The sequence below is a fragment of the Pseudomonas sp. FW305-20 genome (genome assembly GCF_058788075.1).
On record NZ_JBYTAJ010000037.1, the window covers coordinates 1 to 55,004 of the forward strand.

Below are 55,004 nucleotides of genomic sequence, written 5' to 3' on the forward strand. Positions count from 1 at the left end.
GTTAGCCGCCCCCGGCCATGGATGGCCGATGGCGGCGGGCCCACGGAGCAGGACCGGAGCGAGGGCATGGCGAGCCTAGGCGAGGCACCGTACGTCAGGGGCAAGAGCGCTTGGTTACTTGGCGCTTCTCCAAGTGACTCGCTGTAAGAGCGAAACCGCCAGCCGCCATCACCGCAGAAACGGATATGTCCCCCAACCCTAAGTGAACAGCATCAAACCAGATTGATCGTGACGTCGATGTTGCCACGGGTCGCCTTCGAGTACGGGCACCGCTGATGGGCACCATCCACCACCGCCCGTGCGACAACAGGGTCCAGACCCGGAAGGCTGACATTGAGGCGCGCCTGGAGGAAAAAGGCGTCTTCGGTCTTGCCCAGGTCCACTTCGGCATCGACGGCAACGTCGCTCGGCAGGGTCACCTTCAAGGCGACTGCCGCCTTACCCATTGCACCGATGAAACAGGCCGACCAACCCGCAGCCAGCAGCTGTTCGGGGTTGGTGCCACTCCCTGACGAGCCAGGCGCGGAAAGCTTGATGTCCAAACGTCCATCGTCGCTTCGCGCCTCGCCGTTACGGCCTCCGGTGGTGTGGGTCTTGCCGGTGTAAAGCACAGTATCGATTTCATTGATCATGAGGTGACTCCTGCTGGGGGTGGGCTCTTTGGCCTGGGTTCATCGGAGAACACCAGGTGTGGACGCCGCCCACTTTTTCACCTTCATGTACTGCGTATGTGTCCTGATCCGGCAATTGTGTATGGCTGTGTAAGATCGCCCGCGAACATACAGAGCGATACAAATCATCTTGCCTCCGACTCTTCGCAAGTGCACAGCACCATTACCCTCGTTTGGGCAGTTTCCAGTCTGGCCGAATGAAATGGCAGGTGTAACCGTTGGGGTAGTGTTCTAGGTAGTCCTGATGTTCCGGTTCTGCTTCCCAGAACGGGCCTGCGGGCATGATTTCAGTGACGACCTTGTCGGGCCAGAGGCCGGATGCATCAGCATCGGCCACCGTGTCCTCGGCCACCTGCTTCTGTTCATCGTTGAGATAGAAGAGCGCCGAGCGGTAGCTCATACCCACATCGTTACCCTGACGATTCTTCGTCGTCGGGTCGTGGATCTGAAAGAAAAACTCGAGGATCTGGCGATAGCTGATCTGGTCCGGATCGAACACAATCTCGATCGCTTCCGCGTGCGTGCCATGATTGCGGTAAGTCGCATTGGGCACATCGCCGCCGGAGTAGCCCACCCGCGTGGACACTACGCCGGGGTAGCGTCTCAGCAAATCCTGCATGCCCCAGAAGCAGCCACCGGCCAGGATGGCAGTTTCAGTTCGCGTCGTCATAGTACGGTCCCTCCCATCAGTGAATTTGGCATCAGGTCTCAATCTACCTCATGTGCGTTCGCTTTTTTGGCCCAAAGCGTTCACTCCGTCCGCGGCCACCGATCCTCGATTGAGTACCACGGCGCTTTCGATGCAACACACACGTGTTTCTGTTTTTCACTCAGAAACAGCGTATCCAGCGTGCCTATCGCCACGGACATCCAATCCGAAAACTCGCCTTTGGAATCAGACCAGAACAGCGAAGAGCCGCAGTCGCCACAGAACTGTCGTGCGACGCCTTCAGACGAGTTAAAGGTTTTGAGCGTCTCGACACCCGCCATGATTGTAATCGCCGACCTGGGTGCGCTTGCATACGTCGCGAATGCTGCCCCGTGGCCCTTGCGACATTGGCTGCAATGGCAATGGGTAACCGCTTTCAGCTCGGCGGCCACGTAATATTTCACTGCGCCGCACAGGCAACTTCCTTGGTGAAGTACATCCATGTTCATCGTTTCTCAGGTGTCGGTTGCGCCACTGTAGCGGTCTGCCGGGTTGAGTGAAACCCAAGAGCCCGGTCTTTCGTCAGGCGGTTTTAATGCATCGGCAGCCCCCAGGATTTGATGCATCCTCATCGTTGCCGCCCGAAGCTCTTTCACGACCCATCGAAAGCAAGCGGGCGTGTAATCACCGAATGAGCTCATTCTTACAGTGATGCCCTGACCACCAATGGACAATCAACTGGCTGAGCTCCCGATACCTCAATGGTCTCGATCAGGTGCCGGGCAGCCTTGCGACCGATCTCGTAGTACGGCAGTTGTACCGTCGTCAACGGCGGGATGAACAGCTCAGCGATACCGATCATGTTGTCATAGCCGAGTACGGCGACATCGTCGGGGATTTTCAGGCCTCGGCCCAACAACAGCTGATAGGCACAAAATGCAATGCGGTCATTGCCACAGATCAGAATGTCGAATTGGGGACGACCATCAATGATGTGTCGATCGAGGATGGCTGCGGTTTCACCATAGGCATCATGATCGGAAAGGTCGTATTGCAGGAGTGCGTCAGGCGCAAGGCCGAATGCCTGACAGGCACGCAGCAAGCCTTTTTGTCGCAGGTCCCAGGCCAGACTCTGTTTTGGCAAATTGATACACAGAGGGCGCCGATAACCTTGGCTCAACGCATGATGTACGGCTCGATACTGCCCCGTTTCGTCGTCGGGCACATAACTCACCAAGTGACTGTCATCCGCCAGGCAATTGGCGAGTACCAGGGGTTTGCTCTTCAAGCGCTCGGGAATGTTCACGTGGCGAAATCCCATGGCGCTGAAGATCAACCCGTCGGGACGGTGCGACAACATCAGGTCGATGTTCTGGTCGGTGGGCGGGTTGCTCAACAGGTTAAGGATGAACACATTCCAGCCCGCCTGCTGTGCGGTCTGTTCGATGGACAGCAGCAACTCGACTGCGAACGGTGTAGTCGCGGTGTCCAGCGCGAACACTCCGATGGTGCGCGACTGGAGGTTGTCGCCGCGCATCTTGCGCGCCGACAGGCTCGGTACGAATTGCAGTTCATCAATGGCGCGACGTACCCGCTGAAGGGTTTCGGGGCTCAGTTTTTCCGGGGTGTTGAGCGCTCGAGAAACCGTCATCAGGGACACGCCGGCCAGCTGTGCAACGTCTTTCACTGAAGTCATGCGAGGCGAGGCCGGTCAGGTTGACGCAGGATCATGACACAGGGCCCGCGCTTCTCGCGACTCGATTGACGCTGTTCATAACCATCCCGAGGCCAGAGGCCATGCCTTGGGAATGGAGACACGCCCGCCACTCCCGCTGGCCAGCAGCTTCACGCCCAGACTGTCGGGCCGCGGATAGAGGCGACTGCTGAGGCTGAAGCGCCCGTTTTCGTCGAACACCTCGATGGACGAGCGATCGAGGAACACCCGCAGTTCCAGTTGCCCTTGTGTCGGGTCTATCGCCACGCTGCGCTGACCGGTGACTTGCGCACCCGAGCGGCTGCGGTCAAGCACCAGGCGCTGCAGTGACGCATCGTAATAGAGCAGGGTTTTTTCCTTGCCATCATCGCTGCAACGCAAGGCGATTCCGAGGTGGCCATCGGTGCAGCCGACCAGATCCAGATGCACATGGATTTCGAGCATATCGCCATTCACTTCCGGCACCGACCGCGTACCCGACTCACCCCACCAGAGCGTGCCCTGCAATGGCGCTTTGCGCAGAGCGGTGAGCTCACGTGCCGGATAGACGCAAAGGCGATCTGCGTGCAGTTCAAGTTCGCGCGGCAAACCGAGCATGCCGCACCAGTGATGAGCCTGGCTCGGCATCGGGCTTTCCCACATGTCGAGCCACGCCCACACAAGGCGCCGACCGTCGGCGGCCAGTAGCGTTTGCGCCGCATAGAAATCGTGGCCGTTATCCAGCTCAATAAAAGGCCCGCCAGTAAAGTGCCATTCGCTGTCGAGTCGGCCCACTCGATAACCGGTCTGGTACTTGTTGAGCCGATCGTAACCCTGGGGCTGCATGCCTTGAGGGGAGTAGAGCAGCACATCGCGCCCGTTCAGCCGGAACAGGTCCGGGCACTCCCACATATAGCCATCACCCTCGCTGCCGCTGGCCACATAGTCGAGGAATTCCCAGGCGTGCAGATCCGTGGAACGGTACAGCGGCAGCAGCGGCACATCGCCCAGACGTGCGCCGGCAATCAGGTACCAACAGTCATCTTCCTGCCATACCTTTGGGTCGCGAAAGTGCATGATCGTGTCTTGCGGCGCGGTCTCGATGACGGCGCCATGCTTGACGAACCGGATGCCGTCGCTGCTGGTCGCCAGGCACTGGACTTGACGGATCGAGCGCTCGTCGCCCACGTCCCCCAGCCAGGTGTGCCCGGTGTAGATCAGTGCCAAGGTATCCCCGCACACCACCGCGCTGCCGGAAAAACAACCGTCACGGTCGAACTCATCGCCGGGTGCCAGCGCAATGGGCAAATGCTGCCAATGGACCAGATCGGCGCTCTTGGCATGCCCCCAATACATCGGGCCCCATTTCGCGTCGAAGGGGTGGTGTTGGTAGAACACATGGTATTCGCCACGAAAGTACACCACCCCGTTAGGGTCGTTCATCCAGCCCGCTGGGGGGGCAAGATGATAACCGGGACGATAATCATCGCTGACGCGAGACAGGCCATCACTCAGCGCATGCTGCGCAAGGTCAAGGGCGCAAGACATTGGGTCGTTCATGGGATTCAAATACACAGTCATAGGGCGCTTGCTCGTGCCGAGCGCAGAGGGACGCCATCCGGCAGGGTTTCAATGGTTTGCGGGTGACGCTTCAAGGCCGCGCCGTCGGCGTCGAACAGGTGCAGGTTGTCGATGTCCAGCTGCAGCTCAACCCGATCGCCCGCTTGCCATCCGGCGCTGACTTCGCAACGACAGATCAATGGCTCGTCTTGACCTGTATCGAGGTGCACATAGGTTTCGCTGCCCAGGTATTCGACCGCGGTAACGACGACGCCAGCGGCTCCATCCGCCGCCTTGAGCGACACATGCTCCGGGCGAATCCCCAGGCTCAGCTGCGTGCTCGTCGCCAGGTTCGAGCTGTCGAAGGGCAGGGGCGTGATACCCCATACGAGGGTATCCACCAGGCTGGTTTCGCCTGGCGTCTGCAGGCGCGCCGGCAGAAAATTCATTCTGGGCGAACCGAGAAAACCGGCGACAAAGCGGCTGGCCGGGCGTTCATAGAGTTCGCGCGGTGAGCCGACCTGTTCTACGCGCCCGCCATTGAGCACGACAATTTTGTCGGCCAGGGTCATCGCTTCAACCTGATCGTGGGTGACGTAGATCATGGTCGAGCCCAGCCGATCATGCAGTCGGGCAATTTCGTTGCGCATCTGCACCCGCAAGGACGCATCCAGGTTGGAAAGCGGCTCATCGAACAACAAGATGTCCGGTTCCCGCGCCATGGCTCTGCCCATGGCCACACGCTGACGCTGCCCACCGGACAGTTCCTTTGGCTTGCGTTGCAGCAGTTTGTCCAACTGCAGGATTTGTGCGGTTTTCAGCACGCGCTCGCGCAGGCTGGTCTTCTCAGTCTTGGCCAGTTTGAGACCAAAGCTGATGTTGTCGTAGACGCTCATGTGCGGGTACAGCGCATAAGACTGAAACACCATGCCGACACCACGCTCGCGCGGCTCCAGGTCGTTGACCCGTCGCCCGTCGATCAGCAGGTCGCCGCCGCAGATCGAATCCAGCCCGGCGATCAGTCGCAGCAGGGTCGACTTTCCGCAGCCCGAAGGGCCAACGAACACCACGAATTCACCCGCCGCGATTTCCAGGCTGACGTCGCGAAGAATGCGCATGCCGCCCAATTGTTTGTTCACGTTGTCCAGTTTCAATTTGATCACGATGCTGTTCCTTGTCTTTGTTGGGCATCAACCCTTTAACGCGCCGGCAGTGAGACCGGAAACGATTCGGCGCTGGAAGATCAGCACCAGAATCACCAGTGGGACGGTGACCACCACCGAGGCGGCCATCAATAACCCCCAAGGCAACTCATGGGGACTGCCGCCGGAAATCAAGGCGATGGCGACCGGCACCGTGCGTTGCGTGTCGGTGAGGGTGAAGGTCAGGGCAAACAGGAACTCGTTCCACGCGGCGATGAAAGCCAATAAGCCAGTGGTGACCAGTGCGGGCCAGAGCAGCGGCAACAGCACGCGGGTCAGCGTGACCCAGGGTGAGGCGCCATCCATGATTGCCGCTTCTTCCAGTTCATGGGGCAGTTGCCCCATGAACGTGGTCAGCACCCAGACGGTGAAGGGCAGGGTGAAAATCGTATAGCTGAGGATCAACGCCCAGGAGGTGTTGTACAGACCCAGTGCACGGATCACTTCGAACAGCCCCGACAACACCGCGACCTGAGGAAACATCGACACGCCAAGGACCATCATCAAGACCGTGCCACGCCCCCGAAACTTCACCCGGCCCAAGGCATAGGCGGCGGTCAGGCTGAGGAACAGCGCCAATGTCACCACGCACAGCGCAACCACCAGCGAGTTGCCGATCGCCCGCAGGAATGAGGCTTGATTGAGCACTGCCACGTAATTGGAGAAGTCGGGGTTTTCGATCCAGTAACTCACCTCGAACAAGGCGCTGGACGGCTTCAGCGACGTCACGATGGCGTAGTAGAAAGGGAAGACCGCATACAGCAGCAACACCCCGATCAGACACCAGAATCCGAGGCGCAACAGGGCTTTTTTCAGTAGGCGCAGGTTCATGACCGGACCTCCAGTTGACGGCGTCCGAGGTAGAGATAAAGCAGGGCGATGACTGCAACCACCAAAAACAACAGCGTCGAGGCTGCGCTGCCGTAACCGACGTCCTGGAATTCCACCAGGTGCTGGCGGGCATACACCGACATGCTCATGGTGCTCGATGAATTCGAGGTCAGCACATAGATCACGTCGAATACTCGCAGCGAGTCGAGGATGCGGAAGATCGCCGCCACCAGCAGTGCGGGCATGAGCAGGGGAAGCGTGACACGCCAGAACACTTTCAGTGGATGAATGCCATCGACCCTGGCGGCTTCGTAGCAATCGCTTGGCAACATCTGCAAGGCGGCCAACATCAGCAGCGTGACAAAAGGGACGGTCTTCCAGACATCGACGATGATCACCGCCCACATCGACAGATCCGCATCGGCCGTCCAGGCCAGGGGCGCGTCAATCAGGCCGAGGCTCAGCATCAGGTGATTGATGATGCCGAACTGGTCGTTAAGCATCCATGACCAGATCTTCGCCGAGACAATGGTCGGAATCGCCCAGGGAATCAGAATCAACGCCCGCACCAGCGAACGGCCCGTGAACTTGATGTTCAGCAGCAACGCCACCAGCAGTCCCAGTACGACTTCCAGTCCCACCGACACCACGGTGAAATGCAAGGTGTTGCGCACCGCGTTCCACCATTGTGGATCGACCAGAATGCCCGACCAGTTGGTACCGTTGTGGAATAGATAATTGCTCAAGCCAACGAAGGTTCCGCCACCGGTGTCCGCCAGATTGGCGTCGGTCAGGCTGAACCAGAATGTGCGCAGTAGCGGCCAGGCTGCCACCAGGGCCAGACACAGCAACATCGGCGTCAGAAACAGCCAGGCAGCGCGTACTCGGCGTCGTTGTACGGGCGTTTCCCTGGTGAGCAGCAGCTCATCACAGGGGGCATGGGTAGAAGAGACAGACATGGTGATTTCCTTCCTTGTGGCTTACCAGTTCCGGCGTTTGATGCGCGTGAGTTCGCTTTCCAGTTCGGCCAGCGCCTGATCGACAGGCAACTCGCCCGCCAGCACGCCATGCACTCGATCGAAGAACGCATTGGAGACCCGTGGATAGCGATCGGCAGTGATGGAGGCGGGGCGCATGACTCCATCGTTGAGAATGCTGTGCAACTGAGCGTAATAAGGCATGGCCGCGAGCAGTTCGGGGTCTTGATACAGCGACTCGATAACCGGGTTATAGGCGCCAATCAGGGCACGATGTTTTTGCTCTTGAGCGCTGGTCAGGTAGCTCACCAGTTCTGCGGCAAGTTTTGGATGGGCGCTGTAACGCGATATCGCCAGGCCCCAGCCACCGAGAGTGGATGCATGGCTGCCGGTCTCGCCGCCGCGGGGCAGGGGAGCGACCCCGACCTTGTCTTTTACGGCACTGTCCTGACTTTGGACCAGAGCCCAGACATACGGCCAGTTACGCATAAACAGCGCATTGCCCGACTGGAATACGCCACGGCCTTCTTCCTCGGTGTAATTGAGTACGCCACGCGGGGAGATGTCGCCTACCCAGCTTTTCGCCAGGGTCAAAGCCGTTCTTGAGGCCTGACTGTTGACCACGATGTCACCTTTTGGATTGACCAGCCCGCCTTCCGGTTGGCTGCTGATCCACTCCAGCGCGTTACACGTCAGACCCTCGTAGGCGCGTCCCTGAAAGATGTAACCCCACGCATTGGGGTTCCCGGCGTTGCGTTCAGCCTGTTGAACATCCTTTGCGGTAGAGGTCATTTCCTCCCAGGTCTGGGGAACCTGCTTGTCGTATTTCTCGAGCAAGTCCTTGCGGTAATACAGCAGGCCTGAATCGGTGAACCACGGCATCGTCACCAGCTGTCCGTTCACTGTGGCGTTATCCACCTGTGCCTGGAAATAACCCTGGGTCGCATTGGCTGGAAGCACCTCGCGCAGATCCATCAGGTGTTTGGCCAGCATTCCCGGCCACACCATATCGATTTGAATGATGTCGATGTCGGCGGACTGCGCACTGAGGATCTGTTGGTAGAACGACAACCGCTCGGTCGCCGAGTTAGGCGTGGAAACCACCTCGACGTTGTTGCCGGTCTGTTTCGACCACGCCTCGACAGCCTCCTTGCAGAGTTGTAACTCAGCACCCACCGCACCGCACGAGATCGTCAAATTGGCCGCGCTCGAGAGGGATGGAAGCCCGGCACAGAGGGTGAGCAGTGCTGCTGGAAGAAGAGATTTCAGCTGTTTCATAGAGCCCTCTTTATTTTTGTTTTTAGAAAAGTTAACGTTAACATCGCCAAATGTAGCAGCGTATTTGCGATGAGGCATCCTTTTTTTCGTTGATTGCGACAATTTACAACTCACGAAAAATGGCCGGTCGCGGGAACAAAACAATAAAAACAAAACAGGGAAATCCACATGCACAAAGCATCAGGCTGGCTACTCGCAGGCGTGCTCGGCACATCGGCGGCAACCTCGCAGGCCGCGACTCTGGAAGAACGCATGGCTGCGTTTGAAGCCCGTACCAGCGCAGCGGAAAAGCGTGCAGCCGCAGCCGAACAGCAAACCCAGGCACTTGCCAGGGAATTGCAGCAAATCAAACTCGCAGCTCCCGCTTTGCAGCCCGCTACGTCTACTGCAGCAGCCATTTCGGCGCCTGCTTTGGACACTCGACTGGCAAAACTCGAAGCCCGTCAGCAAAGCATGGAAAAGCAGGGCAGCAGCGGACACCTCACTGACGGCTTCAGCTTCAAGGGCTACGCCCGCTCCGGATTGCTGATCAACGATGGGCTGGGTGGTGGTCGCGGTGGCCCTTATACAACGCCTGCCGGTTCAGTCGGTGGTGCCGTCGGGCGACTCGGTAACGAAGACGACACCTACATGCGCATAGACCTGTCGAAAGAGATGCATGCGCAGAACGGCACCCGATCCAAATTCACCGTGTCCATCGCCGACGGTGTGGAAAGCTCCAATGACTGGACGGCCGACGAGAGCAACCTGAACGTGCGTCAGGTATTTACTGAACTCGATCATCTCGCCGCCTTCAAGGGCAATTCAGTGTTCGAGAACTCCACTCTGTGGGCGGGCAAGCGATTCGACAGGGACAATTTCGATATCCACTGGCTGGACTCGGACGTGGTCTTTCTGGCCGGCACCGGGGGTGGGATCTACGATGTGCAGATGAACAAGGACTGGCGCTCGAATTACTCCTTGATCGGGCGTAATTACGGGGATTTCAGTGAAGGCGGTATCAACGCCGATGTGGAAAGCTACATCCTGACCTCCAACCAGTTCTTCGACAGTGGTCAGTGGCAGTGGATGTTCAATGGCATTGGCTCAAAGAAAAACGACTTTGGCACTCGCAGCAATGAAGCGGGCCTTGCGCCTGCGGATTCCGGCTTGCACAGCATGCTGGCCAATCACCAGAAAAACTTTTTCGGCAGGGAAGGCTTCTTCAAAACAGCACTGCTCTATGGGCAAGGTCTGGGGGCAGAGGTCAAGAACATCGGTTCGGATGGCGAACTGATCGACGACGCCCGCGCTCTGCGCCTGGCGCTTTATGGTGAGACACCCATTGCACCCGGCTGGCGTATCGGCCCCAGTTTGTTGGCCGAACAGAGCAAGGACAGATACGTCAAGGGTGACGACTACCGCTGGATGACCCTGAACGTGCGGTTGGCCAATGAAATCAACAGCAATTTCGAGATGGCCTACGAAATGAGCTGGCAAACCATGGACCTCGACCCCAAGGGTTACATGCAACGCAATGCGGTCGACGGTAACTTCTGGAAATTCACGGTCGCTCCGACATTCAAGCCTGATTTTGGAGACCTTCTCACACGTCCCGAATTGCGAGTGTTCGCAAGTCTCATGAACTGGTCTTCGGACCTGGACAGATACAGTTCCACAGACAACTTCGGCAAGACGGACTTCAACGCCGGAGGTGTGTGGCAATACGGGATACAAATGGAAACCTGGTTTTAATACTTGAACGCGTCCGGACAACCCGCCTTCAGTGCGTCTGCTGGCGGTTGTTGCAAACAGAGATGGTTCCTGCAGCTGAAATACTGACGAAACATTCTGGCCATATGATTCGCGTCACTGAAATCCAGGGAGTTGGAGATGAATCGACCATCAAGAAGCATGCGCAAACTGCTCGACGCCGTCGCCACTAACAATGAGGTAGCGGCGCTAGATATGATGCGCGCAGCAGAGCATCTCCAAGACGAAGTGCTACGCCAGCGGTTGCTCAACATGATTCACCGACTCAACCAGGACGCCATGGACTTACGAGCGGCGCGTGACGATATCCAGGGCGGAGCCATAAAGCTCGCGTGATCATTCTCGGTGACGTCTCTTGGTCTGTATGCTGCGTTGGGCTTGGGCCAAGGGCGCGTTGACCCGTCCGAGCTATCCCGGTGGGTCAGCCGGGTAGGGACGCCTTATGTATGGCTGGTTGGTGTACGTAAGGATATGCTGCCCCCGACTTCATGCATGCCAATAAAAACCAACCACAGTGACGTTATGAGCCAACTAGAGACGCGTGCGACTGCCCTAACGCTGTATCCAGAGGACTCCCGAGAGGCGGCGGCCCTGCTGAAGCAGGCCGTACCACTGATGGTGCGTCACAACATTCCACCAAACCCCGTGCACTATGCTCTCTGGTACACCTACAGCAAAGGTCAGGAGCCAGAGCTTAATCGCCATCTGGACAGGGTGGTCAAAGACTTCGACTGTTTCCCTCCAGAATCCGCTACGAAGCTTTTTCGCGACTACATCATTCGTGACGAATTGGAGGAGGCGCGCGCAGGGCAACAACAAGCGATCGATCTGGTTGACGACATGGAGCGTAATGTCTCGCGTAGTGTGAATGGCAGTTCCAACTTTCAAGCCAGTCTTGGCCATTGCATGGAAATGCTCGCGGAGCCGGTTGACCAGAGGTTGCCTGCCATTCTGAGCGAGCTGCAACAGAGCACCCAGGTCATGCAGGATCAGCAAGAGCTTTTCCTATCCCAGTTGCACTCAGCGCAAAATGAAATCAAGAGTCTGAGAGACAAGCTCGAGCGAGCCCAACTGGCTGCATCTTTGGATGGTCTGACTAAGGTGTTGAACCGAGCTACCTTCACTCGCTTGCTGGAGCATGCATTGATCAACGCTCCTCATGGGGTGGCATTGGTCATGTTGGATATCGATCATTTCAAGCAGTTCAATGACCGCTATGGCCATCCTTTGGGCGACCGCGTACTTGAGCATGTTGGTCAGGTGTTACGGAACTCAATCCCGCCTCAGGCCTTGGCGGCACGCTATGGGGGTGAAGAGTTCTGTGTAGTCCTGCAAGAGTGTTTTGATCTCACCAGTGCTCATGCTTTTGCTGAGCAGCTGCGCCTGAAAATTCAGGCGCTGCGGATCAAGGTTCGTGGCACGGATGAGGTGCTGGACACTGTAACTGCGTCTTTGGGTGTCGCCGTCGCCAAATCTGGTGACGATGTGGAAAGCCTTCTGACTCGTGCCGATGATGCCCTCTATCAAGCCAAGCGCAGCGGGCGCAACCGAGTGAGCTGAGATCATTGATGTATTTTATTTTTTAAGACTGCTGGCTAGAAAAGCGGAGATGTCGAAGAAGGGATCAATCCGGTGAATCATCAGCCCGATCTGTTCGATCAGAAGGCCCGGAATTATCAGGCTCGCTGGCCTTTGCTGTAGCGTTTCACCGCGCCCCAGTGACCGGCAAGCTGAGCAGTTGATCGGCAGCGGGCTGGCCCTGGAACGGAGCAAGGAGAGAGTCGGGACACCGCAGTCGGGCTGACCGGTATCCCTTCGTTACGCAAAAATCAGAACTTGAACGCTTGTCGGCCTACCAGCAACCAGTGGCCTTTCTGTTTTTGCCAGATCTGGAAGTTCTCGATTTCGGTTGGAACCACTTCGGTGCCTTTGAGCGCTTGTGCCGAGAAGTGATGACGAACCAACGCTACGTCACCCGATACGGTGATGGTCTGGTTCTGCATCTCCAGGGTTTTGAACGCGCTTTTGCCGGTTTCAATATCGGCGATGAATGCTTTCTTGTCCTGGATCTTCCCGCTGGAATGCCCGTAGGTCAGGTTCTCGGCGGTCAGCGCGTTCAGCTCGGCAATGTTCTTGTGCAACATGGCCTGCGTCAGCTGATCGACGGCTTGCGTAACATCTTTCTCCACGGAAGCAGGAGCGGCGCCTACATAGCCACTGAAGAGGCACAAGAATCCAATCAGCAATTTCACTTTTTTCATGTGTGTTTCCTTGTTGTTGTGGGTGGTCGGAGCGAGAGTGAAAAATATCACTCGTCGGTCATCGTACAACATAGCGTCAGGCTTAGGAAAAACGAACGTGCGTTCAGTGCTGTCGCGAGGTTTAAGATCGGAACGACGTCTCGAAAAGTGGAGGTGAAAACTTTTGGCTGGGGCGAGCAGGGTTTGTTGGCAAAGTCTTCATATTGCTGGATGTGGTCAGCGCAACTCGCCATTACAATGCAATACGCAGTAACACATCACTTATAGGGATATTGGCCAGTGGATGACAACAGAAGGCCCATCAAGACGCGCTCTGCGGGCTGGGCAAGACACCTCACCAACATGCTGGTGAAAAGAGACATTTCCCCCAATCAGATATCCGTCGCCAGCATCGCCTTCGCGCTTGTCGGCGTCGTGGCGCTCAATATTGACAGCGGTGTCGTTGGATCGATTTGCTGCGCGATCGGCATTCAGTTGCGCCTGCTGTGCAACCTCTTCGATGGGATGGTGGCGATAGAGGGCGGCAAGAAGTCGGATATCGGCAGCCTCTACAACGAATTCCCGGACCGGATCGCCGACAGCTTGCTGATCGTCGGGCTCGGGTATGCCATTGGCCAATCCGACCTCGGATGGTTTGCTGCCCTGGCGGCAGCACTGACCGCATATGTCAGGGTGTTCGGCGGCTCGATCGGCCTCAAGCAGACCTTCATCGGCCCTATGGCCAAGCAGCATCGAATGGCCGTGATGACCGCAGGACTGCTGCTGAATGCCGTCGAAGCCAGCGTTTATGGCACTCACTACGTACTGTTGATCGCACTGGCTGGCATCGCCATCGGCTCCGTCGCCACCTGCGTCACGCGAACGCTGGCAATCGCCAGGCAGCTGAAAGGGGCCGACCATGTGGATCAGTAATGCGCTGATTTCTGTTCTTCGACTGTTGATTGGCGTCACGGCCAGATGGGAGAGCCCGCCGGATCTCACCCGTCAGCGAATCTATTTCGCCAACCACACCAGTCACATGGACACCTTGGCCATCATTGCGGCCCTGCCGCCCGAGGCCCGGTTGAATGTGAAGCCGATCGCCGCTGCCGATTACTGGGGAAAGAACCGGTTTCTGTCGTACATCTCGCAGAAAGGCCTGAATGCGGTGCTGATTGACCGTAAACCGGCGCCCGGTAAAAACGCACTGGAGCCCATTTTCGATGTGGTGCAGGCGGGGCATTCGATCATCTTCTTTCCCGAAGGCACGCGCTCATCCGAGGCACTGCCCGGGGAATTCAAATCAGGTCTGTACCGGCTGGCCGAGACCTTTCCCTATGTCGACCTGGTGCCGATCTACCTGGAAAACCTTCATCGCTCCATGCCCAAAGGCAAACACGTCCCTCTGCCGATTATCTGCACGATCCGTATCGGCAATCCGATGCAAAGGATTGCTGGTGAGGATAAACAGGTGTTTCTGGAACGCGCGCGTAACGCCATCGTGGAGCTATCGAAATGACTCTTGATGCAAAGTTTTTGTGGTTCTTTTTCGGATTGGCCTGCTTGCTGGCAATTGCTTCGCTGGCCGGTCGATTGTTGGCCCTGCGGGCCAAAACGGAAGGTGCGGTCTCGACCGTCGAAAACCTCAATCAGCGCGTGAATGCCTGGTGGGGGATGGTCATCATCTTCTTCGTGTCCTACCTGCTGGGCGGTAATGCAACAGTCGTTCTGTTCGGTTTCATCTCACTGTTCGCGCTCAGGGAATTCATCACCCTGACACCGACCAGGCGAGGTGATCATAACGCTCTGTTTTCGGCGTTTTTCATCCTGATCCCGCTGCAATACATCCTCATCGGCACGCACTGGTATTCGATGTTTACGCTGCTGATTCCGGTGTATTCATTCCTCCTGCTACCGGCGATTGCGGTGCTGAGCCAGGACACTGACGGCTTCCTGGAAAGGACGGCGAAGATCCAGTGGGGCGTGATGATCTGCATTTATTGCATCAGCCATGCGCCCGCACTTTTGCTGCTGGACCTGGAAGGGTTCGCCGGCCAAAACGCGCTGCTGCTGTTCTATCTGGTGTTCGTCGTTCAGTTGAGTGACGTGTTGCAGTACGTGTTCGGCAAGCTCTTGGGCAAGCACAAAGTTGCGCCGCTGGTGAGTCCGTCAAAAACAGTCGAAGGTCTGGTCGGTGGCGGGCTGTCTGCAACGCTGATTGGCGGCTGCATGTTCTGGATGACTCCCTTCAGCTTCTGGCAGTCACTGCTGATGTCGTTCGTCATCGTGGTGATGGGCTTCCTCGGTGGTCTGGTCATGTCGGCGATCAAACGCAGTCTGAGCGCCAAGGACTGGGGCACCATGATCAAAGGTCACGGCGGCATGCTCGATCGCATGGACTCGATTTGCTTCGCGGCGCCGATCTTCTTTCACCTGACGCGCTACTTCTTCTCCGCGGCCTGATTCAGGCGCCCTCAAAACCGAAAAAACATACCGCATGTCGTAAAGACATGCGCGTATGGACATTCGCTTCATTAACCACTCTTGCCGGTCGATAACCTCTTGAGCGACCCAATCCGCGAGAGGAACCCCAGAGTGTCCATAAAATTACGTTTGATTCTGCTGATTGGCACCGGGCTGATTACTGCGTTGCTCATGAGCCTGGTCAGTTACCTGGGAAATACCCGGATGGCTGAGGCGGTGAATGACAACGAGGTCAGTATGGCCTTGCTGCGCAATCACCTCGAAGCCGACATGATGCACGACGCGTTACGCGCCGACGTGCTGTCGGCGATGCTGGTCGGGCTGGGTAAAAGCACCAGCAGCAAAGCCGAGGTGCGCAGTTCCACCGAGGAGCATGCGGCGCATTTTCGTGAAATGCTCGGTGAAAACCTCAAGCTGCCGGTCAACGACGTTCTTAAAGCGGGCCTGAACAAGATCAAGCCCAGCCTCGATACCTACATCAGCGCAGCCGAACGCATCGTCGCGCAGGCGCTGGAAAATCCGGAGGCCGCGCAGCAACAACTGGGTAGTTTCAGTAGCGTATTCAGCCAGCTGGAAGTTCAGATGGCCGCGCTCAGTGAGCTGATCGAAACCAACACCCACCAGACCAGCGTCGGCACTCAGACAGTCATCAGTAACGCCAACTTCACCCTCGGCGGCGTCCTGATCGCCAGCCTGCTATTGCTGTTGGCCCAAGGGCGCTGGGTGATTTTGAGCATCATGGGGCCGTTGCAGACCGCCAGCCGCATCGCCGACAGCATCGCCCATGGCAACCTGAGCGAACCGATTGTCGAGCCCACTCACAACGACGAAGCGAGCGCCCTGATCCGCAGCCTCGCGACCATGCAGCGCGACCTGCGCGGCATGATCGAAGCCGTGCGCAGCAACGCCCACGGCGTGAGCGGCATGAGTGAACAATTGAGCAGCGGCTGTCACGAAGTGGCTGGTAGCAGCCAGCAGCAAAGCGTTGCCGCCAGCACCATGGCAGCGGCTGCCAGCGAAATGACTGCGAGCATCGAGGAAATCACCCGGCATGCCGAACGTGCGTTGAACATGGCCAATCAGGCCGAGGCATTGGCCAAGGATGGCGGTCGTGTGATCCATCAGGTGGTCAACGACATGGACGGTATAGCGCGTTCGGCGCAGCAGTCGGCCCAGGTGATCCGCACGCTGGACAAGGAGTCCGAAGGGATTTTCAGCATCATCCAGGTGATCAAGGGCATCGCCGATCAAACCAACCTGCTGGCGCTCAATGCCGCGATCGAAGCCGCTCGTGCCGGTGAGCAGGGTCGTGGATTTGCCGTGGTGGCCGACGAAGTGCGCAGCCTGGCGGGACGCACCAGCGCCTCCACCCAGGAAATTGCCACGATGGTCTCACGCATCCAGCAAAGCACCCGCGAGGCGGTGACCAGCATGGAGGCGGGCGTGGCGCAGGTCGACAAAGGCATGGCGGTGACCGCCGACGTCGAGCGCGCCATCCGCGAAATCCTCGACGCCACGCTGAACACTACGCAACTGGTCAACGACATCACCCGCACCATTGGTGAGCAGAGCCTGGCCAGCAATGAAATCGCCCATCAGGTCGAAATGATTGCCGGCATGTCCGAAGGCAATAGCAAGGTCATCGGCCGGACCGCCTCTACCACCGATGAGTTGTCTAGCCTGGCGGGCAAGCTCTCGCAGTCGGTGGATCGGTTTCGGCTTTGAGGACTTTTACTCAAGTTCTAGAAGTTGGTCGACACCGCGTACCCCGATGATCATTCGATCACCGGGGTGTACACGCCGAACTGCATCCATCAATGCCCACCCACCACCATATGACTGAAGGGCGCCACATACGCCTGCAACGTCACCAAACCACCGACCAGAATCGCCAGGATGATCGAGTGGAAAAACACATAACGCAGGATTTCCCCTTCATGCCCGTACCAGCGGGTGGCGGTGGAGGCGACCACGATAGACTGGGCGTCGACCATCTTGCCCATGACCCCGCCGGAGCTGTTGGCGGCAGCCATCAACACCGGGCTGATGCCCAATTGCTCGGCGGTCACCCGTTGCAAGCCGCCGAACAGCACGTTGGACGCCGTATCCGAGCCGGTCAGCGCCACGCCAAGCCAACCGAGCAGAGTGCCAAACATGGGGTAGAAGATGCCCGTCGCGGCGAAGGCCAGGCCCATGGTGGCGTCCAGTCCTGAATAGCGGGTGAGGAAACCCAGGGCGAGCATCGCGACAATGGTGATCAGCGAGTAGCGCACGACCCAGATCGTTCGCAGGTACTGGTGAATCAGTTGCGGGATGGAATAGCCCATCAGCAGCCCGCCGAGAATCGCCGACAGCAGGATGCCGCTACCGGTGCTGGTGAACCAGGTGAACTTGTAGACCGCTTCCTCGGTTTTAGGCGCGGGCACTACAGGCGGGACCTTCTCGATCTGCTGGTGAATCGTGGTGAACGTCACGACCGGAGCGAAGATCGGGTTGGCTTCACGCATCGGTTTGCCTTGAGGGTCGAGCTTGGCCGAGTGGGTGACCGGATCAATCGCCGGACGGGTATCGAACATGTTTTTGAAACCCTGGGTGCCCCAGGCGAACACGAACACGGTGAGGATGATCCACGGCATCCACGCGCGCATCACCGCAGGCTTGGCATCGTTGGCAAAGGTCGCGCTGGCGACGGGTTTTTCGTCATGCTCTTCGGCAATTTTTGAGTTGTCGACGCGCCCGGACAGTGCGGCGGAGGTGTGCACGGTGGCCGGCTTCCAGACCTTGAGGAAACCGGTCAGGCAGGCCATGGAAATCAGTGCGGCGATCACGTCCACCAGCATCGGCCCGTGGTAGTTGGACACCAGGAACTGCGGCACGGCGAAACTGACCCCGGCCACCAGAATCGCCGGCCAGATTTCCAGCATCTTGCGCCAGCCGGCGAAGGCCCAGATCAACCAGAACGGCACGATCACCGAGAAGAACGGCAATTGCCGGCCGACCATCATCGACAGTTCCATTTCATCCAGGCCGGTCACCTTGGCCAGAGTGATGATCGGCGTACCCAGCGCACCGAACGCCACGGGCGCGGTGTTAGCGATCAACGCCAGGCCAGAGGCGGCCAGTGGCGAGAAGCCTAACCCGATCAGAATCGCCCCGGTCACCGCCACCGGCGTACCAAAACCCGCAGCCCCTTCGAAGAATGCACCGAAGCAGAAGGCAATCAGCAGCAATTGCAAACGTCGATCGTCGGTGATGCGCGCCAGGGAATCCTGCAGCACATTGAACGAGCCGTTCTCGGTGGTCAGCCGATGCAGGAAGATGATGTTGAGCACAATCCAGCCAATCGGCAGCAAGCCGTTGGCGGCGCCGTACAGGGCGGCCGAGCCGGCCATGTCCGCTGGCATGTCGAAGGCGAAGATCGCGATCACCAGCGCAGACGCCAGGGCCATCAATGCGGCCAGATGCGCTTTCACATGGAAAAACGCCAGGGCTGCCAGCATCACCACGACCGGCACGGCTGCCATGAGGGTTGAAAGTATCGGGTTTGCGAACGGATCGTAGATTTGCTGCCAGACCATGTTCCACCTCTGCTTTTTATTGTTGGGAGTGCAGACCCCGAGGGGGCGGTGGCTTCTAGTATAGGTGGCATTACGCCGCTGTCCTGGCAGGCCTTTGAGTGGGCCGCGCTGAGCTAACATGGCCAATGGGTAAATGCGCAACTCGGATTTCAACAGGAGAAATGCAGCCATGACTGAACGCCATATGCACCACAAGGAAACGCTGTCGAACGGATGCAGGATCGAAGTCAAAGCCGAGATATTGAAGGACGGTTCACTGGGGATGTTCATCGGTGTTTACCGGCCGGACGGCACGGCCATTGTTGAGGATCACGATCCCAAACTGCATCTGCTTGACATGGAGGCTGCCTTTGACTGGGGGATCGAAAAGGCCAAGACCCTCGGCAACAGTCAAAAAACACTGTAAACGCGGTTTTGGACACCCTCGTGAAGAAGGCGACAACCACCATGAAGAAAGAGCAGGGCGGTGCAAATGAAGAAGAGAGGGGAGCTTCGGCCTCTCAGATGATCGACGCGAGAATCAAGGAACTGGACGATTGGCGGGGCGAGACGCTCGCCCGGGTCCGAACGCTCATCCGCCAGGCCGACCCTGACGCGGTCGAGGAATGGAAGTGGCGGGTCCCAGTGTGGTCGCACGACGGAATCATCTGCACCGGCGAGACCTACAAGCAGGTCGTGAAGTTGACGTTTGCCCAGGGCGCCGCGCTGCAAGACCCTTCCGGCCTGTTCAACGCCAGCCTGGAAGGCAACACCCGACGTGCCATCGATTTGCATGAGGGCGACACGTTCGATGAGAACGCCTTGAAGGCGCTGATTCTCGCCGCCGTGGCGTTCAACACGAGCAGGCGTGCGAAACCCTGACGCGGCCTCGCCGACAGGCTTCGGTTTCAAGCGCTACGGTTGGGGCAACTGCCAGGGCGCGCCTCGTGCAAACGCTGCCTCGATCCAGTGCTTGAACGCCGTCGTCGTTGCCGTGTTGTACTTGGCCGACGGGCGCACCAGATAGACACCCGCGTCTGCATCCAGCTGCCAGTCGGGAAGCACTCTGACGAGGTGAGCGCTATCGATGTCCCTCGTCATGAGCCACTCACCGCCGGCAAGAATGCCCAGCCCCATGCGGGCGGCGGACAGCAGGGCCTCATTGTCGTTACTGACCATGGCGCTGCGCACCCTGATGCTCTGCTGATCGCCATCGCGTGTCAGCTTCCATTCCGGGTACGAATGCAGCCCGGTGAAGCCCAGGCAATTGTGCTCGGCGAGGTCTGCCGGTGTCGTCGGTTCGCCTTGGCGTTGCAGGTAGGCGGGTGCCGCACAGAGGATTCGGCGGTGATCGCACAACTTCCTGGCCACCAGTCGATTGTCTGACAGCTCACCGATTCGGATCGCGGCATCGAAACCCTCCGCGACGATGTCGACGAATCTCTCCGAGTATTCAACCTCTAGCGTCACCTCGGGGTAAGCCAGGGCGAACTCGGACACCATCGCGCTGAGCCATAATCGCCCCATCGCGGCTGGCAGGGCGAGTCGCAATCGTCCCCTGACCTGTGCCGCGCCTTGGGCCGCCTCTTGCTCCGCTTGGGTAATTAAACTGACGGCATGACCAAGCTGTGAGACCAGACGCTGTCCCTCGTCGGTAAAACGCAGTTGCCTTGTCGTCCGCTCCACCAGACGTATTCCGAGACGAAGTTCCAAGGCACTGAGCCGTTTGGACAGCACCGACGGATGCCGTTGCAGCATCCTTCCGGCGGCCGCAAAAGAGCCGTGTTCGGACAGCGCCAAGAGGGTGGCGAGTTCATCTGCCTGTCGGCTATCGAACAGATCCATGCAACGGCAAACCTCGCAAATTCAAGGAAACAAGGGCACGGGCCGCAGGCATCGTCCCAGGTTCTACTCAGGGCGTAAGGACAATTGCACCTTGCGACAGTCCACTTTCCATATCAGCGTGCGCTTGTGCTACGTCAGCCAATGGGTAGCGACGCCAGATTCGAGGTTGAATGATACCGGCGGCGACCGCTTGCAACACCTCCTGTGCGCGCTCCTGATACTCCTGCGCGGTGGCCGTATGCGCGGCGAGAGACGGTCGGGTCAGGAACAGAGAACCTTTGGCGTTGAGGGTGCTGACCTCGACAGCCGGCGGGATGCCCGAGGCCATGCCGAAAGACACCATCAAGCCACGCGGTCGAAGGCTGTCGAGGGAGGCTTCGAAAGACACCCGCCCGATAGGGTCATATACGACGTCAACCTTTTGCCCGTGGGTGACCTCGGCAACCTGGGCGGCCAATGTCGCTGCGTCGAACACCAGTACTTCATCACAACCGGCGGCCTTGGCCCGCTCGATGCTGTCCTGTTTCGAGACCACACCTATCACGAAGGCGCCAAGGTGTTTGGCCCAGGGCACCATGATTTGCCCCAACGCACCCGCGGCGCCATACGCCAGCATTCTGGTGCCTGGGCCAACGGGGTAGGTCGTCTTGAGCAAATAGTGGGCAGTGATGCCCTTGAAGAGCAGGGCCGCTGCTTCGTCGAAACCGAGGTCATCGGGAATCTTCACGAGCCGATTCGCCGGATAGAGGCGACCGCTTGCATAGGCACCCATCGGGCCAGTGGCGTACGCGACCCGGTCCCCAACGGCAACTTCGGTGACGCCTGGACCTATCGCCGTCACCTGTCCGGCGCCTTCAAGGCCAAGTCCTGAGGGCAGGGGAACACGGGCAGCGCCGGAGCGTTGGCTCACGTCCAAAGGGTTCACCCCGATGGCCGCTTGCGCCAGCCAGACTTCTCCGGCTCCCGGTGCTTGCTCCGTGGTTTTTTCGAGCTGCAAAACCTGAGGCCCGCCAGTTTCCTGAAGTGTAACGGTGCTTACCATTTGGAACTCCCGATGCGTTGGTCGTGCTGGGAGTCTAATGAGTTGCCAGTGAAGCACTAGTAAGGGTAATTGCAGTTCATTGTTGTAGCAGGTGCAGCAATGGTCGGCGAGGCAATACGGTCTGGATTTGGCCTGTCATCATGCTGGATGGCGTTGTCGTACGACTTTTTTTGATATCAAGACGCTCAGACCTAGCGAGCAACACCCGAAAAATAAAAAACTGATGGCCCTACAGCCAGCGGCATCTGTACCAAGTTGCACTTTTAATGGGCAGACTTTGTCGAGACGAACGGCTGTTTTTTCAGATTGACAGCCCGGCATTGAACTCGATATAAAAGGCGCAGTTGTACGACGACAGACGATTATCGACTGTTAAACACTAAAAATAAAAACGAGTGTCGGCCCCATCATGAATTCAACCCGTCTGCGCATCCCCCTGAATGCCGCTTCCTATGGTTCGACCTCGACTGCTTGCCTATCCCCACGGTCAGGTCCGTCGCATACGACTGTCCCGCCCAACGCTCGATAGCTCTTGCCAAATGTCCGACTCTAGCCGCTGAGCTTGGAGTCCCATTTTCGATCCCGCAATACCGTGGCGTGGCTCCATCGCGTTTTGACGATGCTTCACGACACCCTAGATCTCGCTTGAAACCGAGAGATCATCACCCTAATCCAACAATAAAGTGATGCCATGAATCTGAACGAGCCCATCAATGTGCAACGCGTCGGCCAAGCCGTCGGCAAGTACCGCTGGACGATTTGCGCGCTGTTGTTTTTTGCCACCACCGTCAATTACCTGGACCGCCAGGTACTGAGTCTGTTGGCGCCGGATCTGTCGACGCAATTTGGCTGGAGTAACACCGATTACGCGAACATCGCCTCTGTCTTTCAGTTCGTGTACGCGATTTCCATGCTGTTCGCCGGCCGCTTCGTTGACAAGATCGGCACCAAAAAGGCCTATGTTATTGCGATCTGCATCTGGTCGACCGGTGCGATCATGCACGCCTTTGCAGAGCCGATGGGCGAGGGTATTGCCGGCATCAGCAGCGCCTTGGGCCTTGCCGTCATTCCGGTTTCGATTGCAGGTTTCATGCTGTCGCGCGCCGTACTGGCGATTGGCGAAGCAGGGAACTTCCCGATTGCGATCAAGGCCACCGCCGAATATTTCCCGAAGAAGGAACGTTCCTTCGCTACCGGCATCTTCAACTCCGGCGCCAATGTGGGCGCGATCCTGGCGCCGATCAGCGTGCCGCTGATCGCCGGCCTTTGGGGCTGGGAAGCGGCGTTCATCGTGATCGGTGCGTTGGGCTTCGTCTGGGTGGTGGTATGGATTGCGCTGTACGAAAAACCGGAGCAGCAAAAACGCCTGTCGGTGCAGGAACTGGCCTACATCCGCAGCGACCAGGGCGCGCAAGCGCTCACCGGCACCGACTCGGGTGCCGCTGCCAAAAAAGTATCGTGGTTCAAGTTGCTGACCTACCGTCAGACCTGGGCCTTTGCCTTCGGCAAATTCATGACCGACGGCGTGTGGTGGTTCTTCCTGTTCTGGCTTCCGACCTACCTGTCGGCGCAATACGGCATGAAGGGCCAGGCCATCGTATTGCCGCTGGCCGTGCTGTACAGCATGACCATGATCGGCAGCATCGGCGGCGGCTGGTTCCCGAGCTATTTCATGTCACGCGGCGATGCGCCGTATGACGGTCGCATGAAAGCCATGCTGGTGATCGCTTTCTTCCCGCTGCTGGTACTGCTGGCGCAGCCATTCGGTTACATCAGTTACTGGGTGCCGGTGCTGTTGATCGGCGTGGGCGCGTCGGCGCACCAGGCGTGGTCGTGCAACATCTTCACCACGGTGTCTGACATGTTCCCGCAAAAATCCATCGCATCGGTGGTCGGCATTGGCGGTTTGGCCGGCGGCTTGGGCGGCGTCGTGATGACCAAGACCGGCGGTTGGGTGATCGACCATTACAAACTGATCGGCGATATCCACACCGGCTACATGATCATGTTTGCCATCTGTGCGCTGGCCTATCTGGTGGCATGGAGCGTGATGAAGGCGCTGGTGCCACGCCATAAGGAAATCACCGACCTGTAAACGACGACGCGCCTGGCCTGCTGACTTCCCGTGCGCAGGCCATTCGCCCGGTCCGAACCCGTGAGGGAGTACGGGCATTAGTGTTTTTCCATCCTGCTGCGCTTGCCGCTGTGCAAAATCGTTCTAAAAAGCCCGCCTTGCGCTTTGGAGTTTGTACTAACCTTGAAGTTGTAGGTGAAGACGCAGACTGATGCGCAAGCGGATGGCGAGGAAACGTGGGGCGCGTTCCGAAGGGTACACGGTTAGAAAGATCTCCGCGCTGAGATCCAGCCCTTATGCCGTGTGAAGCAGGACAGCACAAAACTGTTCTGTGGGAAGCCTGATAAACCTTGTAAGCCGGAGACCAGCACCGGCCACCTACTCGATTTACGAAGCCCGCCTTGTGCGGGCTTTTTAATGTCCGCCGGAACGGTTTGTATCGGAACGTATCCCGCGCACCCGCAGCTACCTTCGCATACAAAACCAGGGCATTGGCGACACTTGCGCGATACACGGCAACCTCCCAATAGAGCCACCGCATCCGCGGCAGGCTCCGCGCGACATTCCCGCGCACAGATTGGAGAAATGCCATGTTCCGTTTCAACCACCGTATGGGCGCCAGCATGTTTGGCATCGCCGTTGCCACAGCACTCACCGCCTTCGCGGGCCTCGCTCAAGCCCAAGAGGCGCCGCCGGCAAAAAGCTGGCAGGCGGGTCTTCACCGCACCGATCTGCTGCGCCAGGACCTCGACGTCGCCGGTCGTGAAGTGATCCAGGTCCTCGTTGATTTTGATCCGGGCGTGGTGTCTCCCAAGCATTCGCATCCCGGGGTGGAAGTGGCCCACGTCATTGAAGGCACGTTTGAATATCAACTCGAAGGTCAGCCTCCAATAACGCTCAAGGCTGGCGACTCCTTGTACATCCCCGCAGGCACGGCGCATGTCGCGAAGAATGTCGGCGCGGGCAAAGCGTCTGAGCTGGCGACGTACATCGTGAAGAAAGACACGCCTCTGGTCGTGCTGGAAAAGTAAACGAGCCGTCGGCTTACCGGCGGTCACGGCGCACAGCCAACGCGCGGCTTCCCAGCGCGGTGGCCAGTGCGACAACGATCAACACCAGCGCCACGACAAAGGTGATCCGCAGACCGCTGGCCACTGCTTCGGGTCGCGCCGTTGCCATGTCGGCAGCAGCCGATGCGAGCGCAAACACCGCACCCAGGACGGACGCTCCCGTGATGAGCCCCAGATTGCGCGACAGGTTGAGCATGCCGGAGATGACGCCGCGCTGGTCCGGCTGAACATCCGCCATGACCACCGTGTTGTTGGCGGTCTGGAACAGGGCATAGCCAATCGTGATCACGACCATCGGCAAGAGGTAGCCGCCGATGCCGAACGACTCCGGCAGTACAGACAACATGAGGCACCCGATCGCCATGGCGAAGAGCCCGGCGAGGGTCATGCGGTAGGCGCCAAAGCGGTCGGCAATACGGCCTGCGGGCACACCCGTCAGTGCCGCGACAAACGGTCCGACCGACAAGACCAGGCCAACCAGAACGGCATCGAGCCCCAGCCCATGCGCGAGATAGAAGGGGCCGACCACAAGCGTTGCCATCATCACGGTCGCGACGAGCAGGCTCATGGCGAGGCTGCCACTGAGTACCGCATCACGGAACATCGCCAAGCGAATCAACGGTGAAGTGACGCGAGCCTCGGTGAACACAAAGAGGCAGGCGCCGCCGCCCGCCGCCAACAGCAAGGCGATGTTGAGCGGGCCGAAACTGCCTCGCCCAAGGGTCATGGCCAGTGCATAGGCGGCGAGGGTCAATGCCAGCAGCAATGTGCCCAGCGGATCGAAACCGGCGCGATCGGTCTTGGGCTGCTGGCGATCGGCGGGCAAGTAGCGATGGGCGAGCACCAGCGTCAGCAAGCCCAGCGGTACGGTGATGAGGAAGATCGCCTGCCAGCCGAACCCGTCGATCAGCAGGCCACCGAGCGACGGTCCCATCGCGGTGCCAATCGCCGACATCGTCCCGAGCAAGCCCATGGCGCTACCGGTCTTTGCCTTCGTCACCGTCTCGCCGACAAAGGCCATGGTGAGCGCCATCATGATTGCTGCACCAATCCCCTGCAGCGCCCGGGCGCCAATCAGCAACCACAGCGTGGGTGCCAAACCGCACAGGGCCGACGCGAGGGTGAACACGCCGATGCCCACTAAGAGCAGCCGCCGACGGCCTGTAATGTCACCGATCCGCCCGACGCTGACGATCAGGGTGGTAATCGCCAGAAGGTAGGCGAGGACAATCCACTGCACGTGCTGGAAGGAGGCGTTGAACACCTGGGCCAAGGTCGGCAAACCCACATTGGCGATGCTGGTGCCGAGCGAGGACAGCAGCATCGACAGTGAAAGACTGGCCAACGCCCACCGAACCGACAGTGTTTGTTGCGCACGCTCTGCAACTGCGCTGATTGATTTCATGCGGTTCCTCTTTTCTGGCCACTCCCGAAGCGGAGCTATCAGAAAGCTACGCTCCGGCCTAACATGGCGGAAGGCGCACCGTTTGCACTTCATACATGCGTCCAACGCCATGTCACTCTGCCACGGGGCGCCGCATGTCCACTCCCGATTTCAACTTGCTGATCACCCTTGATGTGCTGCTTGCCGAAGGCAGCGTGGCGCGCGCCGCCAAACGCTTGCGGCTGAGCCCGTCGGCCATGAGCCGGGCACTGGCGCGATTGCGTGAAACCACCGGCGATCCGCTGTTGGTCAGGGCCGGACGGGGTCTGGTGCCCACCCCGCGAGCGCTCGAACTGCGCGAGCGAGTCAGTCAGCTGGTGCAGGACGCAGAAGCGGTCCTTCGGCCTGCCGAGCAACCCGACCTAAAACAGCTGAGCCGCACCTTCACGCTGCGCACCAGTGAAGGCTTTGTCGAGAATTTTGGCGCGGACCTGATTGCCCGCATCGCCGAGCAAGCCCCAGGCGTGCGGCTGCGTTTCATGCACAAACCCGACAAGGACAGCGCGGCACTGCGGGACGGGACGGTCGATCTGGAAACAGGGGTGGTGGGCAAGGCCACTGGCCCGCAGTTGCGTACCCAAGGCTTGTTTCGGGATCGTTTTATCGGCGTCGTGCGAAGTGGGCATCCGCTGAGCGACGGCCAGATAACCCCCGCACGTTATGCGGCGGGCAGCCACATCAGTATTTCCCGGCGAGGGCTCGACAAAGGCCCCATTGATGAGGCTCTTGAGCTGCTGGAACTGGAGCGGCACATAGCAACCATCGTTGCAGGCTTCTCCACCGCGCTGGCGCTCGCCCGGACCACTGACCTGATCGCCAGCGTTCCCGAACGCCACACTGCCAGCCTGCGCGCCGGCCTGTACAGTTTTGCCCTGCCGTTGTCTCTGCCGGCGTTCACCGTCGCCATGCTCTGGCATCCGCGGCTGGATGCCGATCCTGTGCATCGCTGGTTGCGCAGTTGCCTTCGGGATGTTTGTGCGGACTAAAAAAAGTTGTCAATTTTTAGCGTGTGTTCATTGTTGAAACACTCAGTGTTTCATATATGTAACGACTGGCTGATAGCGCCGACATTAACGGTGTGCGATTTTGCTATAAAAAGAGTTTGAACTTATTAATGCATATGCGGTAACGACGATGATAGGCAAGTGTTGCGGGTGGTTTATCGTAAATGCGAATTGACTACTAATCCATGAAGTGGCGCAACGCTATCAATTAATGGCAATTAACTAGCAGTGAAAATGGTTGTAAAGCAGGAGTTAATTAGTTGGTGTAAGTATATGAATAACAAGAAAATATTAATTTGGTTTTATCGCAGTTAAAATCGTGTCGCGGCACAGTTGAATAGGCCGCTTGGCTGAACGCCGATGACAAAATGTTGGCAGTCGAGCAATTGAAAAATAACTTCATAATAATGCTGACGTTTTTCTGCTGCGGTGCTAGTGTTTCTAACTCCACTTAATCGTACTTGTCTGTCTGCAGAGGCCGTGCGTTATGCCGTCTCCAACTCCACGGATTGCAATACTGGGTATTAGAGCGCCAAGCTTGAATAGTCCAGAACTTGAACACTTTGCCGATATAGCCAGCTTGTTGGCTGCCCCCGCATTCGATGTCGTGCTGCTGGATCTGCCCGCCGCTTACGCAGGGCGGGTGCTGCGAAAGTTGCGTACGATTCCCCCTTATCGCTACAGCCTCATTTACTGTTGCCGTGATCAGAACGGCTGGTGTGAAGCCTTGGGTGATGGCGCGTGCCCTGTCGATTCCAGCGAAATAAGAGCCCTCTGGGGCGTATGGCGCGAACGCTACAAATTGTTCGTCCAGGGTTCTGCCACTGAGCGTTTTGAAAGTCGGGTGCTTTCATGGTTGTGGCTGCGCGACAACGCGCACATTTATGCCCTGCGAGACCCCGAGGTGCCTCAGCACTATCGCTACCCCTTGCTGGACGCCCTGGCTGACAGCGAGCAGATCAACCCGTTTGTCTGGCTCAGTTTGATGGTGCAGCAAGACTGGCTGGAAGAAGGGGTCCTGGTCGATCGCGTGCGCCTGTGTTCGGAGTGTGGCTCGGGCCGGCTCAACTACATCGATGTGTGTGCCGAATGCCAGGCCCTGGACATTTCGCGGCAACCTTCATTGCACTGCTTTACCTGTGGGCACGTGGGGCCACAGGAAAACTTTCTCAAAGACGGGGTGTTGCTGTGCCCCAACTGCTTGAACCGGTTGCGGCATATCGGCAGCGATTACGACCGTCCAATGGAAAACTATCGTTGTCGCTCCTGTCAGGCGTTTTTTGTCGATGCCGACGTGCAGGCGCGCTGCCTGGATTGCGGGCTGTCGCACACGCCTGACAAGTTGCGAGTACGCGAGGTCAGGGATTTTCGCCTGGCCGAGGCCGGGCGATTCCGCTGCCGTCAGGAATTCAGCGATCAATCGGTCAGGCACTTTGGTCGACTCAATCTGTTAGGCGGCAAGGATTTCTATGACCTGCTGACCTGGCAGATCCAGGTCGTGCGCCGCTACCCGGTGCCGGCTTTCTCAGTGCTCGGCCTGCGCTTCGTCAACCTGGCCAGTACGTTGTCCCGCCTGGGTGAACATCACGGTCATGCCTTCATCGATAGCGTGGCCGAACGGTTGAAAGAAACCGTCCGGGACACGGACCGCTGCTCTCGCAGTACCGAAGAGTATTTCTGGATCATGCTTCCGCATACCGATGACACGGGCCTGGAAACCGTCAAACAACGCTTGAGCCGGGTCGCCGAGTTGTTTTCAGCACCGGAGGTCAGCGACATTTCCTTGCGTGTCGTCAGCATCACGGCACCCCAGGATCTGCTCGAGCAGGAAGATGGCGAACTACTACTGGCCCGTCTGGCCAGTGAATTGGCGTGACCGCCATGAGCCCTTTCTTCGAGCAACTCTTCAGCGCATTCAGCGGGCTCATGGGGCCGGATGGTTTGAGCCGGGTGTTCTTCATGCTTTTCCCTTTGTTTCTGATCTTCGAATTACCCCTGATGATCATGGTGATGCTGGGGGTATTGCGCTGGTTCGCACGTCGTCGTAGCCGTGTACCGAAGATCAGTGTCTATCGGCCCAAGGTCTCTTGCATCATTACCTGTTACAGCGAAGGGATGGACGTTCAGACCACGCTGTTGAGCTTGTGCGAGCAGACGTACCCCGGCCACATCGAGATGATCCCGGTGGTTGACGGGGCCACGGTGAACCAGCCGACGCTCAGCGCCGTTCGCAAGTTCAACGTGGACCCGAAGTTGTACCCCAGACGCCATTTGCGCCCGATCGCCAAATGGCAGAGGGGCGGGCGGGTGTCGTCATTGAACGCCGGCCTGTCGCTTGCCAGCGGCGAAATCGTGATGGCGCTCGATGGCGATACGTCCTTCGACAACAACATGGTCAGCTCCATCGTGCGCCATTTCGAGGACCCGTCGGTGCCGGCGGTCGCTGGCAGCCTGCGAGTGCGCAATGTCTGGGCGTCATGGGTGACCGCGATGCAGGCGCTGGAATACCTGTTGTCCATTCACATGTCGAAAATCGGTCTGGCCGAATGGAACCTGGTCAATAACGTCTCGGGGGCCTTCGGCGCATTCCGTCGCAGCTTCCTGGTGAAAATCGGTGGCTGGAACACGCACACCGCCGAGGATCTGGACCTGACGTTGCGCATCAAGAGTTACTTCAAGCGACACGACTTGAGGATCCCCTTCGAGCCGGAAGCGATTGGGCACACCGATGCACCGTCGACGCTCAGTCAGTTTCTGATGCAGCGCTTGCGCTGGGATGGCGACCTGTTTTTTCTGTACATCAGAAAGCACAACCACAACATCAGCCCCAATTTATTGGGCTGGCCGAGCTTTCTGATGATCCTGCTCAGCGGCTTCTTTTTTCAGCTGGTGCTGCCGTTTCTCATCTTCAGCTACACCTTGTTGGCGCTATTCGTTCTGCCGGGCAAGACGCTGTTGTTCCTGTTCATCCTGATTTATGCGTTGTACCTGGCGATCACCGCGATGTTATTCGGCGCCATGTTGTTGATGGTCTCCGATCGACCTGCAAAGGACATGATCCTGGGGTTGTTGGTGCCTTTCTTCCCGCTGTTCATGCTAATCCTGCGGTGCTGGAGCGCAGTGGCCATGCTCAACGAGATCTTTCGCAGGGGTCACGAAGAAAGCTCTATGGCGCCGTGGTGGGTACTTAAACGAGCCACGAGGTTTTGATTATGCGATCGATACTGATGCTGCTGACGCTGTCGTTACCCCCGTTGATACTGGCCGCACAACCCTTGGCGGCCCAGGCGGCGGTGACGCCGTCCAGCCAATGGTCCCAAGGCAGTTATGTCTGGGACAGCGAAGCATTGCTCGATCCCGATCAACGCAAGGCGGAACTCGAACAATTGCGTAAGGCCGGGATGGACAAGATCTACCTTGGCCTCAAGTCCTCCCAGTTGAAAGACCTTGCCACCACGCGCCAACGGCTGGCGCAATTGCTCCAGGACGCGGCCGGCAAGGGGGTGCAAGTCAGCCTGTTGCTCGGTGATCCGGCCTGGATGGAGCCGCAGGACCGCCATCAGCTCACCGATTTACTGGCGAAACTGAAGGGGCTTTCATTCACCAGCCTGCACCTGGACCTGGAACTCGAACAACTGGGCGTTCCGGTTCCGGATCAGCGCTTGAAGGATTTGCTCGACACCTTGCATGCAGCCTCCGCAGCCAGCCCATGGCCGGTAGAAATCTCCAGCCATCATCGTTGGTTTGAAGAGGCAAAACCCGGGAAAACCTGTCTGCCGTGCGCGCTTCCCGAGGCGGGCGTGCGTCAGGTCAGCCTTATGATCTACACCCGTAATCCGAAAAACAGTGCACGCAAGGCAGAGCAGATCGCCCAACGTTGGCCTGACCTGCAATTTCGCCTGGCGCAAAGCACAGAGCCGCAACTGGATGCCACTGAATCCTGGGCCGGCGCGTCGACTGAGCAGTTGCAGCACCAGACCAGCGTCTGGCGCGAACAGCTGCAACCACGGGGGATTGCCGGTATTGACTGGCAAGCCTGGCGAGACTTTCCAAAACGGTGAGCCGTCATGAAGATTCGATTCGATAGTCGCAAAGAACTCAACCCTACCCAGGAACAAGGTTTGACTGTGCTCTACGCGCCGGGCAAACGCATGGCGTTTCGCGCGCGGTGGTATCTGATCCTGTTCCTGGTCGCGAGCCCGTTGATCTGGCTGGGCGCGAAGCTGACGTATGGCCTGGTGATGATCGACGCGCCGGCGCAATTGCGCCTGCCGATTCTTGAGGTGCGCGCACGGGATGCCGGCCGGGTCGATCAGCTGTTCGTCATGGCCGGGGAGCAGGTCCAGATCGATCAGCCGTTGGTCAGTCTCGACAATCCCGAATGGCGTGCGCGGCTCTCGCAACTTGCCGCAATGCCGAAGAAATCGGTGCCCGCCACCAACGCCAAACTGGACACCCGCGAGCGTCAGTTGCTCAGGACCCGGGTGAGCAGGACGGAGGAGCGCGTGCAGGTACTCGAGGACCTGGTTTTATCAGGCGCGGTCTCTCGTGGAGAAGTGCTGGCCGCCCAGTCCGAACTCGACGCTTTCAAAGCCGACCTGTTGGCGTTCGAGCGCCGCGAACAACTGGCTCGTCAATCGCCGTTGAGCGTCGAGCGCGAAATCATTCAACAGACCGCCGAGCAGCAGTGGTTGAAAACGCGCCTAGCCGCGTTGTCGGTCAAGGCTACGCAGAGCGGTCGAATTGCGGAGGTGTTGGTCACCCCTGGCGAAAACGTCGGGGCGGGTACCTTGTTGATGCGCCTTGAGCGGCTGGAAGAGCCTCTGCTGTGGATTTATCTGGAACCGCTGAACATCAGCTACGCCGCGATTGGCCAGCCGCTGCGCGTTCGCATGCCCGATGGCGAGTGGTTGGCCGCCCATGTGGTCCAGGCTGTCGACAGCGCCGGTCGTACGCCGACGGTATTGCGTGGGCCGTTCGCTGCCAGCGAGATGGGTCTGCAGGTTGCCGCCCGGTTCGATCGTCCTCTGTCGCCGCGCTGGAGAATCGATCAACTGCCGTTGAATGTTCGTTTTCCCACCGACTGGCAACGAATGCTCAGTGACAGCCGTGAGCTCATTGAACAGTTAGGCGACTTCATTGCAATGGATAAAACACCCACCACTGCACCGGGGAGTAAATAAATCATGACTGCTGAACGAATTCTCGTGACGGGCGGTGCCGGTTTCATCGGTTCGCACCTGGTCGAAGCACTGCTTGAAAGCGGTTATAGCGTTCGGGTTCTGGACAATCTTTCCAGTGGAAAATTGTCGAACTTGCCGGTTGATCGCTGCCATTTGACCTTGGTTGTGGGCGATGTCGCCGACGCACCGACGGTGGAGCGGGCGATGAAAGACTGCAGCGCGGTGGTGCATCTGGCGGCTGTGGCCTCGGTGCAGGCGTCGGTCGATGATCCGGTGGCGACTCACCAGAGTAATTTCGTCGGCACCCTGAATATCTGCGAAGCCATGCGCCAGGCGGGCGTACGACGAGTGGTTTACGCCTCCAGTGCGGCGATCTATGGCAACAATGGCGAGGGCATGGCGATCACTGAGGACACGCCCAAGAATCCGCTGACGCCGTATGCCGCCGACAAACTGGCCGGCGAACATTTTCTTGATTTCTATCGCCGCCAACATGGGCTCGAATCGGTCATCCTGCGGTTTTTCAATATTTACGGTCCCCGTCAGGACCCTTCATCGCCTTACTCCGGTGTCATCAGCATTTTCAGCGAGAGGGCGCAAAAAAAGCTCCCCATCACGGTTTACGGTGATGGAGAGCAAACAAGGGATTTTGTGTACGTCAATGACTTGGTGAAAGTGCTGGTACAGGCGGTCAGTCAGTCAGAACCGATTAACGAGCCGGTCAACGTCGGTTTTAACCGATCCACCAGCGTTAACGAACTGGCGGCGACCTTGAGCGAGCTTTTGGGGCGGTCCCTGACGTTGAACTACGACACGCCGCGTTCCGGTGATATCAAGCATTCGCGGGCCGACAACAGTCGCCTGCTTGAGCGTTTTTCCTTGCGCTCGCCGACCTGTTTTTCCGAGGGCCTGGGGCAGTTGCTCAGAAGTATCGATTCCGGGGGGCGGTAGCGGCGATCTCAGTCGCCAGCAGGTGCTCCTCCAGCACATCGCTAAAGAATCGGAACTGATCATTGAGCCCGATCACTTCATTGTTGAAGTGATTGGCGGCGGACGGCATCAACAACGCCTCAAAGTTTTCGTCGAACACCAGTTCGAGCGTTTTGCGCGAAACGAATGACTGGGAATAGTAGTTGTTGCCGAACGCCGCAAAACTCACGGCCAGGGTCACGGAATGAATCATGACGTGCGCTCCTCGGACAGGACGTACCAGGAAAAAACGCTCAGGGTGACGGCCGTCAGGGCCAGGCAGGTCAAGAGATGAATAATCATGATTCGCCCCTCCGATGCGGGGTTTTGCGTTGGGTTAGGGGCGATCCTACGCTGACGATTTTCGAGCGAAAGGCATTCGTGGCGATGGTGGATATCGACATAAGTGATGGTGGGATTATCGCTGACTGTTCCGGCCTCTTCGCGAGCAAGAACACCCTCAACCCAAACGAACAAACACCGACACCTATACTCAAATTAATAGACCTTTGAACACCGGACATCCCGTTCGGGCAAGTCTGTAGGAACCGCGATCTTGAACGTGCGTTCGCTGATCGTCGCCGTGTTGGTGGTGTTGGCGGGATGCGTCACGACTGCGCCTGCCCCGGTGCCAGTGGTGCCGGTGATTGTTTCCCCCAGCACCTGGCAGATCGTCGATCAAGAGATTGTCGCGGCGTCGCAATCGGCCACCGAACAGGCCAAAATCTACTCGCGCGGTGCCATGGAATACTGGCGAACGCGGGTCTATCAACTGACCGAAGAAAACTTCATACCCTGGTTCAGCAGTTACTGGACCCAGGAATGGCTGTCGATGAAGGTCAGCTGGTACACCCTCAACGCCAAGGGTGAGCAAGATGCCTCTGCCAAGCGCCTGGCGGCCTATCTGCTGGAGCAATACCAGCGGCGCGTGCTGGCGCCGGTCGCAGTGGAAATCGATCCCGACGCGATTCTCGGCCTGGCAACCGCGTTTTACGTCGACATTCTTCAGGAAGAGCTGCAGAAAATCTCCAAGCGCCACGGCGTGCCGATGGCTCAGCTCAACGGGCGGATCCAGAAAATCCCCGCCATCGCCCTGGGACCGCCCCCCGCCAGGGACGCCTCGCTTTATCAGGTCGTGCACACCCAGCCCCTGAATACGTTGCCGGCCTATGCGGCGCTGATCGAGAAAATCCACAAGGCCGGTGGCGACAGGGGCGTTGATTCGACAGACACCGCCATGGCACCGGTGGCCAAGCGCGCCAGTAAACGGATAGAAGCCGAAATGATCCCGCGAGGTGCCGCCAGTGCCGTGGCTGCCGCTGCGGGAAAATTGGCCGGGGGCTTGATTTCCGTAGGGGTGGCGGGGATTCGCGCGCTTATCCAGGCCAATGATCGGCCCGACAGCGAGGCGCTGATTCGCAGCAGTCTGGGTAACACGTTCGATAAGGCCTGGCTCAAGCTGGTGCAAAACCCGACCAGCGGCGTGATGGCCGGTACGTTGTACATGGCGGCGCAGATCGAGGGCAATCTGGCGGGGAGCGCCGAAGTACCGTCGGTCAGCTCGGGCAGCGGGTCTGTCGATTGGGCGCCGCTGGAACCGACTAACCAGCAGATCGCCCCATAACCCAAGGAGAACGACCATGTCCTACGTTGATGGCTTCATCGCAGCCGTACCCACCGCCAACCGCGAAAAATTCAAAAAGCACGCCGAAACCGCCGCGGTCATTTTCAAGGAAAGCGGCGCCCTCAGCGTCGCCGAATGCTGGGGCGACGACGTCCCTGACGGCAAAGTGACCTCGTTTCCGATGGCAGTAAAACTCAAGGAAGACGAAACCGTGGTGTTTTCCTGGATCGTCTGGCCTGACAAGACCACCCGCGATGCAGGCATGGAAAAACTCATGAACGATCCGCGCATGCAACCGGACGTCAACCCGATGCCATTCGATGGCCAGAGGCTGATCTTTGGCGGGTTCGAAATGATCGTCAAAGCCTGAAACCAACGACAGGATCACTCCGGCGTCGGGGTGATCCGGCAACTCTTGCGATTACGAATCTCGCTGTCCGTCGGCCGCTCTTTGATGAATTCGAAGCGCGGCTCACCTTCGTTGTAATGAACCAGCCAGCCCCATTCCAGCTCGGACTCATCCTGACCGGGTTTCGGTGGTACGGCCCACCACGGTTCCTTGCTGATGATCTCGCGCATGGCCCCCTCCAGTTGAATCGTTTGCATGAACTATAACTTGGATGTCAGGAGGTGCCAGCGATGAGCGACGAATCCCATGAGCCGTTAAAACGCCTGTTTTTTGCCTTGAACTGCACGCCCGAGCAACGTCGAGCCATTGCCCAATGGCGCAGCGCACTCGGGCTCAGGGATGGCCGGCCGGTGCCGGTGGAAAACTTTCATCTGACGTTGATGTTCTTGGGGGCTGTCGAGGTGGCAAAAATCGCCGATATCTGCACAGCCGCAGCCAGTATTCGAACGCCGGGCGTGCCTTTGAGGGTGGCGCTCGATCGGCTGGATGTCTGGCGCAGAGCAGGGGTGTTGGTGCTCGCGCCGGAGCAGGCATCCCCGGAGTTGCTGCGGCTGGTGTATGCGCTTGAGCAGGCCATGCTGCCGTTTGGCTTTGAGGATTCGCCGAAGGAGTTTCGGCCGCACCTGACGCTGATGCGTGATTACCGAGTGCCGGTGCCTGAGTCCGCGACACCGCCCGAGTTCTATCTGCGGGCCGATCACTTCACTCTGTTCGAATCCCATAAGGGCCGCTACCGAGCGCTGGCCGAGTGGCCGCTCGTTGCCTCATAAAAAAAGGCGCCCGAGGAGGGCGCCCAAATTCACCTTAACCGAGGAAGCCAGGTGAGGCCGTTCTACAGACAGGAGTGCAGCGGTGGTAAGGCGCTGCGTGAACGGAAAACTTTGAAACCGATCGTTCCCACGCTCCGCGTTCGGCTCTGGAAGGGACGCAGAGCGTCCCGGGCTGCATTCCCACGCGGAGCGTGGGAACGATCACGGTAGGTTGCAATTTTAGTGTTGGATGTTATGGCCTCATCGCGAGTGAATTACTTGCCGAGCTTCACCCGCGTCCACCCGCGGGTCATCACTCGCTGAACGCCAATCGGCACGTCTGGAATGGCGTACAACGTCGCCATCACCGCCTGCGACGGATACGAGCCTGGATTATCCCGGATCGCTTCATCCACCAAAGGCGTGGCTGCCGAGTTGGCGTTGCTGTAGCCGATGTTGTTGGTGATCTCGGCGATGATGTCCGGGCGCATCAGGAAGTTCATGAACAGGTAAGCGTTTTCCACGTTCGCCGCGTCCCGTGGGATAGCGACCATGTCGTAGAAACTGCCGGCGCCTTCCTTGGGAATGCTGTAATCGACCTTCACCTTATCGCCAGCCTCTTGGGCGCGCGCCTTGGCTTGCAGCACATCACCGGAGTAACCGACCGCCACGCAGATATTGCCGTTGGCCAAATCGGAGATGTATTTCGACGAATGGAAGTACGCCACCGAAGGGCGAATCTTCATGAACAGCGCTTCCGCTTCGGCGATCTGGTTCTTGTCCTGAGAGTTCACCGCATAGCCCAGATAGTGCAGGGCAGCCGGGAGCATCTCGGTCGGCGAATCGAGGAAACTGATGCCACAGGCTTTCAGCTTCGCGGCGTTTTCCGGTTTGAACAGCAAGTCCCAGGAATTGGTCGGCGCGTTGCTGCCGAGCACTTCCTTGACCTTCTCCGGGTTGAAACCGATGCCGATCGAGCCCCACATGTACGGGAAGGCGTGGCCGTTATCGGGATCGCTGGCGGCAGCATTTTTCAGCAGGACCGGGTTGAGGTTTTTCCAGTTCGACAGCTTCGACTTGTCCAGTTCCTGGTAGACCCCAGCCTTGATCTGCTTGGCCAGGAAACTGTTGGACGGCACGACGATGTCGTAGCCGGATTTGCCGGCGAGCAGCCGTGCCTCAAGGGTTTCATTGCTGTCGAACACGTCGTAGGTCACGCGGATCCCGGTCTCGTCTTCGAACTTCTTGACGGTGTCCGGGGCGATGTAATCCGACCAGTTATAGACGCGCAGTACCTTGTCATTGGCCTGGGCGCCGGTGGTCATCGCGCCCAATAAGGACAGTGTCAGCAGAGTCCTGCCAAACATTTTCATCGGTACAACTCCGTTTCTTTTTTTATTCAAAATCACACAGCAAAAAGGCAGTGAACATACAACCTGTGCAGCGAACACAAACCCTGTGGCGAGGGAGCTTGCTCCCGCTTGAGTGCGCAGCACTCACAAAATTGGCAGGGTTGCCAGAATCCTTGGGGTCGCTTCGCAACCCAGCGCGAGCAAGCTCGCTCGCCACAGGATGAAGTTCACTTACCTCATCGGCAATGACACTATGCCGTCGCTTCTACCATCTGCTTTTTAGGTTGCTGCCAGGACTCGCTGGCGGTCTGGTCCATCGCTTCCTGGATCGCACGTTTGCGGGTCGCTTCGGCGCGGCGGCTGAAGTACCAAACCATAAAGGTCACCAGCGATACGGCGAGGAGAATCAGGCTGGCCACGGCATTGATCTCAGGCTTCACACCCAGACGCACCGCCGAGAACACTTCCATCGGCAGGGTCGTAGAGCCCGGGCCGGACACGAAACTCGCCAGCACCAGGTCATCCAGCGACAGGGCAAACGACATCATGCCGCCGGCCGCCAGTGACGGCGCGATCATCGGAATGGTGATCAGGAAAAACACCTTGAACGGCTTCGCCCCGAGGTCCATGGCCGCTTCTTCGATGGACAGGTCCAGCTCACGCAAACGCGCCGAAACCACCACCGCCACATACGCTGCGCAGAACGTCGTGTGAGCGATCCAGATGGTGACGATGCCACGCTCCATCGGCCAGCCAATCATCTGCGCCATCGCCACGAACAGCAGCAACAGCGACAGACCGGTGATCACTTCCGGCATCACCAGCGGCGCCGTCACCAAACCACCGAACAACGTGCGGCCCTTGAAGCGCGTGACGCGCGTCAGCACAAACGCTGCCAACGTCCCCAGCGCTACCGCGGCAATCGCGGTGTAGCAGGCGATTTCCAGCGAGCGCACCACAGAGCCCATCAGTTGCGAGTTATCGAGCAGGCCGGCGTACCACTTGAACGACCAGCCGCCCCACACGGTTACGAGTTTCGAGGCGTTGAACGAGTAGATCACCAGAATCAACATCGGCAGGTAGATAAACGACAGGCCGAAAATCAGCATGAACTTTGAAAATCCGAAGCGTTTCATCCCCGTGCCTCCATCTCTTTGGCCTGGCTGCGGTTGAACAGCAGAATCGGCACAATCAGGATCAACAGCATCACCACCGCCAGGGCAGATGCCACCGGCCAGTCGCGGTTATTGAAGAACTCTTGCCACAGCACGCGACCGATCATCAGCGTCTCCGGGCCACCCAGCAGTTCCGGGATCACGAACTCACCAACCACCGGAATGAACACCAGCATGCAGCCGGCAATGATTCCGTTCTTGGCCAACGGCACAGTGATTTTCCAGAAGCTGTTGAAGTTGCTCGAACCCAGGTCCGAAGCGGCTTCCAGCAGGCTGCCGTCGTGCTTGACCAGGTTGGCGTACAGCGGCAACACCATGAACGGCAAGTAGGCGTAAACCACGCCGATGTACACGGCCGTGTTGGTGTTGAGGATCTCGATCGGGTGATCGGTCAGCCCGGTCCACATCAGGAAACCGTTGAGCAATCCGTTGTTGCTGAGGATGCCCATCCACGCATAGACGCGGATCAGAATCGCAGTCCAGGTCGGCATCATGATCAACAGCAGCAGAACGTTTTGCGTTTCCTTGTTCGCTTTGGTGATCGCATAGGCCATCGGGAAACCGATCACCAGGCACATCAACGTGCTTAAAAACGCCACCTTCAACGAGCCGAAGTAGGCCGAGATGTACAGCTCATCCTGAGTCAGCAACGTGTAGTTGCCGAGGTTCAGCAGCAACTGGAATTTCTGCTCGGCGAAGGTGTAGATCTCCGAGTAAGGCGGAATGGCCAGGGCCGCTTCCGAGAAGCTGATCTTCATCACCAGGAAGAACGGCAGCATGAAGAACAGGAACAGCCACAGGAAAGGAATCCCGATGACGAGCTTTCGACCACTCGGCATCAGCCGCATAAACCGCTGATTGAGTGTTTTCATGAGCGCAGTACCACGCCGCTGTCGTCTTCCCACCACACGTAGACCTTGTCATCCCAGGTCGGACGGGCGCCACGGCGTTCGGCGTTGGCCATGAACGACTGCACGATCTTGCCGCCAGGCAATTCCACGTAAAACACCGAGTGGCCGCCGAGGTAGGCGATGTCATGCACCTTGCCGCTGGACCAGTTGTAGCGGGTGTCCGGTTGGGTGGTGCTGACCAGCAGTTTTTCCGGGCGGATGGCGTAGGTGATCGACTTGTCCTGCACCGAGGTGCTGACGCCGTGACCGACGTAAATCTTCTGCTCCAGGTCCGGGCTGTGAATGATCGCGTGACCTTCAAGGTCTTCCACAACGGTGCCGTCGAAGGCGTTCACGTTGCCGATGAATTCGCAGACCATGCGGCTGACCGGCGCCTCATAAATGTCTACCGGGCTGCCGATCTGTGCGATCCAGCCCAGGTGCATGATGGCGATGCGTTGGGCCATGGTCATGGCCTCTTCCTGATCGTGGGTCACCATCACGCAGGTCACGCCGACCCGTTCGATGATCTCGACCAACTCCAGTTGCATCTGCGAACGCAGCTTCTTGTCCAGCGCGCCCATCGGTTCATCGAGCAGCAACAGCTTCGGACGCTTGGCCAGGGAGCGAGCCAAGGCCACGCGCTGACGCTGACCGCCGGACAATTGATGCGGTTTGCGCTTGGCGTATTGGGTCATATGCACCAGTCGCAGCATCTCTTCAACGCGGGCGTCGATTTCGCTGGTGGACAGACGATCCTGCTTCAGCCCGAACGCAATGTTCTGCGCCACCGTCATGTGTGGGAACAGCGCATAGGACTGGAACATCATGTTGATCGGCCGTTCGTACGGCGGCATGTCGGTGATGTCGACACCGTCGAGCAGAATTCGCCCTTCGGTCGGGCGCTCGAAGCCTGCGAGCATGCGCAGCAGGGTCGATTTGCCCGAACCGGAACCGCCGAGCAGGGCGAAGATTTCCCCTTGATGGATCTCAAGCGAGACATCGTCCACCGCGGTGGTTTCGTCGAATTTCTTGGTGACGCGGTCGACTTTCACCAGCACCTTTTTCGGTGACTGGTGACCTTCAAGAGCCTTCCTGTAGATGCTGGAGGCATTTGCCATGTGAAACTCCCAACAGGTTTCAGTCGTCGGGCCAACGCGGCCTGACTTAATAGTTGATTGCAAGCCCGAGCTGTACGGTGTCAGTCAATTCAACTGCGGACCCTGGGGGAGTCGGGCTTGCCCGCGATGGCGGTGTGTCAGTCGACATCATCGTTACCTGACACACCGCTTTCGCGGGCAAGCCCGCTCCCACAGGGATTTGCGCTTACTTCACTGGCATCGCCCATGCTCGGGCTTATTCGGCGCCGCCGTCCTGGCTGCCTGGTGGTACTTGTTGTTATCGCGTTTGTCGTTGTCGTGAGGGACCGGCGCGCAAAGGCACGCCCGCCTGACTCTCGGGGGCAGTAATTGATTTAGTTGTGTTTGAAGTCAGCGCTTGTTACGTAGCGCCGCCCGTCGCCGGCATGCATCACCGAACGCCTGGAAAATACTCAAGTAGGGCGGATTCGAAAGCACCTGCCATTCCGGGTGCCATTGCACGCCAACGGCAAAAGTCGGGCTGTGTTCAACCGAAATCGCCTCGATCAAACCGTCCGGTGCAATCGCTTCGGCGCGCAGGCCGGGCGCCAATCGGTCGATGCCTTGGCTATGAATCGAATTGACCTGGAACACCTGCGGCAAATCCAGTGCCTGGAACACACCGCCCGGTTGCACGTTGACTGCATGCGCCGGTGCGTATTGCACGGCCAGGTCCGGATGATTCGCTTCCCGGTGATCCAGCATGCCCGGCAGTTCGTGAACCTTCTGATGCAGGCTGCCGCCGAACGCCACGTTCATTTCCTGAAAGCCCCGGCAGATGCCGAGCACTGGAACGCCTGCCGCAATGGCCGCACGCAATAAAGGAAGGGTGGTGGCGTCCCGTTGCGGATCGTGATCCGTGCCGGGGGCGCTGTCGGGGCCTTGATAGTGGAAGGGTTCCACATTCGAGGGTGAGCCGGTCAGCAGCAGACCGTCGAGCTGCGCGAGCAGGTCATCGATTTCGGTCAGGTCGCCTAAGGAAGGAATGATGACTGGCAGCCCCAAAGCCGCGACGCTGACAGCACGCAAGTACTTGTCGCCGCTGACGTGGTAAGGGTGCAGGCCAATCTGTTTGACACAGGCTGTAACGCCGATCAATGGCTTGAGTGCCATTTTTATCACCTCGAAGTTTCACACTTGAACGAGCTTTTCCGGAGCTTAGCCTTGTTGATTTTAATTAACAACTCTCATGTAAAAAATTCTAAACGCCGCACGTCCGATCTTCAGGATTTACACGGTGCGCAAGACTGATTTGGCACTCAAGTGCCCAAGAAAGGCCCGAAAATAAAGGTTGAGAGGCTGAGTGTTCGCTATTGACTTCACTTTGCCGTTCGGGTTGACTGGGCTCGCAACAAGGTAGTGAACATAATAATTAACAGCTAATAGGTGCATCATGTCGGTCCCTCTGCGTACCGTTCAACTCAACGAAGCAAACGCATTCCTTAAGAAATATCCTGAGGTTTTGTACGTCGACCTTCTGATTGCGGATATGAACGGTGTGGTGCGCGGCAAGCGCATCGAGCGCACCAGTCTTCATAAGGTTTACGAAAAAGGCATCAACCTCCCGGCCTCTCTGTTTGCTCTGGACATCAACGGTTCTACGGTGGAAAGCACCGGCCTGGGTCTGGACATCGGTGACTCAGACCGAATCTGCTTCCCCATCCCCGATACCCTCAGCATCGAACCCTGGCAGAAGCGCCCGACCGCGCAACTGTTAATGACCATGCACGAACTCGAAGGCCAGCCGTTCTTCGCTGACCCGCGCGAAGTGCTGCGTCAGGTCGTGAGCAAGTTCGATGCAATGGGCCTGACCATTTGCGCTGCGTTCGAACTCGAGTTCTACCTGATCGACCAGGACAACGTGAACGGTCGTCCGCAATCGCCACGCTCGCCGGTTTCCGGCAAACGTCCGATGTCGACTCAGGTGTATTTGATCGACGACCTGGACGAATACGTCGATTGCCTGCAAGACATCCTCGAAGGCGCGAAAGAGCAGGGCATTCCTGCTGACGCCATCGTCAAGGAAAGCGCCCCGGCGCAATTCGAAGTGAACCTGCACCACGTCAACGACCCGATCAAGGCCTGCGACTACGCGGTGTTGCTCAAGCGTCTGGTGAAGAACATCGCCTACGACCACGAGATGGACACCACCTTCATGGCCAAGCCGTATCCGGGCCAGGCGGGCAATGGTTTGCACGTGCACATTTCGATTCTCGACAAAGAAGGCAACAACATCTTTGCCAGCGAGGATCCCGAGCAGAACGCCGCGCTGCGACACGCGATCGGCGGTGTGCTCGAGACCCTGCCGGCGCAGATGGCGTTCCTGTGCCCGAACGTCAACTCGTACCGTCGTTTCGGCGCGCAGTTCTACGTGCCGAACTCGCCGAGCTGGGGCATCGACAACCGTACCGTTGCGGTACGTGTGCCGACCGGTTCGCCGGACTCGGTGCGCATCGAACACCGCGTAGCGGGCGCCGATGCCAACCCGTACCTGCTGATGGCGTCGGTGCTGGCCGGTATTCACCACGGCCTGACCAACGAAATCGAGCCGGGCGCACCGGTTGAAGGCAACAGCTACGAGCAGAACGAGCAGAGCCTGCCGAACAACCTGCGCGATGCATTGCGCGAGCTGGACGACAGCGAAGTCATGGCCCGTTACATCGACCCGATGTACATCGACGTGTTCGTGGCGTGCAAGGAAAGCGAGCTGGCCGAGTTCGAAAACTCCATCTCGGACCTTGAGTACAACTGGTATTTGCACACCGTCTGATGGCTATTACCCGGCAGTTATGGGTCATGGGGTGCACACAAAACAAGTGTGCACCTCCCATCCCTGTGGGAGCGGGCTTGCCCGCGATGACGGCAGCACATCCAACATTGATTTTGCCTGACACACCGCTATCGCGGGCAAGCCCGCTCCCACAGGGAGTGGCGGTGTTCGCTGGTTGGCTTCAATCCGACAACTACTTATTCCTCTGCGTCGAGTCACAACCATGACAAACACTCGCAGCGACTGGGAACAACGCTTCCAGTCCCTAACACTCGAAGGCCGCGCATTCATCGACGGCCAATACTGCCCGGCACTCAGCGGCGACACCTTTGAATGCATGAGCCCGGTCGACGGCCGCTTCCTGGCCAACGTCGCCAGCACCGACGAAGCCGACGCCAATGCGGCAGTCGCCGTCGCACGCCGCACCTTCGAATCCGGCATCTGGGCCAATCTCGCCCCGGCCGAACGCAAGCGCATCCTGATCCGCTTCGCCGACCTGATCCTGGCCAACCAGGAAGAACTCGCCCTGCTCGAAACCCTCGACATGGGCAAGCCGATCAACGACTCGATGAACATCGACATCCCGGCGACCGCCAACGCGATCCGCTGGAGCGCCGAAGCCATCGACAAGATCTACGACGAAGTCGCCGCCACACCGCACGACCAACTCGGCCTCATCACCCGCGAAGCTGCGGGCGTGGTCGCCGCCATCGTGCCGTGGAACTTCCCGCTGATCATGGCCAGCTGGAAGTTCGCCCCGGCCCTCGCGGCGGGTAACTCGTTCATCCTCAAGCCTTCGGAAAAGTCGCCACTGACCGCGATTCGCATCGCCCAACTGGCGCTGGAAGCGGGCATCCCCAAAGGCGTATTCAACGTCCTGCCGGGCTACGGTCACACCGTCGGCAAGGCGCTGGCGTTGCACATGGACGTCGACGTGCTGGCCTTCACCGGCTCGACCGCAATTGCCAAGCAACTGCTGATCTATTCCGGCCAAAGCAACATGAAACGCGTCTGGCTCGAAGCAGGGGGCAAGAGCCCGAACGTGGTGTTCGCCGACGCGCCGGATTTGCGCGCGGCAGCCCAAGCGGCGGCGGGTGCGATTGCCTTCAACCAGGGCGAAGTCTGCACCGCCGGTTCGCGCTTGCTGGTGGAACGCTCGATTCGCGAGCAGTTCATTCCGCTGCTGGTGGAAGCACTGCAAGCCTGGAAACCGGGACACGCTTTGGACCCGGAAACCACCGTTGGCGCGGTCGTCGATCAGCGTCAACTGGACAACGTGCTGCGCTACATCCAGGTCGGTAAAGACCAGGGCGCGCAACTGATCGCGGGCGGCAGCCGCACCCTCGAAGCCACCGGTGGCCTATACGTGGAGCCGGCGATCTTCGACGGTGTGACCAACGCCATGACCATCGCCCGGGAAGAAATCTTCGGCCCGGTGCTGTCGCTGATCACCTTCGACACCGAGGAAGAAGCGCTGGCCATCGCCAACGACAGCATCTTCGGCCTGGCCGCAGGCGTCTGGACCAGCAACCTTAGCAAGGCCCACACCTTCGCGCGCGGCTTGCGTGCCGGCAGTGTCTGGGTCAACCAGTACGACGGCGGCGACATGACCGCGCCGTTTGGCGGGTACAAGCAGTCGGGTAACGGTCGGGACAAATCGCTGCACGCGTTCGACAAATACACCGAACTCAAAGCGACCTGGATCAAGCTCTAACACCTATAAAAAAGCGACGGTCGCCGGCAGGTGCCAGCGGCCATCGGAGAAACCTATGAAACAAACAACACATGTAAACAGCTACTACGCCGCCACCCGCAACTTCACCGGCGACTTCCCGGTGCTTGAAGAGTTGGTGGAATGCGACGTCTGCGTGATCGGCGCCGGCTACACCGGTTTGTCGTCGGCGCTGTTCCTCGCCGAAGCGGGCTACAGCGTGACCGTGCTCGAAGCCGCCAAAGTCGGTTTCGGCGCCAGCGGTCGCAACGGTGGCCAACTGGTCAACTCCTACAGCCGCGACGTCGATGTCATCGAAGAACGCTACGGCGACAAAACCGCCGAAGTCCTCGGCAGCATGATCTTCGAAGGCGCCGACATCATCCGTCAGCGCATCCAGCACTACGATATCCAGTGCGACTACAAGCCGGGCGGCATCTTCGCCGCGCTGAACAAAAAGCAACTCAAAGGCCTGGCCGAGCAGAAAAGCAGCTGGGAACGCTACGGCAACAAAAACCTGACAATGCTCGACGCGGCAGACATCAAGCGCGAAGTCGGTTGCGACAACTACGTTGGCGGCCTGCTCGACATGCAGGGCGGCCACATCCACCCGCTGAACCTGGCCCTCGGCGAAGCCTCCGCCATCATCGGCCTGGGCGGCAAAATCTACGAACAATCGGCAGCGGTGGAAATCACCTACGGCGAACCGATCACCGTGCGCACCGCCAAAGGCGTGGTCCGTGCCAAGTACCTGCTGATCGCCGGCAACGCCTACCTGCCGCAAGACCTCGACAACCGGGTCACGCGCAAAAGCATGCCGTGCGGCTCGCAAATCGTCGTCACCGAACCGTTGTCCGAAAAGGTTGCCCGCAGCCTGATCAAAAACAACTACTGCGTCGAAGACTGCAACTACCTGCTCGACTACTACCGCCTCACCGCCGACAACCGCTTGCTGTACGGCGGCGGCGTGGTCTACGGCGCCCGCGAACCGGACGACATCGAACAACTGATCAAGCCGAAAATCCTCAAGACCTTCCCGCAACTGAAGGACGTGAAGATCGACTACCGATGGACCGGCAACTTCCTGCTGACCATGTCCCGCATGCCGCAATTCGGCCGCATCGAGAAAAACGCCTACTACATGCAAGGCTACAGCGGCCACGGCGTCACCTGCTCGCACCTGGCCGGCAAACTGATCTCGGAAATGATCCGCGGCGACGCCGAACGCTTCGATGCCTTCGCCTCGCTCCCGCACATGCCCATGATCGGCGGCCGCACCTTCCAGGCCCCACTCACCGCCATGGGCGCCGCGTACTACGCGCTGCGCGACCGTTTCGGCATCTAGTCGTCAACACAATCCCTGTGGGAGCGGGCTTGCCCGCGAAGACGGCTTAACATCCAACAATGATGTAGCTGACACACCGCCTTCGCGAGCAAGTCGAATCGTCGCACCGCCGCTCCCACAGAGATCCATGGCCTACACAAAATCTGTGACCAACCAAATCCAAACTGTGGGAGTGAGCCTGCTCGCGATGAGGCCATACCAGTCACTATCAACCCCAACTGACACACAGCAACCACACCTACACCTTTCACACCCAAATCCCCCCAACTTCAGGCTAAAACAACCTTTTCATCCACCCATTCATCGAACCTGCTGAGCAACACAACCAAACGTGATTTAATACCCGCCTTTCAAATTTCCGGGACAGGGAAGCGGTGTTTTTCGCGGCCAAAAGTCGCCCGCCATCCACCCCCATAACCCTTAAGTATTCCTCGCATAAGGCTGTCATGGACACGGGCTCACGACTCAAACTAGTACGCGAAAGCTACAAACTCTCCCAGCGCGAGCTGGCCCGGCGTAGCGGCGTCACCAATGCAACCATCTCCCTGATCGAACAAAATCGCGTCAGTCCCTCCGTCAGCTCCCTGAAAAAACTGCTCGAAGGCATCCCCATGTCCTTGGCGGACTTCTTCACCTTCGACCAACCGCCCCGCGAACACCAATACGTCTTCCGCGCCAACGAACAGCCGGATCTAGGCCGTCATGGGCTGCGGTTGCTGCTGATTGGCGCTTCGGTGCCGAGTCGGCAGATGCGCCTGTTGCGCGAGCAATACGCGCCGGGGGCGAGTTCGGGGGAAGAACCGATTGTGCATTCGGAAGGGGAGGAGTGTGGGCTGGTTACGCGGGGGACGGTTGAGCTCACGGTGGATGGGCAGATTAGTGTGTTGAATGCCGGGGATGGGTATTACTTTCCGACGACGTTGCCGCATCGGTTTCGGAATATTGGGGCGGATGAGGCGGAGATTATTAGTGCGAATACGCCGGCTAACTTCTAATTAGTTAACTGTTTCAGTGTTTCCCTGCATTGGATGCAGGGCCCTGAAGATTTTGAACGTTGTACTTATGATGGATTATGTGTTGAAGGATATTCGAACAATTGGCTATTACCTCTGGGCATGGATCATGGTCTTTGCCTGTGCTGCTTTTTATTCCGTGATACTTATGTTGGGGTTGATGCAAGTAATAACCCTGGAAGACACGCAGTTCTATGCTGTAGGCCTTGCAGTTTATGTGGTTTTTTGCTTTCTCGGCTTGCGCTACTACGTTCCAAGGTTGCGGAGAATGGAACTCGATGAGACGTTGAACGACAGGTACACCAGTGTGCGAGCTTCCAGGATAGCAATCTTCATCGGTGCTTCAATTGGGACCATAATTTTTATTCCTCAGATAGATAAGATCAAATTCTTGAGTGATTTACCTCATTGGGGTGCCATTGGGGTTTTGTTTTTTGCTTTTGCATGTACCGTGTTTGTTTTTTCTCACTATGTTTGGAAGCCGGGTCGCAGGCACTAATTAATTCGATGATCAACAAAAATTCAGCAAAAAAGGTGACCAGCAAAAAAAGGTGACAGATCTATTTGGATAAATAGATCTGTCACCTTTTTTCTCCCAACGCGAGCTGGCCCGGCGTAGCGGCGTCACCAATGCCACCATCTCCCTGATCGAACAAAATCGCGTCAGTCCCTCCGTCAGCTTCCTGAAAAAATTGCTCGAAGGCATCCCCATGTCCTTGGCGGACTTCTTCACCTTCGACCAGCCGCTCCGCGAACACCAATACGTCTTCCGCGCCAATGAACAGCCGGATCACGGCCGTCATGGGCTGCGGTTGCTGCTGATTGGCGCTTAGGTGCCGAGTGGGCAGATGCGCCTTTTGCGCGAGCAATACGCGCCAGGGGCGTGCTCGGGGGGAAGAGCCGATTGTGCATTCGGAAGGGGAGGAGTGTGGGTTGGTTACCCGGGGGACGGTTGAGTTGACGGTTGATGGGCAGATTAGTCTGCTGAATGCTGGGGATGGGTATTACTTTCCGACGACGTTGCCGCATCGGTTTCGGAGTATTGGGGCGGATGAGGCTGTATTTGTGCGAATGCGCCGGCTAACTTCTGACGTCAATGAAGTTGCATGAGGTGGGCGGCTATATTTTTTTTGTATGAATATTCTGACTCGTATTTCGTACAAGTTAGTTGCTAGCAATCGCTGATTTTCAGTTTGGATTTCTTCAAGGTTGTGACGCTCTAGCTCGGGCGTCTCAGGTTAGAACTGCAATATAGGTATCTACGGGGTCGAGTATTTTTCGAAAAAACTGTTGACATTTTTTTTGCGAGATTGAATATTTCTCCGGCGCAGGATAGCGCAACAAGGATCGACAATAATAAAACCAAGGAATACACGGAGAGAATCTGATGAGCATTCAGGAAGCGTTCAATGTAAGGGAAAATGAGCAGGCGTTACACGATACTAAACACGATGCTACTTACAATAATATTGCTGGCTCTATCGTTCGACATGGAGCGATTAAAGAACTTGATAGATTTGGCCAGATTCTGGCGAATAAACCTCTGGATCATGAGGGTTTAGCGGTATTCTTTGGAACAGTGTGGGCATTCTTCAAAGACGTACCCGCCGGTATTATTGCGTTGGCCGCCAGGGTCACTGATGAGTGGATCAAAGAAGATACCTGGAACGGTACAGCTAAAGCAGCTCATATTCTCTACGCTTCCGTAGACGAATATGGGTTGCATCAACACAGCAAACACATGCTGCCGACCCATCATCAAATGTTCAAGGAACTCACGTCCCATCTAGGCCTTTCTGACGCTGATCTTTTTGATACGAAGCATGTTTTGCCTGAAGGCGTTGCGATGGGTAATAACACCCACCGAATGTACCGTTCGGAGTTCCTTGGGGAAGCATTAGGCTTTCATCTTGCGTCAGAAATGACATCATCCAGAGAGTTCCAGTACTTCCTTGAAGGCTTCCAGAGGTACGCCAGTGAATATGGTCTGACGGATCAGGACGATCCGGTACTTGCCTTTTTCGCAATTCATTGCGATGTAGAACCTATGCACGTGGCAACGGGGCGGGACATACTTGTTTCGTATCTGGAGAAAAATGAAAGCATTGGTCCGCAAGCTTTGCGAGGGGCGATGGCTTTCATGGATGGATTTGAGCAAATGTTCGCTGCATTGAATAAGCGCTTGAGTTCATCCATTCAGTGAGTGTTAGGCGGGCCTACGGCCCGCTTTCTTAAAAGAGATTAGTTATGTCAAAAGAATATGAGTGCCAACTCTGTCATTACACATATTCAGAAAGCGATGGCGAGCCTTTGGAAAGCATTGAGCCAGGTACCAAGTGGGAAGATCTGGCAGACGACTTTAAGTGTCCTCATTGCCGTGCCAAAAAGAAAATGTTTAAGGAGCTCGTAGATTAAGTGCATGATTTTCGTCAGTCTCTGCTATTTTCGATGGTGCTGTCGATTTCATTCGGACCGATTGCCTTAATTATATTGAGGCAATCAATCTTGTATGGCCGATTGAGTGCGCTGCCGAGTGCGCTAGGCGCCGCTATTGCCGATGTTCTATATGCGGCGGTTGCATTAATGGGTGCTGCACTTGTGAGCGTGTTTGTAGTTGAACATCGGAACTTATTGGTCGTTGTATCTATAGTTTATCTGTTTTATTTGGGCGTAAAAATGTTCAAGTATACAGATCCCGATATATCGGTTTCGCAGCAGGCAGGGTTCATTTCTGTTTTTGCTTTGACGATGACTAATCCACTGACCATCGTGGCAATTACTTCTTACGTTTTTGCCAGTCAATCGGCTGCGCAAGCAGTCAATATTCCCGCCTTTCTTTCAGGATTTTTTATCGGTAGTTTCGTGTGCCAAATGGTGTATGCATTAGGCGGTGATGTGATAGGAAAAATATTGTCAGGCAGAGTCAGTTTTCGAGTGTTAAATTGGCTTGGTGGTATTTATCTGGTTGCATTCTCTATATGGAAATTACACTATTTAATTAAGGATAAAGGTCTTTTATGGGGAATGGGTTGATCTATGGATGCTTGCTGATTTTAAGCCATAACATTCTTACTGGGTGGCAGGATGTTTATCGCTCATCGACGTTTATGAGTCGCGATGTTTTCCTGATGACATCATTGTCAATGTTGCTTACGGCATCTTTTTTTATGTTGGTGGCATTTCTAAAAAGAACAAAATATCCACTGGGTGGTCGTCAATTACTGTATTTAAATATCTGGACTACTGGTAGTTGGGGCGGAATTTTTCTAGCCATTTCACTGCTGCCCCCCGCAATGGTGATAGGTGTAGCAACTTCGTTGGCACCAACGTTCACTTTCTGTATTAACAGAATATGTCGGCCCGACTCAAAAAGCGATCGCGGCGACATGGTGATTTGTCTGCTTTCGCTGCTGATAACGCTTCTATTATTCTACGATGGTTTTCGTGTCGGTTCAGGGATAGCACCTTTCGTTATGGCGCTAGGTCTTTGCATTTCAGCGTTTGCGGCGTTTTCGGATGCGGCACTCACCGTTACCAATAAGTCAATGTACGATAAAGGTGTGAATACATTAACTATTCTTTCCTCTAGATTTTATCTGCTTATCGCAATTTCCTTTGTTTGTTCGTTGGTCAAGGGCTCTTTTGTCTTAAGTGGCGAAATCATTGAAGTGGCGTTGGTAATTTCTGTGCTCGGAATAATTCCGGCAGTGTATTTACTTCAGGAAGGTATCAGATATCTTGAGCCCGTGCTTTTGGAGATATTATTGTCGAGTACGCCACTTTTCGTGCTTTTGTTTCAATGGCTACAACATCCGTATCCGCCATCATTAATAACGGTGGTGTGTTGCTTTTCAATCGTTTCAATATCCATAATTCAAGTTGTTAGGAATATGAGGGCTGTCGAGTATGCCAAAATTAGCTGCGATAGTTGATGCTTATTCGACAGGGCGTTTTTTGTCAGCGGAATTTGAGAAGTATGGATATAAAATTGTCCATGTTCAGTCAATGGATCCTATACTTGAGTTCGATCGCCAAAGTTTTAGGGTCGAAAGTTTTGTGGCGAACATAATATCGAAAACAATAGAGCAGACGGCGTCGGAACTGGGAAGCTTGGGGGTTGAGTTTGTCGTTGCGGGTTGTGAGTCGGGAGTGCTGTTGGCGGATCAACTGAATAATAGACTTGGTTTGCAGGGCAATGCTATTGAAAAGTCTGAGCATCGCCGAAACAAGTACCTCATGCAGTCCGCTTTGAAGAGTGCCGACATCGAATACATAGAAAGTCTTCAGACCGACTCTGTCGATATTGCAATAAGCTGGTTCGAAAGTCGTGAGTGTTCGGCGGTTGTTGTGAAACCACTGGACAGCGCTGGTTCAGATGGGGTCTTTTTTTGTACCACCGTCTCTGAGATATTTTCAGCTTTTAGGTGCTTGTTGAATAACGTGAACTCAATGGGTTCAATAAATCGAGCCCTAATCATTCAAGAGAAGCTTTCTGGTGTTCAGTACATTGTAAATATGGTTAGTTGTGAAGGTGAGCATTTTGTTTCGGATGTCTGGAAAGAACACCGAGTTGAGGACCCGTGCCATGGCTATCTTGGTGATAAGGAGTACCTTCTTGACTTTAAGGGCGCGAGTGTTGAAGTTGAACGATTAGTTAAATATGCTAGACAGTGTCTTGATGCATTGGGAATGGTTCATGGACCCTCTCACATAGAAATTATGTGGTGTTCGAAAAGAAACACGCCGGTGCTGATTGAACTGGGCGCGCGGATGCAGGGTTCTATTTGCCATAATGCGGTTTTGAAAGCGGTAGGTCATAGTCATGTCACTTTAACCGCATTGGTTTATGGCAGTCCTCAAGTTTTCAAACATCAGATGCAACGCTTTTCCGGTAACAATTTTAAATGTCTTGCGGTGTTGATGAGGTGCCCTTGTGATCTCCGAGTGGTGGATGATTATTACGTGGATGCTGTTCGGGCTTTCCCGACCTACGTTGATGAACTTCATTTGCCGGTTAAAGGATCTAAATTAACAAAAACGATCAGTATGGAGACGTGTCCTGGGATCGTCTATTTTGTTGATGAGAGTGCTGATGCGCTTGAGCGTGATTATAAAAATTTTAAAGTGTTAGAGCGAGCGATGTATGAAGCGAGTTGCTAAGTATTTCATAGGTTATGATTCGGAAAATAAGCCGTTTACCTTTGTTAGAGGTGGGGTGGGCTGTGGGCTTGAGTTAGACTATTTGCGTGCTGTGTGTGAAGTCGCTGAACTTGATTGTCAATTTGTCCCGATTAAGTGGAGTGAACTTTTTCGCGCGTTAGATGCAGGAGAAGTGCATGCGATATTTTCCAGTATTTCTAGAACTTATAAAAGATCATTGTCGTACAATTTTACGGCGCCCTATTTCGATTCTCCAGAAGCAATTATTTACAAGGGGCGGTTGAACAGCTTTAGTGCAGCAAGATCGATGGGTGTCTTGAGTGGTTCAAATCATCATGCCTATGCGCAATCAGAATTTCACACGCTCAAGCTTTTTGAGTTTTCGGATTTGAACGCGTTAGCTGAAGGGTTTCAAGATGAGTCGATAGACAGTTTGCTTGTGGGGGTTGATGTTGCAAATTTGTTAATTAATAATTTCCCTGCGCTTGAGTTAAAACTGCATGATGAATTGATCGTTGCGCCGGGGTATTTTGGTGAAGGGTCGTGTGTCGTTGTTAATAAGCTTGAAGGTGCTCTTCTGGAGTCTCTTAATTTTGGGATGTCAAAACTTGGATGTTTGCGGCTTTAGTTTTTGCGCCGTACATTAACCAATGTGCCGCAGAGTGTCAGAGTACTTTGTTCGATAGGATGCAGGGTTGTTCATTCTGCCTTTAGTTCGTTTTCGACATATCAATTTGTGAAAATATACGCCATCAAATCAAGCTTCTTATTGGATATATAAAGTTAGTAAAAAACCCGCAGTAATGCGGGTTTTTTATTGCGGTAATTCGGTCACTGATCCTTATGCGTATTGAATCCCCGCTGCTCAATCACCCGAAACACATCGCTCACATCCTGGACCATGATCCGGGCGATGTTGGTGACGGTGTTGATGTCGTTCTCGGCATAGTCCGGCAGGCTGGTGCAGGCCATGAGGTGCAGGTATTTGAGGACTGCGCTGAGGCGTTCGCTGACGCAGTTGTGGAGTTCTTGGAGTGGGGCGTCGCTGTCGATGAGCAGGACGGGGTAGTCGGTGGCGAATTGGGACATGGGGGTGAAGCGACGAGGCGGATTGTTCATGGTCATAAGTAGTTCTCTACGGAAGTAAATAGAGGCGCCACCTTTTCGCTGCGAAACAAATGGGGTGGCAGTTGTACGCGGGTTCGCAGACCGAGAGATGACCGACACCCGGCAGACTCGAAAGTCTCCCACGCACAACCGCCATGAAATGAAACGCGGGCGAATTTTGCCAGAGTTCTCATGCGACGGTATTGGTCATCTGTTTTATAGGGCTGCGAAACCCATCGCTAATTGTGTCAGCGACAGGTCGAATATAGGCGGCCATTTTGCTGCTCACAACCGGGCTGTAGGACGGTTTGGCGTTTGTTGTGACAAGGCTGAATGCCACTGTTTTCGGGCTTGTTGCGGTGATTCCGGCCGTTTGGAGGACCTTGGGAAATGGGAGGCAGGTTTTGGGGCCGCTTCGCGACCCAACGGGGATAAATCCCCTCGCCACAAAGGGTGAATTCCTACGCGAATTTCGGATGTCAGGTTTATGAAATCGGGTGGCCAGGAACAACAAAGCCCCGAATCTTCGGGGCTTTGTTGTTTGCAATTGCGCAGTTCAAAAAATCCTTACCGCACAGCATCCAACGTTATTGCCTGGCCTGCGGTGAATGCGGGTTCTGATCGGTGTGTTTCGGTCCGGCCAGTGCCCACGCTATCAGCCCGAACAGCGGTACGAACACGATTACCACCATCCATACGAGTTTGTTGCTGGATTTGCCTTCGGCTTTGCGCACTTTGTTGATTGCCCATATCTCGACCAGCACAAGTATTGCGGCGAGTACGATCCAGATGGTTTCGGTTTGCATGGGTCACCCTCCTGATAGTCATTCAGTTAGGTGGGTGGGTGTGGGCGGGGTTCATTAAATTTCGGGGTTTTTGGGTAGTCGCGGGCAAGGCGCAAGTGGGGTTGCTCGCGATGGGGGGCTGTCAGCTAAATCAATATTGGCTGTCATGGCCTCATCGCGAGCAGGCTCGCTTGTATGGTAGGACTTGAAGGGAGGAGGAGGGACAAGGCTCGATTCTGACTGTTGACGC

Annotated in this window: 54 protein-coding genes and 2 pseudogenes; 33 read left to right on the forward strand and 23 right to left on the reverse strand. The window is 57.0% G+C overall.

Annotated elements, in window-relative coordinates; all coding sequences use genetic code 11:
• Positions 1 to 212 precede the first annotated feature (212 nt).
• The 9 genes from AC3WP4_RS24220 to AC3WP4_RS24260 all read right to left on the reverse strand — a co-directional run bounded on the left by AC3WP4_RS24220 (position 213) and on the right by AC3WP4_RS24260 (position 8,861).
• A complete protein-coding gene (locus AC3WP4_RS24220; RefSeq protein ID WP_102616176.1) occupies positions 213 to 632 on the reverse strand; it encodes an organic hydroperoxide resistance protein in 420 nt (139 codons plus the stop codon).
• 202 nt (positions 633 to 834) lie between these two features.
• Entirely contained in the window at positions 835 to 1,341 is a 507-nt protein-coding gene (gene msrA / locus AC3WP4_RS24225) for a peptide-methionine (S)-S-oxide reductase MsrA (RefSeq protein ID WP_074875768.1), read from the reverse strand.
• 80 nt (positions 1,342 to 1,421) lie between these two features.
• Entirely contained in the window at positions 1,422 to 1,823 is a 402-nt protein-coding gene (locus AC3WP4_RS24230; protein ID WP_102616206.1) for a GFA family protein, read from the reverse strand.
• A 200-nt stretch (positions 1,824 to 2,023) separates the two neighbouring features.
• Positions 2,024 to 3,016 carry a LacI family DNA-binding transcriptional regulator gene (locus AC3WP4_RS24235; RefSeq protein ID WP_102616177.1) on the reverse strand — a complete coding sequence of 331 codons (993 nt, stop codon included), beginning with the start codon at positions 3,014 to 3,016 and terminating at the stop codon, positions 2,024 to 2,026.
• 75 nt (positions 3,017 to 3,091) lie between these two features.
• Positions 3,092 to 4,594 carry a glycoside hydrolase family 32 protein gene (locus tag AC3WP4_RS24240; RefSeq protein ID WP_102616178.1) on the reverse strand — a complete coding sequence of 501 codons (1,503 nt, stop codon included), beginning with the start codon at positions 4,592 to 4,594 and terminating at the stop codon, positions 3,092 to 3,094.
• Complete coding sequence (locus AC3WP4_RS24245; RefSeq protein WP_102616179.1) at positions 4,591 to 5,736, reverse strand: ABC transporter ATP-binding protein; 1,146 nt, start codon at positions 5,734 to 5,736, stop codon at positions 4,591 to 4,593. Before AC3WP4_RS24245 ends, AC3WP4_RS24240 begins: the two co-directional genes overlap by 4 nt.
• Before the next feature lie 27 nt (positions 5,737 to 5,763).
• Complete coding sequence (locus tag AC3WP4_RS24250; RefSeq protein WP_074875776.1) at positions 5,764 to 6,606, reverse strand: carbohydrate ABC transporter permease; 843 nt, start codon at positions 6,604 to 6,606, stop codon at positions 5,764 to 5,766.
• Positions 6,603 to 7,565: a carbohydrate ABC transporter permease gene (locus AC3WP4_RS24255; RefSeq protein ID WP_074875779.1), complete on the reverse strand. Its 963-nt coding sequence runs from the start codon at positions 7,563 to 7,565 to the stop codon at positions 6,603 to 6,605. The genes AC3WP4_RS24250 and AC3WP4_RS24255 overlap by 4 nt, the downstream gene beginning before the upstream one ends.
• Positions 7,566 to 7,586: 21 nt before the next feature.
• Positions 7,587 to 8,861: an ABC transporter substrate-binding protein gene (locus tag AC3WP4_RS24260; RefSeq protein WP_102616180.1), complete on the reverse strand. Its 1,275-nt coding sequence runs from the start codon at positions 8,859 to 8,861 to the stop codon at positions 7,587 to 7,589.
• 168 nt (positions 8,862 to 9,029) lie between these two features.
• Between AC3WP4_RS24260 and AC3WP4_RS24265 the strand changes: the two genes are divergently transcribed.
• The 3 genes from AC3WP4_RS24265 (at position 9,030) to AC3WP4_RS24275 (ending at position 12,173) form a co-directional block, all read left to right on the forward strand.
• Positions 9,030 to 10,595, forward strand: coding sequence for a carbohydrate porin (locus AC3WP4_RS24265; RefSeq protein WP_102616181.1), 1,566 nt, complete (start codon positions 9,030 to 9,032; stop codon positions 10,593 to 10,595).
• 138 nt (positions 10,596 to 10,733) lie between these two features.
• Positions 10,734 to 10,949 (forward strand): hypothetical protein, encoded by a 216-nt coding sequence (locus AC3WP4_RS24270; protein ID WP_074875786.1) that lies wholly within the window; start codon positions 10,734 to 10,736, stop codon positions 10,947 to 10,949.
• A gap of 186 nt (positions 10,950 to 11,135) precedes the next feature.
• Positions 11,136 to 12,173: a GGDEF domain-containing protein gene (locus tag AC3WP4_RS24275; RefSeq protein ID WP_173860492.1), complete on the forward strand. Its 1,038-nt coding sequence runs from the start codon at positions 11,136 to 11,138 to the stop codon at positions 12,171 to 12,173.
• A 269-nt stretch (positions 12,174 to 12,442) separates the two neighbouring features.
• Here the strand turns inward: AC3WP4_RS24275 and AC3WP4_RS24280 are convergent, their stop codons facing one another.
• Positions 12,443 to 12,874, reverse strand: coding sequence for a nuclear transport factor 2 family protein (locus AC3WP4_RS24280; protein WP_102616182.1), 432 nt, complete (start codon positions 12,872 to 12,874; stop codon positions 12,443 to 12,445).
• A 279-nt stretch (positions 12,875 to 13,153) separates the two neighbouring features.
• Here AC3WP4_RS24280 and AC3WP4_RS24285 point away from each other — a divergent pair, with 279 nt between their 5' ends.
• The 5 genes and pseudogenes from AC3WP4_RS24285 (at position 13,154) to AC3WP4_RS24305 (ending at position 17,062) form a co-directional block, all read left to right on the forward strand.
• Positions 13,154 to 13,786, forward strand: coding sequence for a CDP-alcohol phosphatidyltransferase family protein (locus AC3WP4_RS24285; RefSeq protein ID WP_102616183.1), 633 nt, complete (start codon positions 13,154 to 13,156; stop codon positions 13,784 to 13,786).
• A complete protein-coding gene (locus tag AC3WP4_RS24290; RefSeq protein WP_102616184.1) occupies positions 13,773 to 14,372 on the forward strand; it encodes a lysophospholipid acyltransferase family protein in 600 nt (199 codons plus the stop codon). Before AC3WP4_RS24285 ends, AC3WP4_RS24290 begins: the two co-directional genes overlap by 14 nt.
• Positions 14,369 to 15,316 (forward strand): phosphatidate cytidylyltransferase, encoded by a 948-nt coding sequence (locus AC3WP4_RS24295; RefSeq protein ID WP_102616185.1) that lies wholly within the window; start codon positions 14,369 to 14,371, stop codon positions 15,314 to 15,316. The genes AC3WP4_RS24290 and AC3WP4_RS24295 overlap by 4 nt, the downstream gene beginning before the upstream one ends.
• Positions 15,317 to 15,448: 132 nt before the next feature.
• Positions 15,449 to 16,204: pseudogene (locus tag AC3WP4_RS24300) on the forward strand (MCP four helix bundle domain-containing protein); the annotation flags it as partial.
• A 132-nt stretch (positions 16,205 to 16,336) separates the two neighbouring features.
• Positions 16,337 to 17,062: a methyl-accepting chemotaxis protein gene (locus AC3WP4_RS24305; protein ID WP_371917987.1), complete on the forward strand. Its 726-nt coding sequence runs from the start codon at positions 16,337 to 16,339 to the stop codon at positions 17,060 to 17,062.
• 89 nt (positions 17,063 to 17,151) lie between these two features.
• On the opposite strand, the gene AC3WP4_RS24310 is transcribed toward AC3WP4_RS24305, so the two are convergent.
• Positions 17,152 to 18,915, reverse strand: coding sequence for an L-lactate permease (locus tag AC3WP4_RS24310; RefSeq protein WP_102616186.1), 1,764 nt, complete (start codon positions 18,913 to 18,915; stop codon positions 17,152 to 17,154).
• A gap of 169 nt (positions 18,916 to 19,084) precedes the next feature.
• Between AC3WP4_RS24310 and AC3WP4_RS24315 the strand changes: the two genes are divergently transcribed.
• Together AC3WP4_RS24315 and AC3WP4_RS24320 are read left to right on the forward strand one after the other, a co-directional pair.
• Positions 19,085 to 19,321 carry a hypothetical protein gene (locus AC3WP4_RS24315; protein ID WP_102616187.1) on the forward strand — a complete coding sequence of 79 codons (237 nt, stop codon included), beginning with the start codon at positions 19,085 to 19,087 and terminating at the stop codon, positions 19,319 to 19,321.
• Between the two features lie 41 nt (positions 19,322 to 19,362).
• Positions 19,363 to 19,776, forward strand: coding sequence for a DUF1801 domain-containing protein (locus AC3WP4_RS24320; protein WP_207250570.1), 414 nt, complete (start codon positions 19,363 to 19,365; stop codon positions 19,774 to 19,776).
• Positions 19,777 to 19,809: 33 nt separating this feature from the next.
• Here the strand turns inward: AC3WP4_RS24320 and AC3WP4_RS24325 are convergent, their stop codons facing one another.
• Positions 19,810 to 20,739 (reverse strand): LysR family transcriptional regulator, encoded by a 930-nt coding sequence (locus AC3WP4_RS24325; RefSeq protein ID WP_074875807.1) that lies wholly within the window; start codon positions 20,737 to 20,739, stop codon positions 19,810 to 19,812.
• Between the two features lie 67 nt (positions 20,740 to 20,806).
• On the reverse strand, positions 20,807 to 21,781 hold the full coding sequence (locus AC3WP4_RS24330) for a quinone oxidoreductase family protein (protein ID WP_074875809.1): 975 nt from the start codon (positions 21,779 to 21,781) through the stop codon (positions 20,807 to 20,809).
• A 691-nt stretch (positions 21,782 to 22,472) separates the two neighbouring features.
• Here AC3WP4_RS24330 and AC3WP4_RS24335 point away from each other — a divergent pair.
• Positions 22,473 to 23,876 carry an MFS transporter gene (locus AC3WP4_RS24335; RefSeq protein ID WP_074875811.1) on the forward strand — a complete coding sequence of 468 codons (1,404 nt, stop codon included), beginning with the start codon at positions 22,473 to 22,475 and terminating at the stop codon, positions 23,874 to 23,876.
• Positions 23,877 to 24,445: 569 nt separating this feature from the next.
• On the forward strand, positions 24,446 to 24,886 hold the full coding sequence (locus tag AC3WP4_RS24340; RefSeq protein ID WP_074875813.1) for a cupin domain-containing protein: 441 nt from the start codon (positions 24,446 to 24,448) through the stop codon (positions 24,884 to 24,886).
• Positions 24,887 to 24,899: 13 nt separating this feature from the next.
• On the opposite strand, the gene AC3WP4_RS24345 is transcribed toward AC3WP4_RS24340, so the two are convergent.
• A complete protein-coding gene (locus AC3WP4_RS24345; RefSeq protein ID WP_102616189.1) occupies positions 24,900 to 26,330 on the reverse strand; it encodes an MFS transporter in 1,431 nt (476 codons plus the stop codon).
• Between the two features lie 134 nt (positions 26,331 to 26,464).
• Between AC3WP4_RS24345 and AC3WP4_RS24350 the strand changes: the two genes are divergently transcribed.
• The 6 genes from AC3WP4_RS24350 to AC3WP4_RS24375 all read left to right on the forward strand — a co-directional run bounded on the left by AC3WP4_RS24350 (position 26,465) and on the right by AC3WP4_RS24375 (position 33,507).
• Positions 26,465 to 27,355, forward strand: a complete 891-nt coding sequence (locus tag AC3WP4_RS24350) for a LysR family transcriptional regulator (RefSeq protein WP_102616190.1) — start codon at positions 26,465 to 26,467, stop codon at positions 27,353 to 27,355.
• Positions 27,356 to 27,911: 556 nt separating this feature from the next.
• On the forward strand, positions 27,912 to 29,249 hold the full coding sequence (locus tag AC3WP4_RS24355; RefSeq protein ID WP_459564930.1) for a TackOD1 domain-containing metal-binding protein: 1,338 nt from the start codon (positions 27,912 to 27,914) through the stop codon (positions 29,247 to 29,249).
• 5 nt (positions 29,250 to 29,254) lie between these two features.
• Positions 29,255 to 30,583, forward strand: a complete 1,329-nt coding sequence (locus tag AC3WP4_RS24360; protein WP_102616207.1) for a glycosyltransferase family 2 protein — start codon at positions 29,255 to 29,257, stop codon at positions 30,581 to 30,583.
• A 2-nt stretch (positions 30,584 to 30,585) separates the two neighbouring features.
• On the forward strand, positions 30,586 to 31,434 hold the full coding sequence (locus AC3WP4_RS24365) for a hypothetical protein (protein WP_074875821.1): 849 nt from the start codon (positions 30,586 to 30,588) through the stop codon (positions 31,432 to 31,434).
• A gap of 6 nt (positions 31,435 to 31,440) precedes the next feature.
• Positions 31,441 to 32,556 (forward strand): HlyD family secretion protein, encoded by a 1,116-nt coding sequence (locus tag AC3WP4_RS24370; RefSeq protein ID WP_074875822.1) that lies wholly within the window; start codon positions 31,441 to 31,443, stop codon positions 32,554 to 32,556.
• A 3-nt stretch (positions 32,557 to 32,559) separates the two neighbouring features.
• The gene (locus AC3WP4_RS24375; protein ID WP_102616192.1) at positions 32,560 to 33,507 is read left to right on the forward strand and encodes an NAD-dependent epimerase/dehydratase family protein; all 948 of its coding nucleotides are present in this window, start codon (positions 32,560 to 32,562) and stop codon (positions 33,505 to 33,507) included.
• Here AC3WP4_RS24375 and AC3WP4_RS24380 read toward each other — a convergent pair.
• Positions 33,479 to 33,739 (reverse strand): hypothetical protein, encoded by a 261-nt coding sequence (locus AC3WP4_RS24380; RefSeq protein ID WP_102616193.1) that lies wholly within the window; start codon positions 33,737 to 33,739, stop codon positions 33,479 to 33,481. The genes AC3WP4_RS24375 and AC3WP4_RS24380 overlap by 29 nt on opposite strands.
• A gap of 342 nt (positions 33,740 to 34,081) precedes the next feature.
• On the opposite strand from AC3WP4_RS24380, the gene AC3WP4_RS24385 reads away from it, so the two are divergent.
• Together AC3WP4_RS24385 and AC3WP4_RS24390 are read left to right on the forward strand one after the other, a co-directional pair.
• Complete coding sequence (locus AC3WP4_RS24385) at positions 34,082 to 35,149, forward strand: hypothetical protein (protein ID WP_102616194.1); 1,068 nt, start codon at positions 34,082 to 34,084, stop codon at positions 35,147 to 35,149.
• Between the two features lie 16 nt (positions 35,150 to 35,165).
• The gene (locus AC3WP4_RS24390) at positions 35,166 to 35,519 is read left to right on the forward strand and encodes a DUF1428 domain-containing protein (RefSeq protein WP_076031442.1); all 354 of its coding nucleotides are present in this window, start codon (positions 35,166 to 35,168) and stop codon (positions 35,517 to 35,519) included.
• Between the two features lie 14 nt (positions 35,520 to 35,533).
• On the opposite strand, the gene AC3WP4_RS24395 is transcribed toward AC3WP4_RS24390, so the two are convergent.
• Positions 35,534 to 35,728 carry a hypothetical protein gene (locus AC3WP4_RS24395; protein WP_033056474.1) on the reverse strand — a complete coding sequence of 65 codons (195 nt, stop codon included), beginning with the start codon at positions 35,726 to 35,728 and terminating at the stop codon, positions 35,534 to 35,536.
• 60 nt (positions 35,729 to 35,788) lie between these two features.
• Here AC3WP4_RS24395 and thpR point away from each other — a divergent pair, with 60 nt between their 5' ends.
• Complete coding sequence (gene thpR, locus AC3WP4_RS24400; protein WP_076031441.1) at positions 35,789 to 36,328, forward strand: RNA 2',3'-cyclic phosphodiesterase; 540 nt, start codon at positions 35,789 to 35,791, stop codon at positions 36,326 to 36,328.
• Between the two features lie 254 nt (positions 36,329 to 36,582).
• On the opposite strand, the gene AC3WP4_RS24405 is transcribed toward thpR, so the two are convergent.
• From AC3WP4_RS24405 to AC3WP4_RS24425, 5 genes are all read right to left on the reverse strand, one after another.
• On the reverse strand, positions 36,583 to 37,680 hold the full coding sequence (locus tag AC3WP4_RS24405) for a polyamine ABC transporter substrate-binding protein (protein WP_102616195.1): 1,098 nt from the start codon (positions 37,678 to 37,680) through the stop codon (positions 36,583 to 36,585).
• A 230-nt stretch (positions 37,681 to 37,910) separates the two neighbouring features.
• Positions 37,911 to 38,795: an ABC transporter permease subunit gene (locus tag AC3WP4_RS24410; RefSeq protein WP_074875836.1), complete on the reverse strand. Its 885-nt coding sequence runs from the start codon at positions 38,793 to 38,795 to the stop codon at positions 37,911 to 37,913.
• Positions 38,792 to 39,673 (reverse strand): ABC transporter permease subunit, encoded by an 882-nt coding sequence (locus tag AC3WP4_RS24415; protein WP_162493971.1) that lies wholly within the window; start codon positions 39,671 to 39,673, stop codon positions 38,792 to 38,794. The genes AC3WP4_RS24410 and AC3WP4_RS24415 overlap by 4 nt, the downstream gene beginning before the upstream one ends.
• 29 nt (positions 39,674 to 39,702) lie before the next feature.
• Complete coding sequence (potA, locus tag AC3WP4_RS24420) at positions 39,703 to 40,845, reverse strand: polyamine ABC transporter ATP-binding protein (protein ID WP_008151829.1); 1,143 nt, start codon at positions 40,843 to 40,845, stop codon at positions 39,703 to 39,705.
• Between the two features lie 369 nt (positions 40,846 to 41,214).
• Positions 41,215 to 41,976 (reverse strand): gamma-glutamyl-gamma-aminobutyrate hydrolase family protein, encoded by a 762-nt coding sequence (locus AC3WP4_RS24425; RefSeq protein WP_074875839.1) that lies wholly within the window; start codon positions 41,974 to 41,976, stop codon positions 41,215 to 41,217.
• Positions 41,977 to 42,256: 280 nt separating this feature from the next.
• Between AC3WP4_RS24425 and AC3WP4_RS24430 the strand changes: the two genes are divergently transcribed.
• The 12 genes and pseudogenes from AC3WP4_RS24430 to AC3WP4_RS24485 all read left to right on the forward strand — a co-directional run bounded on the left by AC3WP4_RS24430 (position 42,257) and on the right by AC3WP4_RS24485 (position 53,490).
• A complete protein-coding gene (locus AC3WP4_RS24430) occupies positions 42,257 to 43,633 on the forward strand; it encodes a glutamine synthetase family protein (RefSeq protein ID WP_056745147.1) in 1,377 nt (458 codons plus the stop codon).
• A gap of 223 nt (positions 43,634 to 43,856) precedes the next feature.
• Positions 43,857 to 45,347 (forward strand): aldehyde dehydrogenase, encoded by a 1,491-nt coding sequence (locus tag AC3WP4_RS24435; protein WP_102616196.1) that lies wholly within the window; start codon positions 43,857 to 43,859, stop codon positions 45,345 to 45,347.
• Between the two features lie 55 nt (positions 45,348 to 45,402).
• Positions 45,403 to 46,689 (forward strand): NAD(P)/FAD-dependent oxidoreductase, encoded by a 1,287-nt coding sequence (locus tag AC3WP4_RS24440; protein WP_102616197.1) that lies wholly within the window; start codon positions 45,403 to 45,405, stop codon positions 46,687 to 46,689.
• Between the two features lie 446 nt (positions 46,690 to 47,135).
• Positions 47,136 to 47,684, forward strand: coding sequence for a cupin domain-containing protein (locus tag AC3WP4_RS24445; RefSeq protein WP_007895886.1), 549 nt, complete (start codon positions 47,136 to 47,138; stop codon positions 47,682 to 47,684).
• A gap of 67 nt (positions 47,685 to 47,751) precedes the next feature.
• Complete coding sequence (locus AC3WP4_RS24450; RefSeq protein WP_102616198.1) at positions 47,752 to 48,201, forward strand: hypothetical protein; 450 nt, start codon at positions 47,752 to 47,754, stop codon at positions 48,199 to 48,201.
• Positions 48,202 to 48,274: 73 nt separating this feature from the next.
• Positions 48,275 to 48,793 (forward strand): annotated as a pseudogene (locus AC3WP4_RS24455) (cupin domain-containing protein).
• Between the two features lie 296 nt (positions 48,794 to 49,089).
• On the forward strand, positions 49,090 to 49,905 hold the full coding sequence (locus tag AC3WP4_RS24460) for an iron-containing redox enzyme family protein (protein ID WP_102616199.1): 816 nt from the start codon (positions 49,090 to 49,092) through the stop codon (positions 49,903 to 49,905).
• 44 nt (positions 49,906 to 49,949) lie between these two features.
• A complete protein-coding gene (locus tag AC3WP4_RS24465) occupies positions 49,950 to 50,117 on the forward strand; it encodes a rubredoxin (RefSeq protein ID WP_102616200.1) in 168 nt (55 codons plus the stop codon).
• Positions 50,118 to 50,735 carry a LysE family translocator gene (locus AC3WP4_RS24470; RefSeq protein WP_102616201.1) on the forward strand — a complete coding sequence of 206 codons (618 nt, stop codon included), beginning with the start codon at positions 50,118 to 50,120 and terminating at the stop codon, positions 50,733 to 50,735.
• Entirely contained in the window at positions 50,720 to 51,634 is a 915-nt protein-coding gene (locus AC3WP4_RS24475) for an EamA family transporter (protein ID WP_146011590.1), read from the forward strand. The genes AC3WP4_RS24470 and AC3WP4_RS24475 overlap by 16 nt, the downstream gene beginning before the upstream one ends.
• Positions 51,609 to 52,862: an ATP-grasp domain-containing protein gene (locus AC3WP4_RS24480; protein WP_102616202.1), complete on the forward strand. Its 1,254-nt coding sequence runs from the start codon at positions 51,609 to 51,611 to the stop codon at positions 52,860 to 52,862. The genes AC3WP4_RS24475 and AC3WP4_RS24480 overlap by 26 nt, the downstream gene beginning before the upstream one ends.
• Positions 52,846 to 53,490, forward strand: coding sequence for a substrate-binding periplasmic protein (locus AC3WP4_RS24485; protein ID WP_102616203.1), 645 nt, complete (start codon positions 52,846 to 52,848; stop codon positions 53,488 to 53,490). Before AC3WP4_RS24480 ends, AC3WP4_RS24485 begins: the two co-directional genes overlap by 17 nt.
• 203 nt (positions 53,491 to 53,693) lie before the next feature.
• Here AC3WP4_RS24485 and AC3WP4_RS24490 read toward each other — a convergent pair whose 3' ends face one another.
• Together AC3WP4_RS24490 and AC3WP4_RS24495 are read right to left on the reverse strand one after the other, a co-directional pair.
• Positions 53,694 to 53,987, reverse strand: coding sequence for a fructose-bisphosphate aldolase (locus AC3WP4_RS24490; RefSeq protein ID WP_102616204.1), 294 nt, complete (start codon positions 53,985 to 53,987; stop codon positions 53,694 to 53,696).
• 569 nt (positions 53,988 to 54,556) lie between these two features.
• Complete coding sequence (locus AC3WP4_RS24495) at positions 54,557 to 54,775, reverse strand: PLD nuclease N-terminal domain-containing protein (protein ID WP_102616205.1); 219 nt, start codon at positions 54,773 to 54,775, stop codon at positions 54,557 to 54,559.
• Positions 54,776 to 55,004: the final 229 nt, after the last annotated feature.

What these genes read in the sequence shown, in the direction of transcription:
- AC3WP4_RS24220 (WP_102616176.1), bottom strand. Translation starts at nt 632, where the DNA reads ATGATCAATGAAATCGATACTGTGCTTTACACCGGCAAGACCCACACC.
- msrA (WP_074875768.1), bottom strand. Translation starts at nt 1,341, where the DNA reads ATGACGACGCGAACTGAAACTGCCATCCTGGCCGGTGGCTGCTTCTGG.
- AC3WP4_RS24230 (WP_102616206.1), bottom strand. Translation starts at nt 1,823, where the DNA reads ATGGATGTACTTCACCAAGGAAGTTGCCTGTGCGGCGCAGTGAAATAT.
- AC3WP4_RS24235 (WP_102616177.1), bottom strand. Translation starts at nt 3,016, where the DNA reads ATGACTTCAGTGAAAGACGTTGCACAGCTGGCCGGCGTGTCCCTGATG.
- AC3WP4_RS24240 (WP_102616178.1), bottom strand. Translation starts at nt 4,594, where the DNA reads ATGACTGTGTATTTGAATCCCATGAACGACCCAATGTCTTGCGCCCTT.
- AC3WP4_RS24250 (WP_074875776.1), bottom strand. Translation starts at nt 6,606, where the DNA reads ATGAACCTGCGCCTACTGAAAAAAGCCCTGTTGCGCCTCGGATTCTGG.
- AC3WP4_RS24255 (WP_074875779.1), bottom strand. Translation starts at nt 7,565, where the DNA reads ATGTCTGTCTCTTCTACCCATGCCCCCTGTGATGAGCTGCTGCTCACC.
- AC3WP4_RS24260 (WP_102616180.1), bottom strand. Translation starts at nt 8,861, where the DNA reads ATGAAACAGCTGAAATCTCTTCTTCCAGCAGCACTGCTCACCCTCTGT.
- AC3WP4_RS24265 (WP_102616181.1), top strand. Translation starts at nt 9,030, where the DNA reads ATGCACAAAGCATCAGGCTGGCTACTCGCAGGCGTGCTCGGCACATCG.
- AC3WP4_RS24270 (WP_074875786.1), top strand. Translation starts at nt 10,734, where the DNA reads ATGAATCGACCATCAAGAAGCATGCGCAAACTGCTCGACGCCGTCGCC.
- AC3WP4_RS24275 (WP_173860492.1), top strand. Translation starts at nt 11,136, where the DNA reads ATGAGCCAACTAGAGACGCGTGCGACTGCCCTAACGCTGTATCCAGAG.
- AC3WP4_RS24280 (WP_102616182.1), bottom strand. Translation starts at nt 12,874, where the DNA reads ATGAAAAAAGTGAAATTGCTGATTGGATTCTTGTGCCTCTTCAGTGGC.
- AC3WP4_RS24290 (WP_102616184.1), top strand. Translation starts at nt 13,773, where the DNA reads ATGTGGATCAGTAATGCGCTGATTTCTGTTCTTCGACTGTTGATTGGC.
- AC3WP4_RS24295 (WP_102616185.1), top strand. Translation starts at nt 14,369, where the DNA reads ATGACTCTTGATGCAAAGTTTTTGTGGTTCTTTTTCGGATTGGCCTGC.
- AC3WP4_RS24305 (WP_371917987.1), top strand. Translation starts at nt 16,337, where the DNA reads ATGGCAGCGGCTGCCAGCGAAATGACTGCGAGCATCGAGGAAATCACC.
- AC3WP4_RS24310 (WP_102616186.1), bottom strand. Translation starts at nt 18,915, where the DNA reads ATGGTCTGGCAGCAAATCTACGATCCGTTCGCAAACCCGATACTTTCA.
- AC3WP4_RS24315 (WP_102616187.1), top strand. Translation starts at nt 19,085, where the DNA reads ATGACTGAACGCCATATGCACCACAAGGAAACGCTGTCGAACGGATGC.
- AC3WP4_RS24320 (WP_207250570.1), top strand. Translation starts at nt 19,363, where the DNA reads ATGAAGAAAGAGCAGGGCGGTGCAAATGAAGAAGAGAGGGGAGCTTCG.
- AC3WP4_RS24325 (WP_074875807.1), bottom strand. Translation starts at nt 20,739, where the DNA reads ATGGATCTGTTCGATAGCCGACAGGCAGATGAACTCGCCACCCTCTTG.
- AC3WP4_RS24330 (WP_074875809.1), bottom strand. Translation starts at nt 21,781, where the DNA reads ATGGTAAGCACCGTTACACTTCAGGAAACTGGCGGGCCTCAGGTTTTG.
- AC3WP4_RS24335 (WP_074875811.1), top strand. Translation starts at nt 22,473, where the DNA reads ATGAATCTGAACGAGCCCATCAATGTGCAACGCGTCGGCCAAGCCGTC.
- AC3WP4_RS24340 (WP_074875813.1), top strand. Translation starts at nt 24,446, where the DNA reads ATGTTCCGTTTCAACCACCGTATGGGCGCCAGCATGTTTGGCATCGCC.
- AC3WP4_RS24345 (WP_102616189.1), bottom strand. Translation starts at nt 26,330, where the DNA reads ATGAAATCAATCAGCGCAGTTGCAGAGCGTGCGCAACAAACACTGTCG.
- AC3WP4_RS24350 (WP_102616190.1), top strand. Translation starts at nt 26,465, where the DNA reads ATGTCCACTCCCGATTTCAACTTGCTGATCACCCTTGATGTGCTGCTT.
- AC3WP4_RS24360 (WP_102616207.1), top strand. Translation starts at nt 29,255, where the DNA reads ATGAGCCCTTTCTTCGAGCAACTCTTCAGCGCATTCAGCGGGCTCATG.
- AC3WP4_RS24365 (WP_074875821.1), top strand. Translation starts at nt 30,586, where the DNA reads ATGCGATCGATACTGATGCTGCTGACGCTGTCGTTACCCCCGTTGATA.
- AC3WP4_RS24370 (WP_074875822.1), top strand. Translation starts at nt 31,441, where the DNA reads ATGAAGATTCGATTCGATAGTCGCAAAGAACTCAACCCTACCCAGGAA.
- AC3WP4_RS24375 (WP_102616192.1), top strand. Translation starts at nt 32,560, where the DNA reads ATGACTGCTGAACGAATTCTCGTGACGGGCGGTGCCGGTTTCATCGGT.
- AC3WP4_RS24380 (WP_102616193.1), bottom strand. Translation starts at nt 33,739, where the DNA reads ATGATTCATTCCGTGACCCTGGCCGTGAGTTTTGCGGCGTTCGGCAAC.
- AC3WP4_RS24390 (WP_076031442.1), top strand. Translation starts at nt 35,166, where the DNA reads ATGTCCTACGTTGATGGCTTCATCGCAGCCGTACCCACCGCCAACCGC.
- AC3WP4_RS24395 (WP_033056474.1), bottom strand. Translation starts at nt 35,728, where the DNA reads ATGCGCGAGATCATCAGCAAGGAACCGTGGTGGGCCGTACCACCGAAA.
- thpR (WP_076031441.1), top strand. Translation starts at nt 35,789, where the DNA reads ATGAGCGACGAATCCCATGAGCCGTTAAAACGCCTGTTTTTTGCCTTG.
- AC3WP4_RS24405 (WP_102616195.1), bottom strand. Translation starts at nt 37,680, where the DNA reads ATGAAAATGTTTGGCAGGACTCTGCTGACACTGTCCTTATTGGGCGCG.
- AC3WP4_RS24410 (WP_074875836.1), bottom strand. Translation starts at nt 38,795, where the DNA reads ATGAAACGCTTCGGATTTTCAAAGTTCATGCTGATTTTCGGCCTGTCG.
- AC3WP4_RS24415 (WP_162493971.1), bottom strand. Translation starts at nt 39,673, where the DNA reads ATGCCGAGTGGTCGAAAGCTCGTCATCGGGATTCCTTTCCTGTGGCTG.
- potA (WP_008151829.1), bottom strand. Translation starts at nt 40,845, where the DNA reads ATGGCAAATGCCTCCAGCATCTACAGGAAGGCTCTTGAAGGTCACCAG.
- AC3WP4_RS24425 (WP_074875839.1), bottom strand. Translation starts at nt 41,976, where the DNA reads ATGGCACTCAAGCCATTGATCGGCGTTACAGCCTGTGTCAAACAGATT.
- AC3WP4_RS24430 (WP_056745147.1), top strand. Translation starts at nt 42,257, where the DNA reads ATGTCGGTCCCTCTGCGTACCGTTCAACTCAACGAAGCAAACGCATTC.
- AC3WP4_RS24435 (WP_102616196.1), top strand. Translation starts at nt 43,857, where the DNA reads ATGACAAACACTCGCAGCGACTGGGAACAACGCTTCCAGTCCCTAACA.
- AC3WP4_RS24440 (WP_102616197.1), top strand. Translation starts at nt 45,403, where the DNA reads ATGAAACAAACAACACATGTAAACAGCTACTACGCCGCCACCCGCAAC.
- AC3WP4_RS24445 (WP_007895886.1), top strand. Translation starts at nt 47,136, where the DNA reads ATGGACACGGGCTCACGACTCAAACTAGTACGCGAAAGCTACAAACTC.
- AC3WP4_RS24450 (WP_102616198.1), top strand. Translation starts at nt 47,752, where the DNA reads ATGATGGATTATGTGTTGAAGGATATTCGAACAATTGGCTATTACCTC.
- AC3WP4_RS24460 (WP_102616199.1), top strand. Translation starts at nt 49,090, where the DNA reads ATGAGCATTCAGGAAGCGTTCAATGTAAGGGAAAATGAGCAGGCGTTA.
- AC3WP4_RS24465 (WP_102616200.1), top strand. Translation starts at nt 49,950, where the DNA reads ATGTCAAAAGAATATGAGTGCCAACTCTGTCATTACACATATTCAGAA.
- AC3WP4_RS24475 (WP_146011590.1), top strand. Translation starts at nt 50,720, where the DNA reads ATGGGGAATGGGTTGATCTATGGATGCTTGCTGATTTTAAGCCATAAC.
- AC3WP4_RS24480 (WP_102616202.1), top strand. Translation starts at nt 51,609, where the DNA reads ATGCCAAAATTAGCTGCGATAGTTGATGCTTATTCGACAGGGCGTTTT.
- AC3WP4_RS24485 (WP_102616203.1), top strand. Translation starts at nt 52,846, where the DNA reads ATGAAGCGAGTTGCTAAGTATTTCATAGGTTATGATTCGGAAAATAAG.
- AC3WP4_RS24490 (WP_102616204.1), bottom strand. Translation starts at nt 53,987, where the DNA reads ATGACCATGAACAATCCGCCTCGTCGCTTCACCCCCATGTCCCAATTC.
- AC3WP4_RS24495 (WP_102616205.1), bottom strand. Translation starts at nt 54,775, where the DNA reads ATGCAAACCGAAACCATCTGGATCGTACTCGCCGCAATACTTGTGCTG.